Annotated in this window: 59 protein-coding genes and 5 pseudogenes (2 of these 64 only partly in view); 32 read left to right on the forward strand and 32 right to left on the reverse strand. The window is 67.4% G+C overall.

The genetic code is table 11. The features are described from left to right. On the reverse strand, positions 1-586 hold the 5' portion of the coding sequence (locus tag ABD255_RS18500; RefSeq protein WP_344215497.1) for a dihydrolipoyl dehydrogenase family protein. The gene continues 770 nt to the left of window position 1, outside the view; only the first 586 of its 1356 coding nucleotides appear in the window; it begins with the start codon at positions 584-586; the stop codon falls past the left edge of the window. Between the two features lie 182 nt (positions 587-768). Between ABD255_RS18500 and ABD255_RS18505 the strand changes: the two genes are divergently transcribed. Together ABD255_RS18505 and ABD255_RS18510 are read left to right on the forward strand one after the other, a co-directional pair. Continuing rightward, positions 769-1575, forward strand: coding sequence for a Crp/Fnr family transcriptional regulator (locus ABD255_RS18505; RefSeq protein ID WP_344215498.1), 807 nt, complete (start codon positions 769-771; stop codon positions 1573-1575). After that, positions 1572-1697, forward strand: a complete 126-nt coding sequence (locus ABD255_RS18510) for an FAD-binding protein (RefSeq protein ID WP_425554454.1) — start codon at positions 1572-1574, stop codon at positions 1695-1697. Before ABD255_RS18505 ends, ABD255_RS18510 begins: the two co-directional genes overlap by 4 nt. 74 nt (positions 1698-1771) lie before the next feature. Here ABD255_RS18510 and ABD255_RS18515 read toward each other — a convergent pair whose 3' ends face one another. Further along, positions 1772-4228, reverse strand: a complete 2457-nt coding sequence (locus ABD255_RS18515) for a heavy metal translocating P-type ATPase (protein WP_344215500.1) — start codon at positions 4226-4228, stop codon at positions 1772-1774. Continuing rightward, positions 4228-4449, reverse strand: a complete 222-nt coding sequence (locus ABD255_RS18520; RefSeq protein ID WP_344215502.1) for a heavy-metal-associated domain-containing protein — start codon at positions 4447-4449, stop codon at positions 4228-4230. Before ABD255_RS18520 ends, ABD255_RS18515 begins: the two co-directional genes overlap by 1 nt. 69 nt (positions 4450-4518) lie before the next feature. Between ABD255_RS18520 and ABD255_RS18525 the strand changes: the two genes are divergently transcribed. Beyond that, on the forward strand, positions 4519-4920 hold the full coding sequence (locus tag ABD255_RS18525; RefSeq protein ID WP_344215504.1) for a MerR family transcriptional regulator: 402 nt from the start codon (positions 4519-4521) through the stop codon (positions 4918-4920). 33 nt (positions 4921-4953) lie between these two features. Continuing rightward, positions 4954-5400 (forward strand): MerR family DNA-binding protein, encoded by a 447-nt coding sequence (locus tag ABD255_RS18530; protein WP_344215507.1) that lies wholly within the window; start codon positions 4954-4956, stop codon positions 5398-5400. Here the strand turns inward: ABD255_RS18530 and ABD255_RS18535 are convergent. From ABD255_RS18535 to ABD255_RS18550, 4 genes are all read right to left on the reverse strand, one after another. Continuing rightward, positions 5392-5898 carry a hypothetical protein gene (locus tag ABD255_RS18535; protein ID WP_344215509.1) on the reverse strand — a complete coding sequence of 169 codons (507 nt, stop codon included), beginning with the start codon at positions 5896-5898 and terminating at the stop codon, positions 5392-5394. The genes ABD255_RS18530 and ABD255_RS18535 overlap by 9 nt on opposite strands. A gap of 145 nt (positions 5899-6043) precedes the next feature. Next, positions 6044-7042, reverse strand: coding sequence for a F510_1955 family glycosylhydrolase (locus ABD255_RS18540; RefSeq protein WP_344215511.1), 999 nt, complete (start codon positions 7040-7042; stop codon positions 6044-6046). 42 nt (positions 7043-7084) lie between these two features. Beyond that, on the reverse strand, positions 7085-7492 hold the full coding sequence (locus ABD255_RS18545) for a DUF2752 domain-containing protein (RefSeq protein WP_344215513.1): 408 nt from the start codon (positions 7490-7492) through the stop codon (positions 7085-7087). Positions 7493-7870: 378 nt separating this feature from the next. After that, on the reverse strand, positions 7871-8467 hold the full coding sequence (locus ABD255_RS18550; protein ID WP_344215515.1) for a TetR/AcrR family transcriptional regulator: 597 nt from the start codon (positions 8465-8467) through the stop codon (positions 7871-7873). 122 nt (positions 8468-8589) lie between these two features. Between ABD255_RS18550 and ABD255_RS18555 the strand changes: the two genes are divergently transcribed. The 3 genes from ABD255_RS18555 to ABD255_RS18565 are packed head-to-tail and all read left to right on the forward strand — an operon-like array spanning position 8590 to position 11128. Beyond that, a complete protein-coding gene (locus tag ABD255_RS18555) occupies positions 8590-9501 on the forward strand; it encodes an ABC transporter ATP-binding protein (RefSeq protein WP_344215516.1) in 912 nt (303 codons plus the stop codon). After that, positions 9498-10313, forward strand: a complete 816-nt coding sequence (locus ABD255_RS18560) for an ABC transporter permease (RefSeq protein WP_344215518.1) — start codon at positions 9498-9500, stop codon at positions 10311-10313. The genes ABD255_RS18555 and ABD255_RS18560 overlap by 4 nt, the downstream gene beginning before the upstream one ends. After that, positions 10310-11128 carry an ABC transporter permease gene (locus ABD255_RS18565; RefSeq protein ID WP_344215520.1) on the forward strand — a complete coding sequence of 273 codons (819 nt, stop codon included), beginning with the start codon at positions 10310-10312 and terminating at the stop codon, positions 11126-11128. Before ABD255_RS18560 ends, ABD255_RS18565 begins: the two co-directional genes overlap by 4 nt. A gap of 38 nt (positions 11129-11166) precedes the next feature. Here the strand turns inward: ABD255_RS18565 and ABD255_RS18570 are convergent, their stop codons facing one another. Then, positions 11167-11520, reverse strand: coding sequence for a hypothetical protein (locus tag ABD255_RS18570; protein WP_344215522.1), 354 nt, complete (start codon positions 11518-11520; stop codon positions 11167-11169). A 150-nt stretch (positions 11521-11670) separates the two neighbouring features. Here ABD255_RS18570 and ABD255_RS18575 point away from each other — a divergent pair, with 150 nt between their 5' ends. After that, positions 11671-12825, forward strand: coding sequence for an acyltransferase family protein (locus tag ABD255_RS18575; protein WP_344215524.1), 1155 nt, complete (start codon positions 11671-11673; stop codon positions 12823-12825). Then, positions 12822-13268 (forward strand): hypothetical protein, encoded by a 447-nt coding sequence (locus tag ABD255_RS18580; protein WP_344215525.1) that lies wholly within the window; start codon positions 12822-12824, stop codon positions 13266-13268. Before ABD255_RS18575 ends, ABD255_RS18580 begins: the two co-directional genes overlap by 4 nt. A 766-nt stretch (positions 13269-14034) precedes the next feature. On the opposite strand, the gene ABD255_RS18585 is transcribed toward ABD255_RS18580, so the two are convergent. The 4 genes from ABD255_RS18585 to ABD255_RS18600 all read right to left on the reverse strand — a co-directional run bounded on the left by ABD255_RS18585 (position 14035) and on the right by ABD255_RS18600 (position 21886). Then, positions 14035-14598, reverse strand: a complete 564-nt coding sequence (locus tag ABD255_RS18585) for a DinB family protein (protein WP_344215526.1) — start codon at positions 14596-14598, stop codon at positions 14035-14037. Positions 14599-14889: 291 nt separating this feature from the next. Then, positions 14890-19173, reverse strand: coding sequence for a TIGR02680 family protein (locus tag ABD255_RS18590; protein WP_344215529.1), 4284 nt, complete (start codon positions 19171-19173; stop codon positions 14890-14892). Beyond that, positions 19170-20354 (reverse strand): TIGR02678 family protein, encoded by a 1185-nt coding sequence (locus ABD255_RS18595; protein WP_344215531.1) that lies wholly within the window; start codon positions 20352-20354, stop codon positions 19170-19172. The genes ABD255_RS18590 and ABD255_RS18595 overlap by 4 nt, the downstream gene beginning before the upstream one ends. Beyond that, positions 20351-21886, reverse strand: coding sequence for a TIGR02677 family protein (locus tag ABD255_RS18600; protein WP_344215533.1), 1536 nt, complete (start codon positions 21884-21886; stop codon positions 20351-20353). Before ABD255_RS18600 ends, ABD255_RS18595 begins: the two co-directional genes overlap by 4 nt. Positions 21887-22367: 481 nt before the next feature. On the opposite strand from ABD255_RS18600, the pseudogene ABD255_RS18605 reads away from it, so the two are divergent. The 3 genes and pseudogenes from ABD255_RS18605 to ABD255_RS18615 all read left to right on the forward strand — a co-directional run. Continuing rightward, positions 22368-22454, forward strand: a pseudogene (locus ABD255_RS18605) (hypothetical protein); the annotation flags it as partial. Between the two features lie 33 nt (positions 22455-22487). Further along, the gene (locus ABD255_RS18610) at positions 22488-23360 is read left to right on the forward strand and encodes an ATP-binding protein (protein ID WP_344215535.1); all 873 of its coding nucleotides are present in this window, start codon (positions 22488-22490) and stop codon (positions 23358-23360) included. A gap of 1358 nt (positions 23361-24718) precedes the next feature. After that, positions 24719-25057: an STAS domain-containing protein gene (locus tag ABD255_RS18615; protein ID WP_344215537.1), complete on the forward strand. Its 339-nt coding sequence runs from the start codon at positions 24719-24721 to the stop codon at positions 25055-25057. A gap of 112 nt (positions 25058-25169) precedes the next feature. Here the strand turns inward: ABD255_RS18615 and ABD255_RS18620 are convergent, their stop codons facing one another. Next, on the reverse strand, positions 25170-25607 hold the full coding sequence (locus tag ABD255_RS18620; RefSeq protein WP_344215539.1) for an archease: 438 nt from the start codon (positions 25605-25607) through the stop codon (positions 25170-25172). Next, positions 25604-26830: a 3-keto-alpha-glucoside-1,2-lyase-like domain-containing protein gene (locus ABD255_RS18625; protein WP_344215541.1), complete on the reverse strand. Its 1227-nt coding sequence runs from the start codon at positions 26828-26830 to the stop codon at positions 25604-25606. The genes ABD255_RS18620 and ABD255_RS18625 overlap by 4 nt, the downstream gene beginning before the upstream one ends. 534 nt (positions 26831-27364) lie before the next feature. Here ABD255_RS18625 and ABD255_RS18630 point away from each other — a divergent pair. Both ABD255_RS18630 and ABD255_RS18635 read left to right on the forward strand, forming a co-directional pair. Beyond that, positions 27365-27598, forward strand: coding sequence for a hypothetical protein (locus tag ABD255_RS18630; RefSeq protein WP_344215543.1), 234 nt, complete (start codon positions 27365-27367; stop codon positions 27596-27598). A gap of 216 nt (positions 27599-27814) precedes the next feature. After that, positions 27815-28127: pseudogene (locus tag ABD255_RS18635) on the forward strand (DUF190 domain-containing protein). Between the two features lie 61 nt (positions 28128-28188). Here the strand turns inward: ABD255_RS18635 and ABD255_RS18640 are convergent. Then, positions 28189-28608, reverse strand: a complete 420-nt coding sequence (locus ABD255_RS18640; protein ID WP_344215545.1) for an SPW repeat protein — start codon at positions 28606-28608, stop codon at positions 28189-28191. A 183-nt stretch (positions 28609-28791) separates the two neighbouring features. Here ABD255_RS18640 and ABD255_RS18645 point away from each other — a divergent pair, with 183 nt between their 5' ends. Continuing rightward, positions 28792-29193, forward strand: coding sequence for a MarR family winged helix-turn-helix transcriptional regulator (locus ABD255_RS18645; protein WP_344215547.1), 402 nt, complete (start codon positions 28792-28794; stop codon positions 29191-29193). Positions 29194-29496: 303 nt separating this feature from the next. Here the strand turns inward: ABD255_RS18645 and ABD255_RS18650 are convergent, their stop codons facing one another. Further along, positions 29497-29691 (reverse strand): hypothetical protein, encoded by a 195-nt coding sequence (locus tag ABD255_RS18650; RefSeq protein ID WP_344215549.1) that lies wholly within the window; start codon positions 29689-29691, stop codon positions 29497-29499. Beyond that, positions 29679-29801, reverse strand: coding sequence for a hypothetical protein (locus tag ABD255_RS18655; RefSeq protein WP_344215551.1), 123 nt, complete (start codon positions 29799-29801; stop codon positions 29679-29681). Before ABD255_RS18655 ends, ABD255_RS18650 begins: the two co-directional genes overlap by 13 nt. 1159 nt (positions 29802-30960) lie before the next feature. Here ABD255_RS18655 and ABD255_RS43740 point away from each other — a divergent pair. Together ABD255_RS43740 and mobF are read left to right on the forward strand one after the other, a co-directional pair. Next, positions 30961-31254, forward strand: a complete 294-nt coding sequence (locus tag ABD255_RS43740) for a relaxase domain-containing protein (protein ID WP_425554455.1) — start codon at positions 30961-30963, stop codon at positions 31252-31254. Further along, positions 31229-31981, forward strand: a pseudogene (gene mobF, locus ABD255_RS43745) (MobF family relaxase); the annotation flags it as partial. The gene ABD255_RS43740 and the pseudogene mobF, both read left to right, overlap by 26 nt. A gap of 270 nt (positions 31982-32251) precedes the next feature. Here the strand turns inward: mobF and ABD255_RS18665 are convergent. Then, a complete protein-coding gene (locus ABD255_RS18665; protein ID WP_344215556.1) occupies positions 32252-32452 on the reverse strand; it encodes a hypothetical protein in 201 nt (66 codons plus the stop codon). Between ABD255_RS18665 and ABD255_RS43750 the strand changes: the two are divergent. Next, positions 32411-33118 (forward strand): annotated as a pseudogene (locus ABD255_RS43750) (AAA family ATPase); the annotation flags it as partial. The gene ABD255_RS18665 and the pseudogene ABD255_RS43750 overlap by 42 nt on opposite strands. Positions 33119-33437: 319 nt before the next feature. On the opposite strand, the gene ABD255_RS18675 reads toward ABD255_RS43750, so the two are convergent. Then, complete coding sequence (locus tag ABD255_RS18675; RefSeq protein ID WP_344215561.1) at positions 33438-33566, reverse strand: hypothetical protein; 129 nt, start codon at positions 33564-33566, stop codon at positions 33438-33440. Positions 33567-33581: 15 nt separating this feature from the next. Between ABD255_RS18675 and ABD255_RS18680 the strand changes: the two genes are divergently transcribed. Further along, the gene (locus ABD255_RS18680) at positions 33582-34481 is read left to right on the forward strand and encodes a hypothetical protein (RefSeq protein ID WP_344215564.1); all 900 of its coding nucleotides are present in this window, start codon (positions 33582-33584) and stop codon (positions 34479-34481) included. Here the strand turns inward: ABD255_RS18680 and ABD255_RS43755 are convergent. Next, entirely contained in the window at positions 34453-34839 is a 387-nt protein-coding gene (locus ABD255_RS43755; protein ID WP_425554456.1) for an RNaseH domain-containing protein, read from the reverse strand. The genes ABD255_RS18680 and ABD255_RS43755 overlap by 29 nt on opposite strands. Before the next feature lie 604 nt (positions 34840-35443). Here ABD255_RS43755 and ABD255_RS18685 point away from each other — a divergent pair. From ABD255_RS18685 to ABD255_RS18705, 5 genes are all read left to right on the forward strand, one after another. Further along, positions 35444-35770: a hypothetical protein gene (locus tag ABD255_RS18685; RefSeq protein ID WP_344215566.1), complete on the forward strand. Its 327-nt coding sequence runs from the start codon at positions 35444-35446 to the stop codon at positions 35768-35770. 387 nt (positions 35771-36157) lie between these two features. Then, positions 36158-36679 carry a sigma-70 family RNA polymerase sigma factor gene (locus ABD255_RS18690; RefSeq protein ID WP_344215568.1) on the forward strand — a complete coding sequence of 174 codons (522 nt, stop codon included), beginning with the start codon at positions 36158-36160 and terminating at the stop codon, positions 36677-36679. A gap of 8 nt (positions 36680-36687) precedes the next feature. Beyond that, complete coding sequence (locus tag ABD255_RS18695) at positions 36688-37332, forward strand: zf-HC2 domain-containing protein (protein WP_344215570.1); 645 nt, start codon at positions 36688-36690, stop codon at positions 37330-37332. Between the two features lie 19 nt (positions 37333-37351). Further along, a complete protein-coding gene (locus ABD255_RS18700) occupies positions 37352-37843 on the forward strand; it encodes a hypothetical protein (RefSeq protein ID WP_344215572.1) in 492 nt (163 codons plus the stop codon). Between the two features lie 2 nt (positions 37844-37845). Further along, positions 37846-38532: a cytochrome b/b6 domain-containing protein gene (locus tag ABD255_RS18705; protein ID WP_344215573.1), complete on the forward strand. Its 687-nt coding sequence runs from the start codon at positions 37846-37848 to the stop codon at positions 38530-38532. A 1258-nt stretch (positions 38533-39790) separates the two neighbouring features. On the opposite strand, the gene ABD255_RS18710 is transcribed toward ABD255_RS18705, so the two are convergent. Further along, positions 39791-40069 carry a hypothetical protein gene (locus tag ABD255_RS18710; RefSeq protein ID WP_344215575.1) on the reverse strand — a complete coding sequence of 93 codons (279 nt, stop codon included), beginning with the start codon at positions 40067-40069 and terminating at the stop codon, positions 39791-39793. A gap of 151 nt (positions 40070-40220) precedes the next feature. Between ABD255_RS18710 and ABD255_RS18715 the strand changes: the two genes are divergently transcribed. Continuing rightward, entirely contained in the window at positions 40221-40502 is a 282-nt protein-coding gene (locus tag ABD255_RS18715) for a hypothetical protein (protein ID WP_344215577.1), read from the forward strand. Here the strand turns inward: ABD255_RS18715 and ABD255_RS18720 are convergent. The 8 genes from ABD255_RS18720 to ABD255_RS18755 all read right to left on the reverse strand — a co-directional run bounded on the left by ABD255_RS18720 (position 40499) and on the right by ABD255_RS18755 (position 47491). Continuing rightward, positions 40499-41467 (reverse strand): hypothetical protein, encoded by a 969-nt coding sequence (locus ABD255_RS18720; RefSeq protein WP_344215578.1) that lies wholly within the window; start codon positions 41465-41467, stop codon positions 40499-40501. The two genes, ABD255_RS18715 and ABD255_RS18720, sit on opposite strands and share 4 nt — an antisense overlap. Before the next feature lie 3 nt (positions 41468-41470). Further along, positions 41471-41680 carry a helix-turn-helix transcriptional regulator gene (locus ABD255_RS18725; protein WP_344215580.1) on the reverse strand — a complete coding sequence of 70 codons (210 nt, stop codon included), beginning with the start codon at positions 41678-41680 and terminating at the stop codon, positions 41471-41473. Between the two features lie 338 nt (positions 41681-42018). Then, positions 42019-42963, reverse strand: coding sequence for a M78 family metallopeptidase domain-containing protein (locus ABD255_RS18730; protein ID WP_344215581.1), 945 nt, complete (start codon positions 42961-42963; stop codon positions 42019-42021). 460 nt (positions 42964-43423) lie between these two features. Then, positions 43424-43654, reverse strand: a complete 231-nt coding sequence (locus tag ABD255_RS18735; RefSeq protein ID WP_344215583.1) for a hypothetical protein — start codon at positions 43652-43654, stop codon at positions 43424-43426. 1344 nt (positions 43655-44998) lie between these two features. Then, a complete protein-coding gene (locus ABD255_RS18740) occupies positions 44999-45250 on the reverse strand; it encodes a hypothetical protein (protein WP_344215585.1) in 252 nt (83 codons plus the stop codon). A gap of 1 nt (position 45251) precedes the next feature. After that, positions 45252-46019 carry a hypothetical protein gene (locus ABD255_RS18745; protein WP_344215587.1) on the reverse strand — a complete coding sequence of 256 codons (768 nt, stop codon included), beginning with the start codon at positions 46017-46019 and terminating at the stop codon, positions 45252-45254. 535 nt (positions 46020-46554) lie between these two features. Further along, positions 46555-47166, reverse strand: coding sequence for a hypothetical protein (locus ABD255_RS18750; RefSeq protein ID WP_344215588.1), 612 nt, complete (start codon positions 47164-47166; stop codon positions 46555-46557). A 13-nt stretch (positions 47167-47179) separates the two neighbouring features. Continuing rightward, complete coding sequence (locus ABD255_RS18755) at positions 47180-47491, reverse strand: DUF6112 family protein (protein WP_344215590.1); 312 nt, start codon at positions 47489-47491, stop codon at positions 47180-47182. A gap of 346 nt (positions 47492-47837) precedes the next feature. Between ABD255_RS18755 and ABD255_RS18760 the strand changes: the two genes are divergently transcribed. Together ABD255_RS18760 and ABD255_RS18765 are read left to right on the forward strand one after the other, a co-directional pair. After that, complete coding sequence (locus ABD255_RS18760) at positions 47838-48272, forward strand: four-helix bundle copper-binding protein (protein ID WP_344215592.1); 435 nt, start codon at positions 47838-47840, stop codon at positions 48270-48272. Positions 48273-48553: 281 nt separating this feature from the next. Beyond that, entirely contained in the window at positions 48554-48817 is a 264-nt protein-coding gene (locus tag ABD255_RS18765; RefSeq protein ID WP_344215594.1) for a hypothetical protein, read from the forward strand. Between the two features lie 46 nt (positions 48818-48863). Here ABD255_RS18765 and ABD255_RS18770 read toward each other — a convergent pair whose 3' ends face one another. Both ABD255_RS18770 and ABD255_RS18775 read right to left on the reverse strand, forming a co-directional pair. Next, on the reverse strand, positions 48864-49469 hold the full coding sequence (locus ABD255_RS18770) for a DUF305 domain-containing protein (RefSeq protein ID WP_344215838.1): 606 nt from the start codon (positions 49467-49469) through the stop codon (positions 48864-48866). Continuing rightward, positions 49414-50207, reverse strand: a pseudogene (locus ABD255_RS18775) (MDR/zinc-dependent alcohol dehydrogenase-like family protein). Before ABD255_RS18775 ends, ABD255_RS18770 begins: the two are co-directional and overlap by 56 nt. 189 nt (positions 50208-50396) lie before the next feature. Here ABD255_RS18775 and ABD255_RS18785 point away from each other — a divergent pair. The 5 genes from ABD255_RS18785 (at position 50397) to ABD255_RS18805 (ending at position 54068) form a co-directional block, all read left to right on the forward strand. After that, positions 50397-51113 carry a class I SAM-dependent methyltransferase gene (locus ABD255_RS18785; RefSeq protein WP_344215600.1) on the forward strand — a complete coding sequence of 239 codons (717 nt, stop codon included), beginning with the start codon at positions 50397-50399 and terminating at the stop codon, positions 51111-51113. Further along, positions 51110-51520 (forward strand): BlaI/MecI/CopY family transcriptional regulator, encoded by a 411-nt coding sequence (locus ABD255_RS18790; protein ID WP_344215602.1) that lies wholly within the window; start codon positions 51110-51112, stop codon positions 51518-51520. The genes ABD255_RS18785 and ABD255_RS18790 overlap by 4 nt, the downstream gene beginning before the upstream one ends. After that, positions 51517-52422, forward strand: coding sequence for a M56 family metallopeptidase (locus ABD255_RS18795; protein ID WP_344215604.1), 906 nt, complete (start codon positions 51517-51519; stop codon positions 52420-52422). Before ABD255_RS18790 ends, ABD255_RS18795 begins: the two co-directional genes overlap by 4 nt. 126 nt (positions 52423-52548) lie before the next feature. Further along, complete coding sequence (locus ABD255_RS18800; RefSeq protein ID WP_344215606.1) at positions 52549-52959, forward strand: ArsR/SmtB family transcription factor; 411 nt, start codon at positions 52549-52551, stop codon at positions 52957-52959. Further along, on the forward strand, positions 52956-54068 hold the full coding sequence (locus tag ABD255_RS18805) for a cation diffusion facilitator family transporter (protein WP_344215608.1): 1113 nt from the start codon (positions 52956-52958) through the stop codon (positions 54066-54068). Before ABD255_RS18800 ends, ABD255_RS18805 begins: the two co-directional genes overlap by 4 nt. A 71-nt stretch (positions 54069-54139) precedes the next feature. Here ABD255_RS18805 and ABD255_RS18810 read toward each other — a convergent pair whose 3' ends face one another. Continuing rightward, on the reverse strand, positions 54140-54654 hold the 3' portion of the coding sequence (locus ABD255_RS18810; RefSeq protein WP_344215610.1) for an arsenate-mycothiol transferase ArsC. The gene runs 205 nt beyond the window's last position; only the last 515 of its 720 coding nucleotides appear in the window; its start codon lies beyond the right edge, outside the window — the gene reads right to left on this strand; it ends in the stop codon at positions 54140-54142.

The following is a 54654-nucleotide window of genomic DNA, read 5'->3' on the forward strand; positions in this document are numbered from 1 at the left end:
CACGGGTGCCGAACCTGGCGAAGACCTGTGCGAGCTCAAGCCCGATCGCCCCGCCACCGAGCACGATCAGCGACTCCGGCACGGTCTCCACCGCGATCGCCTCGCGATTCGTCCAGTACGGCGTACCGACCAGCCCGGAAATCGGCGGGATCGCCGGATCCGTACCAGTGTTGAGCACGATCGCACGGGTCGCGATGAACTCCTCGTCGCCGATCCGGACCGTGCCGGGACCCGTGATCCGGCCGGAGCCGCGGACGAACCGGCCACCCTTTGCGGTGAAGCGATCGACCGCTGCCTGGTCGTCCCAGTTATCGGTGGCCTCCGCCCGGATCCGCGCCGCAACAGGCGCGAAGTCCGGCGCGACCTGGCTGCCCCCGGACAGTTCGGGCACACGCCGGGCCTCGGCGAGGCTGTTGGCCGCCCGGATCATCATCTTGCTCGGGACGCAGCCGTAGTACGGGCATTCGCCGCCGACCAGCCGGGCATCCGCGCCGACGACGCGCAGGCCCGCCTCCGCGAGCCGCCCGGCCAGCGCCTCACCCCCTGGGCCCATCCCGATCACAACCACATCAACGGTGCTGGACATCGTGGCGCCTTCCCTTTCGGCTGCAACAACTGCCGCAACTGGTCGTCGGTCTACCCCGTACCACTGTCCCGTCAGTGGTACGGCGCGAACTGTAAGCGCGATCACCGATCCACCCGGCGAGCCGACGTACCGTCGCTCTGGAGGCGGCGAAGGAGGTCTCATGAACACGGTAGCGGTGCGTCGTGGATGATGCAGAGGCGCGGTACTGTCTGGTTGAGGGACTGGATGCCCTCGACCAGCAGCCCGGCACCCTGGCTCCCTGGGCGCCCGGACAACGCGAGGAGTGGGCCGACGTGGAACGAGCCACCGGCGACGACATCTGGTGCATGGCCGAAGTCGACATCTTCGCCGATCTGTCCGCTGCGGAGATGGAAACCATCGCCGCCGCGGCACCGATGAAGACGTACTCCGCCGGCGACCTGCTGTACTCACCGCACCAGCCGGTCGAGACCCTGTTCATCCTGAAGAAGGGCCGGGTGCGGATCTTCCGGATCTCCCCCGACGGCCGCGCGCTCACGACCGCGCTGATCACGCCCGGCACGATCTTCGGCGACATGTTGCTGCTCGGGCAGCAGATGCACGACAACTTCGCCGAGGCGCTCGACGACGTCGTCGTGTGCGTGATGGCGCGTGCCGACGTACACCGCTTCCTGCTGTCCGATCCGCGCATCTCGATCCGGATCTCGGAGATCCTCGGCCGTCGGGTCGCCGAGCTCGAACGGCGCCTGTCCGACACCGTCTTCAAGAGCGTGCCGCAACGCATCGCCGGCACCCTGTGTCTACTCGCCGGCGAGCAGCAGAAACGCCCCCTCGGCCGCGGTGTTCAGCTGGCGCTGACCCACGAACAGATCGCCGCGCTCACCGGCACCTCCCGCGAGACCGCCACCAAGGTGCTCGGCGAGTACGCCGACCGCGGCCTGCTCAAACTCAGCCGCGGCAAGGTCACGATCCTCGACCCCGACACCATCACTGCCGAAGCCGGCCAATGACACACACGGCAGACCTCGCGATCATCGGGTCGGGTGGTGCGGCGTTCGCCGCGGCGATCCGCGCGTCGGCGCTGGGTCAGTCGGTGGTGATGATCGAGCGCGGCACCTTGGGCGGAACGTGAACACCGGATGCATACCGTCAAAGGCCCTGATCGCCGCCCTACGCATCCGCAAGTACCTAGGGCTGGACCACGATTCAGGGAGACGCGCGGTTCGACGGTACGCCGGTCCGGCCCTTTCCTGCTGTGCCTCCTGATCGGCCGACGCTGGTGATGGCCTGGAAGAGTAGCGTCGGCCGGGCTCCGATGGAGTTGGCGAAGATGGCGGTCACCGACAGCACCATGGCGATCATCGCCCACACCGGAGAGAGCAGGCCGGTGGCGGCCGCCGGGATGCCGAGACCGTTGAAGGTGAACGCGAGCGCGACGTTCTGCTTGATCTTGCGATAGCTGGTGCGGCTGATGCTGTGGGCGTCGAGCAACAGGTGCAGATCGTCGCGCACCAGGATGACGTCGGCGGACTCCATTGCGATGTCGGCGCCGGTGCCCATCGCGATCCCGACGTCGGCCTGCATCAATGCCGGCGCATCGTTGATCCCGTCGCCGACCATGGCCACTCTCCGGCCGTCGCGCTGCAGCTCGCGGACGATGGCAGCCTTGTCACCGGGGCGCACCTCGGCGTACACCGTCTCGATGCCGACCTGCGCGGCGACGAAGTCGGCGGCACGCTGGTTGTCACCCGTGAGCAATACCGGACTGATGCCGGCGTCACGAAGCGCGGCGACGACCTCGGTGGCCTCCGGCCGGAGGGTGTCGCCGAGCGCGATCACCCCGGCAGCCTGGTCGTCGACGGCAATCGCGATTGCGGTGTGCCCGCTCGACGTCCACCGGTCGATCACTTCCTGCAAAGGACCGACGTCGATGCCGTACTCCGTCAGCAACGCGGGCCGCCCTACCAGCACCGAGCGACCAGCCACATCGGCGGTCACGCCCAGACCGGTGAGTGATCTGAATTCACCGGCCTGCGGCCACGCAAGACCGCGATCCGTGGCTTCGGCGACCACTGCTCGGGCGAGCGGATGTTCAGACGGGTGTTCGGTGGCCGCAGCGAGGGTCAGCAGTTCGTCCTCGCCGATGCCCTGGGCAACGATGCCGCGAACCATTGGTCGGCCGATGGTGAGCGTGCCAGTCTTGTCCAGGACCATCGTGCGGACCTGGCGCAGGGTCTGGAACGCCTCGCCGGTGCGCATCACGATCCCCTCCTCGGCGGCCTCGCCGGCGCCGCGCACGATGGCCAGCGGCGCGGCGATGCCGACCGCGCACGGGTAGCCCATCACCAGCACCGACAGCCCGGCGAAGATTGCGCGGCGGGCGTCAAGGTCGCCCGCAGCCGCCGTACCGGCCAGCCAAGCGGCGAGGGCCAGCAACGATGCGAGCAGGACGAACGGCGTGTAGACCCGCAGTACGCGGTCGACCAGGTGGAGGATGCCGGGTTTGAGCGCGCGGGCATCCTCGACGTGCCGGACGATCTGCGCCAGAAAGGTCTCCTCCCCCACGCGCGTGACCTGCACCAGCAGCGTGCCGGTGCCGTTGACCGAGCCGCCGACCACGTCGTCGCTCGGCCCGCACTCGACAGGCACTGGTTCGCCGGTGACCATCGACAGGTCCAGCACGGAGTGCCCATCACGGACCGTGCCGTCGACCGGAACCCGCTCGCCAGGGCGAACGCGCACCACCTCCCCGACCGTCACCTGATCCAGGTCGATCTCCTCCTCGGCGCCGTCGCGCACGACCCGGGCCGTGGGCGGGCGGAGATCGAGGAGCTTCTTGACCGCCTGGCTAGATCGGGTCTTGACCAACAGCGACAGCCACTCCGAGAAAGTGTGGTACGTCGTGATCAGTACGGTGACGGCGAAGAACGCCGCCGTCGGATAGTTCGGCAGGATCCCGGTCAGCCCGATGATCCCTCCGGCCACGCCCGCCAGGGCACCTGCTTCCAGCAGCACATGCTGGTTGAGGATTCCACGCCGTACGGACTGATAGGCCATCCGGACGAAGTGCGGCGTGACCACGGTCATCATCCCCACCGCCAGCACGGCGTTGAACCACCCGGCAGCCGCGGCACTCACCGCACCGGTGAACCGCAGCGCAAGGGCGGCCGCGCCGGGGGCGACGATCGCGAACGTACCCAGCATCGCGCGCAGGCCACCGGCAGGCTTCAGGATCACGGCCGCCACCGGCACCATGAGCGCCACCGCCGATGCCGACACCATCGCACCGACCAGTCCCGCGCCCGCAATCAAGGCAATGGCCGTGAGGCTCGCGGCGACGGCAGCGAGCAGCCGCACGCCCTCGCGCACCAGCTGAGTCTCTTCCTCCTCGAACGGCCGCAGCTTGCGCGGGTCGTACAACTCGTAGCCGATGTCCCGCAGAGTCGTGAGGATTTGCTGACCACTGATCTGCTCAGGGTCGTAGTCGACCAGCGCCTGCTCATGCGTCAAGCTGACGGCGACCTTCGCCACCCCGGGTTGCCGCCCGAGAGCCTTCTCGATGGTGCCGGTGCACAGCGAGCAGTGCAGCCCCGCGATCCGTGCTCTGATCCTGCAGTGCCCCGGGACGCTGCTCGGCTCAGCCGCCCAGGTAGGCATGCTCATCACCGGGTCTCCACACCCGTGACCGTGAAGCCGGCCTCGACAACTCGCGCAGCCACCGCCTCCCGGTCAGTCCCCGGCATCAGGTGGACCTCCAGCACACCCGTACCGTGATCCGCGACGGCATAGCGAACGCCTTCCACCCGGCGAACGGCGTACGCCAGCCGCTGTTCACACGCGGCACAGTCCATCCCTAGAACCCGAAGTACCAGCTGCTCGTTCATGACAACTCCCTCGTTGTCTGTGACGCTAGAACCAGGCCCCTGGGGCCAGGTCAAGAAGGGAGTTCTCTCGTGACGCACACAGTCAGTGAAGCCATCCGAGAGACTGGGGTGACTCGCAAGGCCATTCGGATCTACGAGGCCAAGGGGCTGCTATCGCCCACCGAGCGCACTGCGGCCGGGTACCGGTTGTTCACGGATGACGACATCGCCGTACTGCGGTTCATCCGCCAAGCGAAGGCTCTGGGCCTCACTCTGGCCGAGATCGGCGACATCCTGGAACTCCAGCGCGGCGGCGCCCAACCCTGCGGCCGGGTCGCCCAGTTGCTCGACGCTCACCTCGCCCACATCGACCGCACCCTGGCCGACTTGCGCCAGCTACGGCGAGCGCTGCTGGCGGCACGCCGTACCGCCGATCAAGCCCGGCGCGCCGGTGGGGAGGCCGTCGTCTGTCAGATCATCGAGGCATCTTGACCTGTAGCCGGGCCCAGGGTTCATGGTGGTGAGATGTGGACGAGCGAGCTGGCAAGGAAAGCCGGGGTGAACCCTGAGACCCTGCGCTACTACGAGCGCCGCGGGATCCTGCCGGCGCCGGAGCGGACGCCGTCGGGCTACCGCAACTACCCGGACTGGGCCGTGCACCTGGTGCGGTTCGTCAAGCGTTCGCAGGAGCTCGGATACTCACTCACCGACATCGAACACCTGCTCCGCCTCGGAGACAGCGGCGCCGCGAGCTGCGCCGAGGCACGCGCGATCACCGCCGCCCGGTTGGCCGACCTGGACCGCAAAATCGCCGACCTGCGCCGAATGCGGGACTCCTTGGCACATTCAGCTACGACCTGCCAAGGACCAGGCCCCGGCCGGCTCTGCCGCCTGATGGTCCAGACAATCGAGAGCATCGACCACAATCCCATCACCACAAACCACGAGGTCTGCAGCTGTCCGTCACCGTAACTGCGGCTTCCCAGCTTCCCAGGTGTCGATCGGGCTGAACGGGAGGCAGAAGAGGTAGTCGTCGCGTCGTAGGAGCAGGTTCGGTACGGCGAGCAGTTCGCAACCGGCGCGCCCGAGAATCGCCTGCAGCACCAAGGGACCGGCGACGGCGAGGATGACCGCGATGGGGTAGAACTGCGCGGCGACGATGGTCAGCAGCGTTGCCAGGCAGGCGGCGCCGTGACCCAGGTGAAGCCGGGGCGCATTCCGGCCCCGTGAGCGGACGGCCAGAGTCAGCGCCGCCGGCACCACCACGAGGCCGAACAGCAGGCCCATGACGTCGGAGCTCGCCCCGGCGAGATCCAGCAACGGACGTTCGTGCGGCACGACGAGCGCCAGAGCGATCCCGCCCGCACCGGCGAGCGCTCGTGCCGCGGTACCCCAAGGCCCGATCGCTCTTCCCCGCCATCGCGCCACGCCCTGCTCAGCGGCTGGTGAACAACGTTGGTCGATACGCATCGTCCGCTCCCTCCGAGGTCACTGCCCACGATCGACCCTGTACTACGGTCCGGGGTCAAGCTCGGCTACCGACGTACTCCGGTGACAGTCGCGCACATATCCGACGGAGGGTCGGGGCTGGTGAATTCGTCCCGAGGCAGGCCGCTCAGCCGCGGTAGCGAAGGGTGAACGTGCGTCCGCCGTCGGTGGATGCGTAGATGCCTGACTCGGTGGCGGCGTAGATCTTGTCCTTGCTCTCGGCAACCAGGGCCTCGGGCCGGCCGTCGAGCGAGCCCTGTTGCTGCCAGCTGCCGCCCGCGTCGTGACTGGCCATCACAGCGCCGGTGATGGTCACGCCGTACAGCACATCCGGAGCCTGCCAGGCGAGTACGACGACGGGTGGCGCGTCCTTGACGGGTGCGAACGACCGCCCGCCGTCGGTACTGCGGGCCAGCCCGTACTCTTGTGTCGTCGCAAGGATCGTGTCCGGGCCGGCCGGGCTGACCGCGAAGTCGATCATCGGAGTGATACTGCGGGTCTGCCAGGTCCGGCGATCCGTGGTCACCATGAATCGGGCGGTGCCGGAGTCGAACCCGTAGACCTGGCCGTGCGCGGCTTTCAGCGCGTGGAAGTCGGCCTCTCCCTCCAGTGAGAGCGCGCGCCAGGTCTGACCCGCGTCGGTGCTCTCGATCAGGCCCAGCCGGCCTGGCTTGTTCTCTCGCTCGTCCGGGTGCCCGCTGCCGAGGAAGTGCCGTGGGCCGACGACGGTGAAGCCCATCGTGTCCTGATAGCGATCGGCGATCCGCGTCGCCGGTCCCGAGGCGGGAATACGGAACACGCCGAAGTGGGTCGCGGCGTACAGCGTCGAGTCGGCCGGGTCGATCCCGAGACCGTGAACATGAGCCACGCCGGGATCACCGCCGTCGGCCCCGGCCTGACCGCCACCGTTGCCGATCACGCGCGGCAGAACGATGGACAGTATCACGGCGAAGACCAGCACGGAGCTGATGGTCAGCCATCCACGCGTACCCAGCCCAGGCCCGGTCGGCGGTGTCACGGCGACCTTGGCCGGCGATTTCCGGGTCTTGCGCGCCGGTGGGGTGCTGCGTGCCATCAAGCTGACCTCCTCGACCTCGGACAGGACCTGCCGCCACCGTGGCGACATACGAAGGACGATAGTAGATGGCCCGCAGTTCCCGCGATCAGGTCAGTTCCAGCTCTCCATCAGCAGGGCAGCGTGCGACTGCTGGCGAATCTCCAGAGCCACCAGCAGTACGACGGCGGTGATCCACAGCGTACGGCGGACAGACCTCGAGGGCTCGACCGTCAGCCATCGGCCGGTGATCCACCCGACTGCCGCACGCACCGCGAGAGCGGGGATGGTGATGGCAAGTGGAAACACGACGGGGTTGTAGCGGGCAGCGCCGGCGAGGTCACCCGAGGTGAGCAGGTACATCGCTCGGGTGCCTCCGCAGAGCGGATCCATGATGCCGAGGTAGTGCAGTGGCCCGTGCAGGTCGATCGACGGAACCCCCACGACCCGCAGCGCGAGACCGGCAGCCAGCGCGCCGACGGCAAGCCTGGTGTACGTCGGGACCCGGTCGGATCCGGACATCATCACTACCTCAACCTCCAAGGATCTCGAACCATCTGGTACGTCTACTATCTACGGTAGTTTTCAACGAATGGTCCCGACCGTGACGAGCGACACCAGCCGCCCGGCACCGCCGGCCAGGACGCTCACCGTCGACGGCCCCGAGTTCCTCGACAGCGAACCGTGCGACGATCCACCCGACCCGACGACGATCTCGCGGCGAGGCGCGGATGGGCACACCGTAGCCACGTTCGGCCTCCCGGCCGAAGGAATCTACGGTGAACTCGAACTCGATTCGTCGTACCGGATCCTCCGCGAGACCCTCACGGCGCCGAAACACCTCACCCACCGCACCGTTCACCTACCCGAGCTGACCCGGGACCCTGTGCCGGGGTCCGGTCAAGCCCGAGTGTCGAGGCCGCGGAGCATGAGGTCGAGGCCCAGGGCGAACTGGGTGTCCGGGTCGGACTGGCCGCAGAAGACCTGGGCGACGGCCACGAGGTCGGGGGGCGTGCCGGGCCGGAGCAGGTCGTTCACGTTCGGGGCACATCCGGGGCGTCCGAAGTCCCAGGTGACCTCAGCCAGTGCCGAGCCGAGGGCGTACGACGTGACGGTACGCAGGACGTCGTACGCCCGGGACTCCGGGAACCCGGCCTTCGTGAGCACGGCGATATGGGTCTGCACCAGCCTCAGGGCCGCCTCGGGCATCACGCTCTGACTCAGCACCAATGCCGCCGCGTTCGGATGGCGGCGCACCATGTCGCGGATGGCATAGGCGAAAGAGCGCACGCCCTCGCGCCAGTCGGAGTGCGCCGGGGCGGCCTCCTCCACCTCGGTCCAGAGCTTTTCGACGACTCCGTCGAGAAGGTCCAGCTTGCTGCCGACGTGGTTGTACAGCGACATGCCCTTCACATGCAGGGTGGCGCCGAGCTTGTGCATGCTCAGCGCGCCCAGCCCGTTCTCGTCGATGAAGCGCAGCGCAGCGTCGATGACCAAGCGCCTGCTCAACGGGGCGCGGGCTTTCGGAACCGATCGCGTCACCACTCTTGAAAGCTTATGCCATAAGTCGTAGCTTGCCCAGAAAGAGGTACTTATGGCGTAAGTAAGGGATTGGTGTCATGGCAAGCACATCCGACGCCGACGGTCCGGCGATCGACCTCGCCGGCCTGACAAAGACCTACGGCCGCGGCGCGAATTCGCGTCCCGCGGTCCGACCCACGACGCTGTCGGTGCCGTGGGGTGAGGTGATCGGACTACTCGGCCCGAACGGCGCCGGCAAGACCACGATCATCAAGATGATCTGCGGCCTCGTAACCCCGACCGCCGGGACCATCCGGCTCGGGGGCTTCGACGTCGCGAAACAGCGCAGCGACGCGGTCCGGTTGATCGGAGCCGTCCTGGAGGGCTCGCGCAACGTGTACTGGCCGCTGTCGGCGTGGGAGAACCTGCTGTACTTCGGCCGGCTCAAGGGACTGCGCTCTGCCGAGATCCGGGCGCGGGCCGAGCAGTTGCTCCGCGACCTCGACCTGTGGCAGCGCCGGCACGAACCGGTCGGCTCGTATTCGCGCGGGATGCAGCAGAAGGTCGCTGTCTCCGCCGCGCTGATCACCGACCCGCCGATCCTGCTGCTCGACGAGCCCACGATCGGACTCGACGTCGAATCGGCCCGCACGTTCAAGAACTGGATCGCACACCTGGCGCAGGACGAGCACAAGACGATCGTGCTCACCACGCATCAACTCCCCGTGGCCCAGGAACTGGCGAACCGGATCGCAGTGATCCGTAACGGCGAGATCATCGCCGACCTGCCCACCGCGGAACTCCTCGCCCGCCACGCAGAAGACCGCTATGAGCTGGAGCTACGCCTGCCAGGCGACAAGCCGGACAGCCTGCATGACGTTCTCGACCGGATCCGCACCTCCAACGCCACCCTGCTGTCCGTGGAGAAGGCCCAACCCACGCTTGAGGAAGTCTTCCTGCAACTGCTGCACGACGACGCCGAAACCCACTCGGAAAAGAGGGCGTCGTGACCACCGCGGTCCTTTCAGCACAGCCAGAACTGGCGCTACAGGTCAGGCTGCTCGGCAACGAGACCGCCAAAGGGCTGCGACTGGCCTGGCACCGCAAAGGCATGGTGGCGGTCGGCGTCATCCTCGGCGCGCTGAACTACTTGGGGATCAGCCTGTTCATCGGTGGCGGCCATGTCGTCGAGGAACTGATGGCACTCACCTTGCCCGGCCTGCTCGCCGTCGTCGTCGCGCAGGCGGTGGCGATCGATGGAAGCGGTGGCATCGCCGAGGAGATCAACGGCGGCACCCTCGAGCAGACCCAGCTCAGCCCCGCGTCGCCGTACCTCCAGGTCCTCGGGCGGCTCGCTGCGCTCGGCGTCGTGGGCTTGGTCACCGCGACCCCGCTCGCGATCGCGTTCACTGTCGTGTTCGATCTCGGGTACGGCTGGCACATCACGGCTCTGGTACCGGCAGCTCTGACTGTGCTGGACGCACTCGGGTACGGACTGTTGATCATCGCCTTCACGATCCGGGTGGCGAGCATCGGCGCGATCACGCACGTGTTCAACATGGTGATCATGCTCTTCGGCGGGATGCTGGTGCCGGTCACAACTTTTCCCGATGGCGTCGAGATCTTCACCCACTTCGTGCCCACTGCGCTCGGCGTACAGGCACTCAACACCACCATGACGACCGGCGGACTCGCCGCGAGCTGGTCGGACGGAACGCTGCCGTGGTTACTGGTCCACACCACGGTGCTCTTCGCGGGCGGTCTCGCCGGCTACGCCGCCACGCTGCGCCGGGCGAAACGGGAAGGGGCTCTGAGCCCATGATGCTGTTCGGCGTTGCCATGCTCAACGAGGTGCGCAAGGGGCTGCGGTTCGCCTGGTCCGAGCGTCTGCAGATCCTCATCGAGCTGCCGATGTTCGCGGCCTTCGTCCTGCTTCTCGGCCCCCTGCTCGGCCAAGGCGGCCAGATCGCGGCGGGCAGGATCGCCTGGCGCCTCGACAGCGAGACGACCTCGGTCATGGTCGTCTGGTTCGTCCCGTTCGTCTTCTTCTACATGCAGGTCGTGAAGATGTTCTGGCGGCTGCTCGGGGAGATCCAGGCCGGCACCATCGAACAGGTCTTCCTCTCTCCGTTGCCGAGCTGGCTGGTCGTCGCCGCCGGGCGAGTGGCCGCCGCCTTCGTCGAAACGGTGTTCGTCGCGGCCGCGACGTACGGGATCGTGTCCGTCTTCGTTCCGCTACGCATCGGCTGGACCGCCGGCGCACTCCTGCCGCTCGCGATGGGGATGCTCGCCGCGATCGGCGTCTCGCTGATCATCGCGGGTGCGACCCTCGTCTGGAAGCGGATCCAGCTGGTCAACGACGCCGCCATGGTCGTCGTCATGCTCTTCAGCGCCAGCGCGCTACCCCTGATCGACGTACCGACCTGGTGGGCACGCATCAGTCACTTCCTCCCCCTGACCGACGCGGTGGGCGGCCTCTACAAGACCCTCCTCGCCCACGAGCCCATCACCACCTGGGGCACGGGCGGCCTGGTCCCCCTGACCGCCACGTCCGTCGCCTACTTCACCGCCGGCATCGCCGTCTTCGCCCTCGGCCAACGCGCCGCCAAACGCCGCGGCACCCTCGGCATCTACTGACTGAGGGGGCTTGGCCGTAACCAAGCCCCCTCGCCTGACTACTCGCCGACCAGCTGGTCGTAGTGCGTGGTGAGCGACACGTGGTCAACGCCGTTGAACACGGCAGGGATCTTGCCGTAGGACACGATCGCGGTCGCCGTACCGTTCGCCTTGCTCATCGCGTACAGGTAGCCGGCCTGGGTGTTGTGGTCCACACCAACGACCAGCGAGCCGCCGCGGCTGCCGCACCCCTGGACGACCAGGGACTCGTACGCCGACCAGCCCGACGACCGGATGAGCTTCATCACCGGCTTGGCGCCGGCCGCGATCGGGATGTGAGCGGTCCAGAGCGCACCGGCGTTCGTCGTCATCAGCAGGGTGTCGTAGGTCGCGGTCTCGCTGATCACCGTCATCGCCTTGAAGCCACGGAAGCCGGTCAGCGGTCCCAGCGAGCGGAAGTCGCCTCCGACGCCCCGAGAGCCGGATCGTAGTGATCTAGCCCGATTCCGCACAACTGTCAGTTGCTGCAACGAGCGCGGCGGGTCGTGGGTAGGTTTGTGGGTATGACGCAGTACTCGAACCGTGACGCGGTTCGGCTCGGGCGCTCGGCGCCGCTGGACACCCTGCGCACGATCCTGGTCGTCTGGATCATCGGCGGGCACGCAGTGCTGGGCTACTCGAACGTCGGCGGGTGGGCGTACGACGAAGTCAGTGAAGTGAGGCTCCGCCCCACGGTCGAGCTGGTGCTCGCCTCGATCCTGGGCCCGACCGCACTGTTTCTGATGGGCACGTTCTTCCTCATCGCCGGGCTGTTCACACCACCCGCACTGCAACGCAAGGGTGCTCGGCGGTTCGTCAAGGAGCGATGCCTACGGCTCGGCGTACCCTTCCTAGCCAGCGTCGTGGTGATCTGGCCGCTGTGCATGTGGGTGGCCTACCGATCCGCCGGCCGAACCGTCTCGTACCGCTTCCTGCTCACTGGCCGCGAGCGACTGGTCGACTCAGGTGGACTCTGGTTCGCGGAAGTACTGCTCCTGTTCTCGATCGGGTACGTCGCTCTCGCGGCGCTCCCCTGGCCGCAACGCCACTCCGGATCGAGCCCTTTCACGGTGACTGGGATGGTCTGCGCGGCTGCTCTGGTGACCGCGGCCACTTTCCTTGTGCGGCTGGGATTCTCAGCTCGTGGCGCTGAATACCTCGACCTGCATGTGTGGCAGTGGCCGCAGCTGGTCGGGCTGTTCGCACTCGGCATCCTCGGCGCGCGCCACGGCCTCAGCCAGCAAGTACCCCGGCGGCTGTCCCGTGCCAGCGGCTGGATCGTCGTGGGCTGCGCCGTCGCCGCTCCCGTCTACGCGGCGGTGACTAACCTGAACAACCTGGCCGCCGACAGCGAGCCATACCTGGGCGGCTGGAGCGGTGACGCGCTGCTGCTCGCGGCCTATGAAGGGCTGCTCGTTGTCTTCGGCTCGCTGTGGCTGCTGGGTTTCGCCCAGCGACGACTGGTGGCGGATCATCCTGTCTGGCATCGGCTGCGCCGTAGCTCGTTCGCCGCGTTCGTGCTGCAAGGGCCGGTGCTGATACTGCTTGCGGTCGCGTTGCGTCCGATCGGCGTACCGGCCGAGGTCAAGGCCGTCGTCGTCCTGCTTGGTGGACTGTTCGGATGCTTCATGCTCGGCTGGCTGCTCGTCACCCGCACCAGGATCGGGAGGATCGTATGAGCAGATCCGCGCGACAGCAGCCCGACCGCGCACGGATCGAGCTCTCCCGCTTCGCTCGCCTTTCGGTCGCGGGTGTGATCGCTGCCGTCGGAGGCGGCGTCGGGTCCCTGCTCGTCGTCAGGCAATGGGTCGATCTTCCGGTGGCCCTGGTGGTCATTGCAGTAGTAGTCGTTGTCGCGATCGTGGTCCTGGCGAGCCCTGAGGCCTTGGTGATCAGCCGTACCGAGGTGCGCGACGAGTCCGGCTGGCGGCGCCGCGGCTGGACGATCCGCCGCGACGACGTGGCACTGGTCCGCTGGGACGACGACCCCGACATCTTCGAGCCACCCCACCTCACCTTCCTCGACCACGACCTCCAGGTACTCCGCACCGTCACCCTCGAATTCGATCCACCCCGCGTACTCGGCGCACTCCGCCACTTCGGCTGGCCTCTCGAAAGGTGACACCGTTCAGTTGGCGGACACGGCCCCGGGTGCCAAGAATCCGAGCTGAGCGCCGGCCGCCCGTCGCTCATCTGGTGGGCAGGCGTCCGAGACGCAGGGTTGGCGACCGAGATATCGGTAGCAAACCCAAACTTTCGGCCGCCCACCCACCAAACGCCAGCCGCAGGCGGGCGGCCGCCGCGCCGCGGCTCGCCGCACCGGTGCTCGCTGAATTCGGGACCGAGGCGGTGCCTACCGACAGGACATATCGCCCCTGCACGGCGATCCAACCGGCCGTCCCACGTACGAACTGCGGCAGCGGACGCACACCTCCTGTCCGCAGGCACCAGTCGACCACGTCCACACTTGACAACACCCACTCCGCCAACTGAACGGCGTCGGCGCTTCCCTCGGGGCTTCGAGGGTGTTGCGCACTGCCGCTCTGAGGACCTGATCGGCCTGTGCACGACACCTGCTCGGAGATGCGGACGAGCTGCCCTGCGACTTGTCGGGGTTGGGCGCTTGTGAGCGGCTGGGCAGCGTGCTGACTGAGCCAGCTAGTGGTGGTGGGACTGAAGTTTGCCTGGGGGCGTGATGGCTGGTGGCCGTTGAGACACCTGTCGCCAAACGTGTTGAGTCACAACCCTGCCGGGGCGCGGTCGATTGGGCTTTCCTTGCTCGCAGAAAGCGCGAGCGATGATCGCCTGCCGTGTTTTGTGGAGGTGGAACCCCACACCCCCGCGGGCTCCGCCCCCGGGACCCCCTTGGCCGCGGTTGCTGTGGGCGGTCAGCTGCGGGCGGTTCCTAGGGTTTCCCGGTTTCGATAAAGGTCTCGGAGTAAGGAGATTTCGGCGCCGTGGTGGACCTGCTCGTTGACCAGCGTTGTGAAGATGCGGCTGACTGGCATGAGCTCGCCCCAGTTGGTTGGTACCTGGTCGTCCAGGGCGTCGTCGGTGGGTAAGTTCGACAGTGCTTCGACTAGGGGGCGTTGGCTTGCTTGGAGCCAGACGATTGCGGTGTCGGCGTCGCCGGGCATCTCGAGGTCGAAGGACGCCGTTGCGGGGCCGAAGGCGTAGTCCCAGTACAGATAGTTGACGGCGCCGATATGCACCGTACGCCAGGCGATGGTGGTGACTGGTGCGGGAGAGGGCTCGGGGATCTCGTAGTCGATGACCCAGCGTCCGGCCCCGTCGGCATGGGCCGCGCGACGCTCCGAGCGGTCATGCACCGTCCAGCAGTGGGCGACCGGCTCCCAGAAGAACTCGTCCTCCTGGATGCCTGCGAGGACTTTGTCCAGGTGGCTGCACGAGTCGTGAAATTGCTCCTGCAGTATCTTCCGGGCCGTGGCCATTGCCGCCCTCCTGCCGTTGACGTCGCAGCCATTCTCATCCTGAGTCTGCACACGTCCGGGAGGGCGATCAAGCCGCACTCCGCGACGCCCTTACACGCCGCCACAGCGACGACCCACGGCCGAACCTCGGCTGAACCTCGCCACAGCGGCGTGGAAGCCGCTCGCCCCCAAGGTCCACGAGGTTTCCGACACCACCTGGATGACCGGCGTCGGGCTGCAGGGCGCCTGGTCCATCCTCACCGACCTCGCCGAAGCCTTCGACGTCCCCGCACCCGCCAAGGCCTGACGCGATCACGCACCAGTCGGGGGGCTCGGCCTCGACGAGCCGCGCCCCCACCAGGGCTGGGTCAGGCGATTGTCCCGATCGCGCTGCCTGGACGAAGACCGCGCCCTCCTCGGCCGCGTGCGCGAGGGTGCCCGCGCACGGGCGACGAACGGGATACCCATCACGAACTCCCGAACGACCGGTGCCGCCGGTGGGCTCGGCGACATCCTGGGCGGCATGTTCGGCGGTGGTCGCCGGCCGTCCCATTCCCAGTTGGTAACCAGGACCGCCGGTACGCCGTCCGCGCGGGCCAACTGCGAGATCGCGAGTCCCGGCACCTCGGGATAGCAGCCCCACTCACGTTCGCTGGTCATCACCACGTCCAGGTCGAATGCCGCGAGCAGCCCGAGGTACTTCGCACGCGCGTTGTCGTCCACACCCGCGAACGCCTCGTCGAGCGTGATCAGCCGCGGCGCATGCGGACTGCCCGCGGAGCTGTAGTGCGAAGAGGCCGCCGCGAACAGCGGAACGCTCGCCGCCAAGACCCGCTCGCCGCCCGAGGCGGGTCCGGTGGCCGACTTCCACTGTCCGTTCTGGTACCGCTGGATGACGAAATGGCTCCAAGCCCGGTAGTCCATGGCCTCGGTCAGATGCTCCAGCCAGGTCCCGCTCGCGTCCCTGGCACGGACTTCGGCGATCCGCGCCTGGAGGAACTCGCCGACGGCCGCACGGTCCTCGGGCGACCAGGCATCCGAGGTCTGGCGCATCAGCCGGTCCCTGGCGGCCGCGAGCCCGGCCGGCCCGTCCGGGCGAGGTTGCCACAGCAGCCGCAGCCGCATGCCGGTGCTGGTCGGGCGGGACTCCAGCTCGGCGTTCATCGCGGCGACCTGGGACTCGGCGGCCGAAATCAGCTCCTGCAGCGTGCTCGCCACCTCGTTGACCAGATGGTTCTCCAGCACCACACGCTCGCGCTCGCTCAGCAGCCGCTCCCGATCGGCGACGTCGGTCGCCAGGGCGTCGGCCAACTGCGACACCGTCGCCGGTCGGCCCTGGAACTCGATCTCGACGACGACGCCTTCCTCCTGCAGATCGGCCGACGCGCGGTTCCCGTGCCTGGACAGTGTGTCCTGCAAGGTCTTCAGCTCGGTGTTGAGCCGATGCTGGGCGCGGTCCCAGGCGTTGTCGGAGTCGTCGACGTCGCCGAGGTCGTCGTTGACCCGGCGGGCCAGCCGCATCGCCGGGATCGGCGCCCACGACGAGTCTGCGTCGGGTACGTCGAGGTCCGGCAGCGCGACGAGCAGCAGCCCGGTGGCCGCGAACCTGCGGAACAACTCTGCCGCTTCCGCTCGCCGTTCGACCGCGCCCTCGAGCTTCCCGGCAAGCTGGTCTCGTTGCCCCTTCGCCTGACCTCGTGCGTCGATCTCCTGCTCGACCTCGGCCCGAGCAGCGTTTTGCTCGGATTTGTTGGCGTTCAGCAGATCGGCGGTCTCGGCGAGTTGCGCTTGCAGTTCCGCGACGGCCGCGCCGACCGTGTCCTGCAGAGTCCGCAGCCGCTCGGCTGCCGCAGCGGCTTCTTGCTCCGCAACAGCTGCTCGTTCCGCGAGGTCGGCAAGGGCCATCTCGGCCTCCTCCAGATCCCCGGCGATCTCAGCCAGCCGCAAATGTGCGTCGCCGAGCGCCGCCAGCGCAGGCCAGAGCTCGACCAGGGTGAGCCGGTAATCCGTCAGAGCGGCCGAAACCTTCGCCAGCAGCTCTCCATCTGCCGGCAGCCCCGAATCCCGAGCGCCCTCCTCCAAAGCTGTCCGCGCGAGCCCGACTGCCTCGGTCTTGCCCACTACATCGCGTTCCGCGGCCTCACGACGTACGTCGAGCCGTTTCTGGTCCTCCGCCAGCGCCAGGACGGCAGCGTGTGCCTGTCGAAGTCCGCCGTCGCTCGGCAGGCCGGCAACATCCCGATCGAGCCGTGCCCTGCGCTCGGCAATCCGCTCCTGCGCAAGACCGAGCTGGGCGAGTTCGGCCTCAGTGGCCTCGACCTGCTCGCGAAGGTCGCTGAGCTGAGCACGCCGGGAGGCGTCGCGAGCCGCGCGACCGATCAACGTGGCAGTCGGCTTGTGCCAGGCACCGGTCAGTACGCCGAGCCGGAACCGGCCGTCGGCACTCACCCAGGCGTGTGCCTGCTGATCGCCGTACCCGATCGAGTCCAGCACCGCGCTGATGACCTGCTCGGATACGGCGCTCGCCAGGAAATCTTCCGGATCCACTGCCGGCCGCAGCACAGCGCCGAGGCTGACCGGGACCGCTTCGCCGGCGCGAAGCAGGACGTCCTCGGTATCCGCCGACAGCAGTTCGCCGTCCGGCATCACCCAGGAGTCCAGGATCCCGGCGACTTCGAGTGCTGCCTCGATCCCCGCACGGTCCGAGCCGCCCATATCGTCGACGAAATCGACGAGACGCCACAGCGGCGCGCCTCGCCGGCCCTCCCGCGCGGCGACGTCCCGGGTGTACGGCGCCGGCGGGACCGTGTCCTCGCCCCGCTCCAACCTGGCGATCTCGGCCTTCAGGTCAGCGAGCCGCAACGCAGCGGACTGCTGCCTTGCGCGCAGCTCGGCGGATTCGGACGCGAACGCCGCCACCAGCCCCTGGCTCGCGGCCGTCACCGCGGCCGCTGCCGGGTTCGGGCCGGCGAGCGTCTCCACCCACAGCTCGAGTTCGGCGACGGTGCTCGCGCTGTCGGCCACCCGCAGCTCCGCTGCCCGCGCCAGATGCTCGCGCACCTGCGAGACCAACTCGATCCCGGTCAGGCCGACCAGGTCGGCAGCGGCCTGCCGTCGCTCGGCGAGATCGGCCAGCTCCGTATCGAGATCCGCCAGAACCCGTCGAGCCGTGGCGACTTCACCCATCGCATCATCCGCCGCGCCGCGCAGCCGCTGCACGTGGTCGAGCGCGCGCTGCTGCCGCTCAATGACCCGATCGGCCTCCCCACGCAGCTGCGCAGCGTCCCCGCCGGCCTCCGCCCGCCGGTCCGCGGCATCACCGCGGGCGTCCAGCGCACGGTCGATCCGCTCGACGTGATCCGGCAACACATGCGCCGCGGACGCCACTTCGGACGCCTTGGACCGGATCGCTCCCAGCGCCTCACCTGCCTGGGCGAGCCGCACCGTCGCGTCCTGATGCCGGTCCTGCTGCCCTCGGACCTTCGCGTCCGCGACCACTCGTTCGCCGGCGAGCCGCTCGGATTCGCCCCGCAACCGACCCACGTCCTGTGCCGCCCGCTCCAGCTCACGGGCGTCCCGCATCTCCGGACTCTCTCGCAACGCGGAGTCCCGGGCCTGGAGACGGGTACGCTCCGAGTCTGCAGCCCCCAAGCGCTTCCGCGCCGCTTCCAACCGCGTCTCGGCCGCCGCCAGAGCGGTCTCCGCATCACTGAGCTCGCGGCTGGTCTTCTCGAAGGCGCTCTGCGCTTCCCTGGGAAGCCTGGCGCGGCGCCGCGACACGATCCGCGCGTAGCGCCGGTAGTGTTTCAAGAACGACACCGCGGCGTCGCGCGCCTCGGTCATCGCCGACAGCGCCTCGCGATCCTCCTCCAAGCTGCGGAACGCCTCCGCGACGTCGGCAACCACGGCCTGATCCAACGGCGGCAGAGACTCCGTCAGCGCGACCGACAACGCCTTCTCACTCGGCCTCTTCGACAGTTGCGGTTGCCGGAGCTGAACAAGCAGATCGACGAGTACGCCGTACCGCTGCTCCCCGAAGCCGAACAGCTGCTCGTCGACGGCCCGCCGATAGTCCCGCGCACGGTCGTAGACCGTCCCACCGCCGTCGAGCACGTCGTTCAACCGGTCCCGGGTGAGTGCGCTGCCGGTCGCATCGACCAGCCTGAAGTCCTCGCCGACGCGCCGGGTGGTGACGAAGTACCAGTGCCGCGCGATGCCCCGGCCGGACACCGCCTTCAGACCACAGCCGATCGTGCAGAACTGCGCCGTACCGTCGCTCACCAGGCGGCCGAACTCCAGCCAGGTGTAGCCGAGACGCTCCGGATGCGGGTGGTCGCCGCCGAGCAGCAGGTTCCACTCCATTCGCTTCTTCGGGTCGGCATCCGGCTCGACGCGGTGCGGCGACATGTCGCCGTCGAGCAGGAACGGGAGCGTGAGCGCGAGCACCTTCGACTTGCCCGTCCCGTTGTTGCCGCGCAGCAACAGCCGTCCGTCGCGGAACCAGAACTCCTCCTGGTCGTAGTAGAACAGGTCGACAAGCCCGGTCCGCAGCGGCTGCCAGCGCTCGAGCCGCGGTTCGGGTAGTTCTCGAGTCACATCGCTTCCTGGATCGTCGGTTCGGCCACACCGTACCTGGCCAGCGCCGGCCGCGCCGTGACGACATCGTCATGCCAGGTCACCAGCCGCAGCGCCCGCAGCCGGGTCAGAGCCACGGTCGCCAGCCCTCGCTCCGCACCCGGCTCGGCCGCATCGCGTCGCCAGTAACTCTTGTGCTCGGCCGCCTTGCGGCGCAACAGGTCGTGGATCTCGTCGATCGGTACTACCCGATCCGCCTGCGAGGCGACGTACTCGGCGACGAGCAACGTGGCATGCCCTTCGGTACCGGTCTCCGGCATCCGCACATCCGTCAGGTCGTCGTACGGGTCGACCATCGCGATCCCCTCGGCCCGGACCTCAGGCAGCAGACCGGTCAGCTCGGTGATCCGGGCTGTGATCGCGGCACGCTGACCGGTCAGATAGGCCCGCTCGTCGTCGTCCAGCTCGTCGTAGTACAACACCGGATCCTCCAGCAGCCGCCGGGTCAGCCGGTGACGGATCCGCTGGTTGCGAAGATCGTCCGTGGTCGGTGGCAGCTCGTACGTCAACTCGGCGAGCCGACCGGAGAATCCGGTCGCCTCGACAGTCGACGGGCCACGGGGCGTCGTCAGCAGCGATCCCAGCACCCGCCGCCGTACGTCGTAGAGCACATCGCCGGTCTCCTTGACGAAGGAGTCCTCGTCACCTGCTACCCGTCCCAGTACGCCGATGTCGATCAGCAGGCGAACCACCGCCACCATGTCCGCTCGCTCCTCACGGCCCTCCAACGTGAAGGCGACCCCCGCGGCGACCAGCGTGGGATCGGCCGCACCCAGCACGACCTGCTCGGCGAGCCGCCCGAGGGTGATCTGCGCCTCCGCGCGGCTCAGCGCCGCCATCGCGAGACACGCCAGCACGTACCGACGCCGGCCGAACACCTGCATCGAGCGCAGATCCCGCGCCGGATGCGTCGGGTCCGAGACATCCGCGACAGCCTTCACCAACCGCGCCATCTCGCTGTCAACGGTCAGCTGCCACCCCGTGTTGCGTTCGAACCACTCCCGCAGCAGTTGCGCGTGACGTCGTACCAGCACGAGCTCGTCATCGCTCGGCCGAAGCAGGGGCCGCTTCAGCAAAGCCCGAGCCGCACGCCGGGACTCATCGGCCCGCGACGCCGCCAGCGCGTCCGTCAGCCCACTCATGCGCTCCGCTCCACAGCCTCGGCTGCAGTGAGATCCGTGATCTCCAGCAGATGATCCGGGCCGCGGAAGACGCCGTACGGCGTACGTACCTTGGCTGTCCGGCCGTCGTCGAGAGCAGTCAGTCGAACCGACATCGCGCCGTCGGAGGTCGTTGTCTCGACCGTACGGCGACCGGGGACTCTGGCCGCGAGCGCGTCGCCGAGCAGCGCCAGGAAGCAGCGGAACGCCACTGGATCCAGCTCGCCGACATCCGAGAGACGAGTCGGATGCGTGGTCGCCAGCGCCGCGCGGGCGGCCGCGGTCTCGGCGGCCTCCCGCCTCGCGATGTCGCTGAGGTGGCGGCGCTCGATCGAGCGGTCGATCACCCGGCTCGGCTTGCCGCGGCGCTCGTAGCTCCCCGTCCGCCGCAACCGCGGGCTGATGAGCAGTGGCGGCGCCTCGAGCCACGGCGTCTGCGCGGGCACCGCCTCCTCAAGGCTCTCCTCGTTCACTGACAGGTGGCGAGCCGCACTCAGGCCGAACGACGCGCGCCACAGCCGGTGGAGGTCATCGTCAACCGGCGCCTCGGCGAACCATCTCGCCAGGACCCGGAAGTCCGCCGAACGGTCCGACCGACCCGAGCGGCGCTCATTCAGTACGGCGACGACCTGCAGCAGCTGAGGAATCGCGGCGCGGGCCTGAGCGCGCAACAACTTCGCCTGGCTCGGATGGTGCGGCTCGCTGACGAACCACGCACGAAAACCCTGCCACCGCTCGTCCCACAACGGCCTGACCCGCTCGAACTCCACCTGCCGAGGATCGTCGTCCCCGGTCGTCCCCGGTGCCGCGTCCTCGGCCTCGCGCCGGGCCGCGATGTCGAGCAACCTGTCGACGCCTCGATACTCGAGATCACCGACCAGCGTCGCGATCTCCGCTCCGGCGGCCACCAGGTCCTTGATGAACCGCTCGAGGTAATCGATCAACCGATCCTTGTACGCCCGGAACACGTCGGCGTCCGCGTCGTGCAGGTCGATCGTGCGCTGCAGGGAACCCATGAAGGCCTGCGCGTTCCCGGCGAGGTCCGTGAACCGGTCGACGAGCCCACGCAGCAACAGATGCACCTTCGCGGGATCACGCTCGGCATCATCGGCCAACCCGGCCAGCGCTCTGAGCTGCGTGGCGATGTCCGCAAGCGCCACCGCCTGCAGAGCTCCGCGCCGGCCGAGCGCCTCGTCGTACGCCGTGACCGCCTGCTCCACGGCCTCGCCGCGTCGTGTCAGCTGATAGAGGAACCGGGACCGGTGGAAGTCCTCAACGGTCGTCACCCGGCTCGTGTCCGGATCAGCCCGCAGATTCCCCCACTCGACCAACCGCGTCAGCGCGTCGACGATCGCCGGCAACTCCACGCCGTCACGCATCGACTCCCGCACGTCCTCCGGCCGCAGATGCACCGTGAACCGCCGCTTCGCCTGCACGAACGCATCCATCACCGTCCGATACAAGCGCTCATTGGGCGCAGTCAGATAACTGAACGGCGCAAAGTCCACGTCCACCCGCTCTTGCTCCTCCCGGATCAATCAGCGTCAGAAGCGTAGCGACCGCCGCCGACAGAAGACTCTCCATGGACGCGCAACGCCCGGGATGGCGCTCCGAACATGAAGAGCCCAGCTGCAGGCAGATGCGGAAGAACTCACTGGCAGATGCGGAAGACAAGTGCGTGCAAACACGGAAGAAGAAGCTTGCAGATACGGAATTCAATGGCACGATGGATGGTTTGCTGACCGGCACTGCGGAACGGCGTTTGACCGAGGTACTCGCAGCTCGCATCACCGAGGAGCCCGTTGTCGTCCTCAACGGGGCCGCGCACCGTCGGCAAGAGCACGCTTCTCGCCCACCTCGCTCAGGCCACACGGCGTCGGGTGATCGACTGCGACGACGCCGCCACCCGGGCCGCCGTGCGCAACGATCCGGGCCGCTTCACGGCCGCTCGTCCTGATCGACGAGTACCAGCACGTCCCGGAGCTGCTGGATGCGATCAAGGCCGAACTCAACCGCGATCTACGGCCGGGCCGCTACGTACTTGCCGGCTCGACGCGGTACTCGGCCCTCCCCCAGGCCGGCCAGGCGCTGACCGGACGGGTCGACATCGTCCAGGTGCACCCGCTGTCCCAGGGCGAGATCGACGGTTCCCGCGAAGGAATCATCCACTCGTTGCTCGAGGGAGTCCTGCCGGATCCCGCCGGACTCGTCTCCCACACCGACCGAGACGAGTATGCACGCCGTATCACGGCAGGCGGCCTGCCGGTTGCACTACGTCGCCCGCCCGGCCGCTCTCGCGCCCGCTGGTTCGCCAACTACGTCAACCTCGTCCTCGACCGCGACGTGATCGAGATCAGTCGCATCAGGCAACGCGAGATGCTGCCCCGCCTCCTCGGCCGGTTCGCCGCCCGAACCGCTCAAGTCCTCAACATCGCCGCCGCAGCCCAAACCATCGGCATGGAGAAGTCCAGCGCCGAGAACTACCTCCGACTCCTGGAAGCCGTCTTCCTCGTCCAACGACTGCCAGCCTGGGGAACCATTCTCGGCTCCCGGGTCGCGCGCCAGCCAAAGCTCCATCTGGTCGACTCCGGTGTCGCCGCCTGGCTGCTCGGCCTGACACCGGACAAGCTCGCCCGAGCCGACCCTGCGAGCCTCACCGAGTACGGCCATCTCACCGAGACCTTCGCCGTCGGCGAGATCCTCAAACAGCTCAGCTGGTGGGACGCTGCCGTATCGGTCGGCCACTTCCGCAGCCGCACCGGAGAAGAGGTGGACCTCGTTGTGGAGACCGACGACGGCCATGTCATCGCCTTCGAAATCAAAGCAGGAAGCCGGATCCACCGCGAAGACCTCCGCGGCATCGACGCGCTCCGCACCAAGCTCGGCGACAGACTCACCGCCGCGGTGATCCTCTACACCGGCGCGCATGCGTACCAGCATGAGGACGGCAGCCTCGTCCTTCCCCTCGACAGCCTCTGGACTGCCTAACCCGCAGCGTGGTGACGGGCTTGGCCAGCTTGAACGTCTTGTAGTGCACGTCCGGCACCACCGGCCGGGGAGCTTGATAGCTGAAGGCATCGTTCCCGAAGCTGCCGGAGACCGTGGTCCAGTTGATCCCGTCGGTGCTCGTCTGCAGCGTGAACGACTTCAGCGCTTCGAACCGTGACGACGTGTAGGCCGAGCACTCTTCGCCACGCGGGCGAACAAAGATTCGGGCGGTGAATCTCAGGCCTCAACGATCGGATCTGATCACGAGCAGCCCGGAAAGCGCAAGAACCTGTGGACGGTCGCCCCACCGATGAGCTGAGAGTCCTTCAACTCTCGCGGTTGCTATCGGCAACAAGGCCCACGACGTGGCCTGGCAGGTACGGGGGATCCGGCCAGACCACGCAACAACGACTCTACCGGCCGACGCGGACGTCAGGCGCTCATCACTGTGTCCCTTCGGCAGCAGAGATCGACCGACGGCGGCCCGGCACCACGAACTACTCCGCCGGATGATCCACATCTGACGGTTCGGCAAGTTCGTGGCCAGATCCTTCCGAGCCACCAGAATCCGCGATCTGCTGCGCTCGTACGCTGGGCAAGAGACGATCGCCGTGGGCGCCATGAGTAACCACCGACGGCACCGACGGGATCCGCCGAGCCCTCGCCGCCGCTGCGCCAGGCCACGCCCGCGGCGGGTGAAACATTCATGCCCTGCGCCGCGATATACCCGGTGGGGGACGTTCGAGCACAGGTGAGCAATGAGGCGCTGCGAGTACGAGAACACCCCGCCGGAGCTGACCTGCGACCACGACGTCGTACGCCGTCTCCGTGCGCTGGTTACGATCGTCAGCCGGCCAGGCACGACGCAGGACGATGCTCTGGCCCTGGATCAGTTGCGGCTCACAACATCCCGCCGAGCCAGGATCCGGCGAGGCTGGGGCTCATGCCGAGGCTGACTACGTGGCTCAGTCCGCGAGTTGCTGGAACTGCCATGCCGCCGACAGGGCCGATTCGACCAGGTCGCGTTCCGCGTCCGGAAAGCGGAGGACGACCTTCGCATGCGCGTCGAAGCGTCGCGGCACGCAAAGACGTCCGGGTGTCGCTCCAGCAAGCGCTCGCGTTCGCCGAACCGCATCCGCACCACGATCGACTCCGTGTCGCACTGACGAGCAACCAACCGGCCGCCGAGAGTCCACCGCCGCAAACCCTTGACTCCTACACCCCTCGAGCGCGATCGCCATTTCACCAACGTCTGCATGTCTCTGCGCTCGCCTTCGTCCCCGATGTCCGAGAGAGCGGCATCGCACGATTGTTGCTGCAGCACGCGTTGTGTTGGACTGTCCCGAGGAAGTGATTCCATGTCGCCGATCCAGGGACGTTCACGTCAGCTGCCGAAGACCGCGCCGTCGACGCGGATCTGCCTGCAAGTGGCCGGGGACGCGGTCACGATCGAAGTGACCGGCGTACTGGATGCCCACACTGCCGAGGTGGTGCGCGAGTTGCTGCCGGACGCCTGCAGTCTGAGCCCTGGCGTCGTCGCACTCGATCTCGATGGGGTTCCACACGTCACCGCAGACGCAAACCTGCTCCATCTCGTAGACGACGCGCAGCGACTCTGCTGGGCCTCCAGTTGCACCCTTCAGGTGACCTGCACGGAGCCCGAAGTGCGACGTGCACTCTCGGCCGAAGGCCTGTGAGCAGCCCGCGCGGTCAGGTCTGGGGCCACCGGCCGGCAGTCGACGGCGACTGTTTGGAGCGACCGCCGGCCGATGACAGTCGGCCGGGTACCCAATCTGCCCAATGCCAAGCTCATCGCTCGAGAACAAGCCCGCAGCGCCACCCCGTCTCGCCGGCCGCGAAGGTCAGGCCATGGAGACTGATCCCGCCCGGTGGCATGTTCACCTGGCCGGCGACCTCGCTGTCGACGACCCACTGAATGACGTCGAGGCCGTCCTCGTCCCGGGCCGACACGTGGGTCCGCACCGGGATCTGCCCGGTCGTCCCCATGCGATAGATCACTTCGTCCAAGACCATCATGAGGAGTTCCGCGTCCTTCGCGTCCGGCACCGGGAACCAGGTCTCCACCCGTTGCTCCCGCTTGCCCGGAAGGTCTGCGATCTCTTCCACCAGCGCGCTCACGGCTTCCTCGACGCACTCCTCTCGCGTCGGCGCCCAGGCCTCGATCTGGATGTCGGCGGTATGCCGCAGCGCGTAATGGCCTCGTGGTCGACTCTCGAGTGTGCTCATTCGTTCAACTCGAAGATCCAGATGTTGCGGTACTGCACCCGCGAGTCGTTGTCATGGTTCTGGACACCGACATAGCCACGTTCCACGCGCGACGCGTTGAACGACGTGACCTCACGACCGTTGACGCCGACGCGCACGGCGGGTCCCCGAGCCTGAATCTCGAGATGATGCCACTCCCGTGGTGGCCGCACCGACGGTTCGGCGTACGGCGCCTGGATCCCGCAGATCGCACCCGTCCTCTTCACACCCTCGCCGGTGTCGCGCATCTGGATCTCGTAGCCCGAAGCGAGAGCGATCCACGGGTCATCGTCCGGCTCCGGGAACCTGATCAGCACGCCACCGATGTCCGAGGCGTGCGTGACCCGCCAGTCGAGCATCAACAGGAAGTCGGCGAACTGATGTTCGGCATACCACAGCATCCCCATCCCGCCCCTGCCCTGCACCGCGGAGTTCACGAGGTCGAAGGCACCGGCACCACACATCCGCCAGCCCGCCATCCCCCGGCCGCCGAACAGCACGATCGGCTCCCCCGCGGCTGAGCGCTTCGGTCGCCAGATCGCGGCGCTGGCAGCGACGAGCACATCGTCCACTTGGTGCGCTGTGTCGACGTCGTACGACGTGATCGCGTCGGCGGACTCGGGCCGGACAGTGATCGTCAGGCCTTGTGCAGTCCGCTCGACCTGTCCCCGCTCCCGAAGTACGGCCTCGACCGCCGGTAGGAGATTGTCGACATTCTCCGACGGCAACACCACCTCGCGGATCAACCCTTCGGCACCACCAGTCCAGTCGGGCAGATCGTCGAGTACGCACTGAACCTCGTCGTCGGTCAGCGGGGTCAGGCCGCTCCCCGGGAGCGGGATCGGCGACAGCCGGCCGAACCAGTCGGGTGGCTGCAGCGACGCGAACACCTCCGGCTCGTGATGCGCGAGGACGGACAACATCGCCTGTGCACGCAGTCGCGCCTGCTCCGTCGTACAGCCGCAGCGGCCAGCGATGTCGGCGATGAATCCTGTCTCCTCCGTGGTCGAGGCAGCGGCGCCGTCCGCCGCCATGGAATCCCTCAACCTGGCAGGCAACACCGCTTCCACTCGTCGCCGGTTGTCGTCCGCCAGAACGTGGCCGAGCGCACCGACAGTCGCAGCCGCGGTGAGATCGGCCGACGCGCTGTCCGGCGACCCAGCCAGCTCCCGGATCTCGTCCACCAAAGTCTGATACTCGACCACACCGTCCGCGTGCCCATCCCCTTGCTGCTCAAACCCCACCTGTTCGCGCACCACACGGCCGGGCATCCGGGCCATCGACGCGGGGCTCGACCCGCGCGTCGGTGAATGAGGCCGCGCGAGCCGCCGGCACCACCGAACCCGCCACGCCCGGATCCGACCGAGCCACCGGAACCCACCGAGCCACCGCAACCACCTACCGAACCCGCGCCCATCTGACGCCCAATCCGACGGATCGCCGTACTGGGATTCCCGCCTGTTCCAGGTCCGCCATCACCGCATGCGCCACGTCGTACAGGCCGCGGACGGTGTCGCCGGCCACCTCGCCGTGATCTTAGAAGGCTCGCCAGTTCCTCCCAGTGGTCCGAGCCGAACGCTCGCCGACCAAGACGACGTACGACACGCGCCAACCAAGCAGGACGTCACTGAGGGTGAGAAACACCGATCGAGCCACCCGACTGAGTCGAGCGCACGCCTGCTTCGGGGGTGTGATGGACGCGAGATCGGGTACGACCCGCCAATGAGGAGGTGGTCCGGATGCGCGTGCTCGTCCCTCCAGGCCAGACCAGGTCGGCGGTGACGTCGTACGTCGCTCTGTCTCGCGCCGAAGTGCGGGATTTACGCGACGCGCTGGGCCTGGTCCTGGCGATCGGCGGCGCGCCCTGTCACATCCGCGTCGAGTGGGAAGGCGGCGAGACCGACGTGACTCTCGAACTGGAGCTGACCGAGAACTCCCAGCAATCCCCTGCAGGCGGTCCACGCCACCGGTGACCTGTGCCGAGAGTGGCACGACAGCGATGAAGCGTTGCGTCAGGCAACAACCCCCACGGCGCGGGCTGCGCATCGTGATGGCGCACCAAGGCTGCCTTGACGAACTCGAACGCCGCCGTCCCGAAGGGATCCCACGACCTCACCTGAGCCGCCGTATGCTGGAAGCTCTTGGAGGATGCCATGAGACTTTCCGGGACCGCACTCCGACTGACGATCATGATCGGCGAGTTCGACCAGTGGCACCACAAGCCCCTGTACACCGAGATCGTCCACCGAGCCCACAAGACCGGACTCGCCGGCGCGACAGTACTCAAGGGGCTACGGCGCATCGAACCTGATCCACACCACCCGCCTGCTCAGCCTCTCGGAAGACCTCCCCGTGGTCATCGTGATCATCGACACCCACGACCGGATCCACTCCTTCCTCCCCCAGCTCGACGAACTGATCAAGGAAGGTCTCGTCGTCCTCGACGACTGCGACGTCATCCGGTACGCCGGCCGCGGGGCCGCCCAACCCGCCCAACCATGACAGCGCCGCCACCGCGAACCGCCGCCTCGGGTTGGCAGGTTCGCGGTGGCGGACGCGTGTCTCAGCTCTTGCGTCGCATGCCGATCGCCATCGCTCCCAGGCCGAGGAGTACGGCGACACCGCCGGTCACGACGTTGCTCAGAATCGTCGAGGTGGTCGCGACATCGCCGCTGACCGCCCAGGGCGCGACGATCGTCCACGCGCCGACGAGCGGCATGACCCACGCGATGCCGTGCGTCCGTTCGTACGCGGCCGCGAAGCCGATCGCGAGGAGCGCCATCGCGATGCCGACGATCAGGTTGTTGCCGGTCAACGTCGTGAAGCCGGTGAACCCCACCACCCACGGCGAGATCGCCAGGTAGAGCCCGGCCAGGAACGTGAGTCCCTCGACGGCTTGCGCGGTCTGCGTCTCCGCCACCGCTTCGTACTTCGCCCGCAGCTGTGCGATGTCCGGGTGCATGCTGATGGGTTCGGTAGCCATGTTCCTTTCGCCACCCCTTCGGAACGGTGCGTGTCGCTGCGTGTTGCTCGGAAACGGGCAACCGTCGCGGCTGTTCGGCGTACCGGATGCGGTAGGCCAGAAGCCCGGCCGGTCGCGCATACTGCTTATATCCCAGGGTGATATTATCACTTCAGGATACAGACCCCAAGGGAGTCCGGCTCTATGCATCTCGGCGATCCCGACTACGCGCGGTTGCTGGCGTTTCGCTCGGCTTTGCGTCAGTTTCTGCGCTGGAGTGAGCACCAGGCGGCCGGCGTCGGCCTGACCGCGGCGCAACATCAGCTCATGCTCGCGATCCGGGGTCACGCCGACCGGCGCGGACCGACCATCAGCGAAGTCGCGGCGTACTTGTGCACCCGTCACCACAGCGCCGTACAGCTCATCGACCGCACCGAAAGGCTCGGACTCATCACCCGAACCCGGGCAGACGAGCACGACCGCCGCGTCGTACGACTCACCCTGACCGCCGCGGGAGTTCGCAAACTGGCCGAGCTCAGCTCCGCGCACCTCGAGGAGCTCCACCGCCTCGCCGCGCTCGTCGACGCATCGTCCGGCCCGGCCTGAGCGCAGCCACCTCCTGCGAGGTCAGCTCTGCGGATGCCGCCAGCGCCGGTCCAGCTGCTGCCATTCGAGTTCCCAGTCCCGCGCCCGACGCCGATCAAGCGGCACCAGCGCCAGCCGGAATCATCAACAGCGCAACCAGCAACGCGCCCAAGACGATCGCGAACTCGATCCGATCGCCCCGGCGCCGCAGCGGACTGCTCCCGAACCCGTGACTACGCATCCATCGCTGCCCGGTCATCCCGATCACGACCCTCCAGGCGGATCCCGTTCCATTCTTCCCCCAGGCCGGACTTTGGCGGTATCTCATCGGAGTGCAAAGGCTGCAAGAGCGACCAGGACACCGGCGGCAAGGAGCCGCCCACGGACGCGTGGCAGGATGCGGGTGGCCGGCAGTACGACGCCCACGAGGAGTACGCCGGCCGGAAGACGCTCGGCCAACCACCCCCAGGTGAGGGTGTGGCCGGTCCAGACGAGCACCATCGCAGTCAGTCCCAGCACAACCAGACGCCACCGCCCCAGTAGCCACGACCACTCGCCTGCTCGGGTCGGCGCTGCACCGATACCCCATCGCGTTCCCCGTACACGCCCGACAGCCGTCGAGTGATCATCTCTTACTCCCGGATTCCGCCGGCGTCCAAACCTGCCTGTCGACTCTCCTCCTGATCTCGCGTCCGGACAGACTGCGGAACACCGCGAGCACAGACAGCGCCGCTGCGGAGCGGCCGATAGGTCGCAATCGGTGGGGTCACTGCCAGGCCGACACCGGGGTGACCGACTTCACCGATCCGGCCAGTCCGGTCACCGTTGGGTGGTCTGAGCCACCTGTCATCGCTCCACCCGACCTGGACCGGTCGCGCGTGCTGCGCTCGGGCACCTTCAACCGACAGACCCAGGAGTTCTCACTCCCATGAGCAGCTGCTGGTACCGCCCGGAGTAGGTCGGCACCAGCGGATCCGGGCTACCGACTGCGCGCCTGGACGAAAGCTCAGAGTTCGCCGAGGTACGCCGTCCGCATCCGCTGATCGCTCAGCAGACTCTCGGCCATGCCGGCAGCACGATCCTTCCGGTCTGCAGGACATGACTGCGGTCGGCGATCGGCGGCCGATCGTCCTGAACCTGCAGTACGCCCCTGCCCAACGCCGTGAGCCCCCAGGCGAGCGCGCCCACCGAGCCGAACCACAGACCGAATCCCGTTACACATCTTGCATTCGAGGCGTTTCTGTCGCCGAAACGATTGGATGCGATCTGGCGACGGGGCGAGATGTTCCGGTTTGTGCTCCCGAGCTGGTCGGTGGGAAGGCATCTGTCGCGATCTGACAGCGACACGCTAGCGGTAGCTGTCGTCGATCGGCGACATGGATCGCCGAATGACCGGCAGCTTTCCAAAGCACTCAAATCCAGTACGACGATCCGCATCCGACGCCAGCAGCGCAGATGGTGGTTCCGCGGACGACCGCGATGAGATTCCGGGCGCTGCAGGGCTCGTTCCGGTTGATGATGTGTCCCTGGGCACCCTGAGGAGCAACTGTGCGAGGCGATCGTGCAAGGGGCTCGTGGGTCAGCCATCACCAGGAGCCTGGCCGATGAGTGGTTCAGTGACCTGCTCTGGGAGACCGAGGAGCGGTTCGGCGGCGACTGTCGAGGAGAGCTCACCACCGGTCATCGTGATTCAGGGGGTGTCCCGAGCGGCTCTGGGCTGGCCGCGCGTTGAGCTGGCATGAGTCGGCTGGCGCGTCATCGATGTCTCCGTCCTGCGAGCGGGCCGGCATGCTGAGCATTCATCGGCTCAGCGCTGGTGACGGGTACCAGTACCTGTTGCGGCACATCGCTTCCGGCGATGTCGACCGGCGCCTGGCGACGCCGCTGACGGCGTACTACACGAAGTCCGGCTACCCTCCTGGGCGGTGGATGGGTCGAGGGCTGGGCGATGTCGGTGGTGGTCGGCTTCTGCCAGGGAGCGAGGTCACCGAGGTACAGATGGCCGCGCTGTTCGGACGCGCGGAGGATCCGTTGACGGGGAAGACGCTTGGCCGGCGTGTATCGAGTTTTCAAAGGACCTGAGGAGCGGATCCGGGAGCGAGTTCGTGGTCTCGCCCCATCGCTCAGCGAGGCCGAACGTGCGGACTCGATCGCGCTGATCCGACGGGACGAGATGCGCAAGAAGTCGCGGCAAGCGGTCGCCGGGTTCGACCTCACCTTCTCCCCCGTGAAATCCGTCTCGGCGCTGTGGGCTACCGCCGACGTAGGGACACAAGAGCAGATCGTCGCGGCGCATCACGAAGCCGTCGAGGACGTCTTGTCGTTCGTCGAGCAGCACGCAGCGTTCACCCGGACCGGCGAGGACGGCATCGCGCAGGTCGACACCCGCGGTCTGATCGCCGCAGCGTTCGATCACTGGGACACCCGCAGCGGCGACCCTCAACTCCACACCCATGTCGTTGTCGCCAACCGGGTTCAGGGTCCGGAGGGGGCGTGGCGAACGCTCGACGGTCGCGTCCTGTATCGCGCCGCGGTTGCCATGTCGGAGATCCACAATGTGTTCCTCGCGGACAACCTGTCGCGCCGTCTCGGCGTGAACTGGGAGCTCCGCGAACGCGGTCCCCAGCGCAATCCGGCGTTCGACATCGACGCCGTACCCGACGAACTCATCGCCGAGTTCTCGGCCAGAACCGAGCAGATCGAGGCGAACCTGACCGCGCTTCTCGAGGAACGCGGAGACCCGACCCACCCGCCGAGCCGACGCGAAATGTACGTCCTTCGGCAGCAGGCAACCCTCCGCAACCGCCCACCCAAACACGCCGCCAAACCGCTCGCCGAGCTCATGGCGAGCTGGCGGAAACGCGCAGAACTGGCCGTAGGTCGCGAGGCCGTCGCAACGATCCAACGCTCACTCGAACGCACCGGCGGCCGCGCACTGACCGCAGCCGATCTCAGCCAGGAGACCATCGAGGCGTACGGCGCCGCGACCGTCCTCACGCTCCAGACCAAGCGAGCCACCTGGACGCGATGGAACCTCCTGGCCGAGGCAGCACGCCAGCCCCGGCTGCTCCGGCTTACCTCAGCAGCCGACCGCTTCGCTGCACTCGAGAGCATCGTCAAAAGCGCAGAGCAGCGCTCCATCATCCTCACCGCACCGGAACTCGTGCCAACCGCAGTCACGAGAGCCGACGGCGAGAGCGTCTTCACCATCCACAACGGCCAGATCTACACCTCCCCCGTGATCCTCGGCGCCGAATCCCTCCTGCTCGAACTCGCGCACGACTCAACTGGACCGACCGTTCCCACCGTCCACGCTCACGGTCTCAGCACCGACAAGACTCGGGCACTCCACCGGATCGGCACCAGCGGCCAGACACTCGAAGCACTGATCGGACCCGCCGGAACCGGCAAAACCAGCCTCCTGTCCGCGCTCACCACCAGCTGGCAAGACACACACGGCGAAGGATCCGTCATCGCCCTCGCCCCGTCCTCCGCAGCCTCCACCATCCTCGCCGACGCCACCGGCATCCCCACCGAGAACATCGCCAAATGGATCTACGAGTCCGCCGGCCTCGGCGCCGAACAACGCCGCGGCATGATCCAGCAGACCGAGTACGCCGCACAGCTCGCCACTCGGTCGCGCCGTCGACGACGCCAGCAACGGCTCGCCGTACAACTCGCAGCGCTACAAGCCGACCGCGACAGATGGAGCTTTCGCGAGAACCAGCTCGTCATCGTCGACGAAGCCTCCATGGCCAGCACCATGGAACTGGCCACACTCGCCCGCGCCGCCAACACCGCCGGCGCCAAACTCCTCCTCGTCGGCGACGACGCCCAACTCTCCGCCGCCGACACCGGCGGCGCCTTCCGCCTCATCGCCAGCGACACGAAGGCCGCCGAACTCACCGACGTCTGGCGCTTCACCACCCCGTGGGAACGCGACGCCAGCCTCGCCCTCCGCGCCGGAGACCTCACCGCCATCGACACCTACGACAACCACCACCGGCGGCTGCACCAGCCTGCTCATCGCCGCCGACAACACCACCGTCGCCCGACTCAACGCCCGCGCCCGCCTCGACCGCATCACCACCGGCGAGGTCGAACCCGACGGTATCGAACTCCACAACGGCGACCACATCGTCACCCGCCTCAACAACCGTCACCTCCCCTACGGCAGCAACACCGGCAGCCGGCAGTTCGTGAAGAACGGCGACCACTGGACAGTCATCCACCGCTGGCCCGACGGCTCCCTCGCCGTCCAAAACTCAGCCGGCAACACCGTCACCCTCCCCTGTGCCTACGTCCAGGAATCCGTCGAACTCGCCTACGCCACCACCGCCCACCGCGCCCAAGGCGCCACCGTCGACACCGCCCACCTCCTCGTCACCGACCACCTCACCCGAGCCCTCATGTACGTCGGCATGACCCGCGGCCACACCTCGAACCGCGCCTACGTGGCGACCCACCAGACCAACTCAGACCTGCACGAACCCCACCCCGAACAGACCATGCAGGACGTTCTGGAAGCCGTCCTCAACGACACCGGCGTCGAGCAATCCGCGCACGAAGTCATGCGCCAAGAACTCGATAACGCCACGCGCCTGGACCGGCTGATCCCGATGCATGACTACCTCTGCCAACATGACGCCCGCCTTCGTTACCAACAAGCGTTCGCGACGTGCGGCCTGGATTCCGGCGAGCAGGCCGACGTGATGGCATCACCGGCGTACGGCGCCCTCATCGCCGAATTTCGCCGAGCCGAGTCAGTAGGCCTCGCCCCAGGCAGGGTGCTGCGCCAAGCCGTGACACAGTCACCACTGTCAAGCGCGCACGACACCGCAGCCGTCCTCCACGAGCGGGTCACCCGTCTCGTTATCAGGTCCCGCAAACACCCTGCGACGATCGCGGGCCTGCTGACCCCGGCACCGCAAGCCACCGGCTCAACAGTTCTACCCGCGCTCCGCGAACTCGAGCGCTTGATCGCCGAACGCGCCGACGACCTGGCACGCCAAGCAGCCACAGAACGACCCAACTGGTACGACGCACTAGAAAACGCCGCCGATCCGGAGCCACAGCTGTCGAAGCACCTGCTACGAGAGATCGCAGCGTACAGAGAGCGATACGCGATCGTGAGTCACACACCGCTGGGAAACCAGCCGCCACGAACCGCGTACGCACAGAGCACCCACTACACCCACCTCGCCCGCCAGCTCAGCCGGATCACCCAGGATCGCGAACCCGACCGGAGCAGCCACGACCCGAACCCGTCACCAACGGGCGTCAGTACAACGCCGCTGGAGAGCACTTGACGCGCTCTCGAACGTCACTGTCGGTTGCCGGCGACAACCAACAGCCTGCTCCCGGCGATGCGGGCGCGCGGCGGGCCCCGACTGCTCGATCTGGTCGTCTTCCGGTTTTGGAAGGCTGTGGATGCTCGAGATCGGCCTGGTCGGCGAGGTGGAGTGGTGCGGGACTCGCCGTGCGTCCGTTCCAGGTGATCACCGGCTGACACAACTGGGTTGTAAGCAGCGTGAGATGGATCTCGTCCCGGCTCCGAGCGTGCGACGGCGACCTCGATCGCCCTCGACCCGTGCCGGTCCTTGCCGTTGTGTCTGGCCTGCTTTCGGCAGTGTCTATCCGTGTGAACGGCACCGGCCCGGTAGGCACCTTCGCCCGAGCGGATGGTTCGCAATGGTTGGGCGAGCTGCCAGCTCCCGATTCCTTCCCCGCCGTGCTCGTACACGAACATGCGTGGGCGCGCCGGCGCCGGTTCGGGTCGGCGCTGCGACCGCCGTGGGTTCAATGCACGGGCTGTACGTCGCGGTCACCCGTCGCACATCGGACGATCACCACATCCGGATGGTCGAACCCCGGCCGGGCAGCGCCAGAACCCAAGGACGCGGCGTTCTAGAGCGGACGCGCTCGTCGCGTGCGGGTCTTTCCGTGTCGTAGCTCGCCGTACCTGTAGGCAAGCCAAATCCGGCCTGCCGCCAGCAGCGTCAACGCAGCCGCAGTTACCAACAGAGCCGTCGTCATGGCCCTCACCTCTGCTCGTCGCTCTGTTCTGGTACCCGCGCTGCGGCGCCACAGCCGCCCATGACTCGAACCGTTTCCTTCTCGTGACCCCGACCTACAGTCAGGGCCGCGAGACCCGATCATCGATCGACAACCCGGCGTGATGGACCGAGACCGGTCGGTGACATTGCTCCGTCGGGGTTGCCTCGGCACTCGCGACTTGATAGCGATGTCATGTCGGAACCGGGAGGGGGCTATGAGCCTGTCGAGTTATCGCACTGTCTTCATCACCGGGATCCACATGAGTTCAGACAACCGGACCATCCGTTCGGTGCGCTGGTGCGGCGGCGAAGGGACTATCGAGGAGAGCCCCGCCGACGATCTCGCGCGCTGGATCGGCACCGGTCGTGGCCATGCCTATCTCAAGTGGCCGAACGGAACCACTGGTCCAAGGATCCACGTCCGTGGCAGTGCAACCGGGCCGCAGCTCTGCACCGAGAGGGTGGGGCAAAACCTGCTACTCAGCCTGCCTCATTTTCCGGCTCACACATCCCGCTCCTTGGCCCGCCACCGCCGCTCCTGATTCCGTGGCCTCCCCCGGCCCCTACCTCGCCCAGCACAGGAGGCTGGTCGCCGAGGTTCGACCTGTTCGACCTGGTGTACGACTCCGGGCGCCTGCACTCCCTCGTCGGCGGCGACGTCGCTACGGGACGCTGCTGGCCGGCACCGACGAGGCCAGCGGCTCGATGTACCTGTACGCACTCGGCAGGGCCACCGGCTCGACCACGGTCATCAGGCCCGCGGAAAGGTTCCGGCACCTGCACCGATTCGCTGCGTTCCCGCGTGGTGTGGGAGGGCGCCGAGTTCTCGGGCTGCGAGTAGCCAACTGTGTCGGCTTCGAAAAGCCTAGTGGCGAACGGCGTCGCGCGACTGATTGAACACTGCACGATCCGGGTGCGTAGTCCAGTGTGTGAGCGGTGTGCGGCCGGTGGACGAGCGGGCGGTCCGGGCGCTGTACGAACAGCATGCTTCGGCGTTGCTGGCCTTCGTACGGCGGCTGTCCGCCGGCGACCGCGCACTCGCCGAGGACATCGTTCAGGAGACTCTGCTTCGTGCCTGGTTGAAGGCTGGGCCGGTCCCGGCCGAGCAGGTCCGGCCATGGCTGTTCACGACCGCGCGACGGCTGGTGATCGATGCCCACCGCAGGCGCTCGGCCCGGCCGCCGGAGACGAACGCCGAACTCCCCGTGTCGACGCTCCGGAGCGAGAGCGAGGTCGACGCCGCCCTGGATGCCGCGCTAGTCACCGACGCGCTGAAGTCCTTGTCGGTCGAGCACCGCGCCGTGCTCATCGACTACTTCTACCGCGGCTGCACCACGCCCGAGATCGCCGCGGAACGCGGACTGCCGCCCGGGACCGTCCGCTCGCGGGTCCACTACGCGCTGCACGCGCTGCGCCTTGCACTGGAAGAACGCGGGGTGACCGGCCCATGACCTGCTCGATGGAGACCTCTCTCGGACCGTACGTTCTCGGCGGCCTGTCGCCTGATGAGGAGGCGGAGGTGCAACGGCACCTTGAGGATTGCGTCGAGTGCCGGGTAGCACTCAGCGAGGTTGCCTGGATCCCGTCCTGGCTGTCGAAGGTGCCACCCGAGGAGGTCGCGCGCCTGATCACCGAGCAGCCTCCGGTGGAACGCGGACTCGGCACCCTCGCGACTGAGGGTCGTGTCCAGAAACGCCGACGGAACCGGCTGCGCGCTGCGGCCGCTGTGACGGCCACCGCGACGGTCCTCGCGGTCGGCATCATGACCGACCTGTCTGACGACCCCGGCGCCGTCACCGCCGGCTCGACCATCCAGTCGATCGATCAGCAAACGCAGGTCACTGCGACGCTCAGCATGACTCCGCAGGGCGCGAAGACCGGTCTGCGGCTGAACCTGACCGGCGTCGCCCCGGGTGAACGCTGCTCGTTGGTCGCCCGCTCCCAGGACGGCCGGACCGAAGTGACCGCCACCTGGGTGGCGACCTATCGCGGTACCGCGGACATCCCCGCGACCACGACCATCCCGGCCGACCGGCTGCGCGGATTCGACGTGGTGACCGCCGACGGCCGGGTCCTGGTGCGCCTCGCCGTACCCCATCGATGAACACACACAGGAGGAATCCATGCGGAACAGTCACCGACTCCGGGTAGGAGTCGCCCTGGCGACCTTGCTGGCCCCGCTAGCCTTGATTGCTTGCGGCAACGAGGAGGACGCCGACAGTAGCGGTGGTGGGTCTTCGCTCTCCATCGTCGAGCCCATCAAGGATGCAAAGGTCACGCTGCCGTTCACGGTCAAGGTCAAGTCCGCGGAGCCACTCGGCCCGACCGACACCGGCAAGCACCACGTCCATCTGTGGCTCGACGACGACTCGGAGAACTACTTGGTCGTCGAGTCGGACACCGCGACGGTCGAGGCGGGGATGAAGGCCACCCTGAGCGGCCAGCCGCTGGGGCTTGCCCCGGGCAAGCACATCATCCATGTCTCGTTGCGCAACGCGAATCACTCGCCGGCCGGTTCGGAGACGGAGATCCCGGTCGAACTCGCCACCGGGACCGGGCCGGCGCCCAGCCCCACGCAGTCGTCGTCCGAGCCGGAGTACGGGAACGGGTACTGACGATGCGACGACAGCCGGCTCACCGCGCCGGAACGACGATCGAGCGCTACAACCGACGGACCCGCTGGTACCACGCGACCGTGTACGTCGTCGTGCTCATCCTGCTCGGAACCGGCTGGTGGTTGCGCACCGGCCAAGAGGGCCGTCCGAGCATCCTGGCGCGCTGGACCGGCGTCGCCGACACGACGCTGCACACGATCGCCGGCTGGGTCCTCACCGGCCTGGTGGCAGTAGCCATCACCTTCGGTCTCCGAGCCGCGCGCACCTTCGCAGTGGAAACCGTGCGCGCTGACCGCGGCGACCTCCGCTGGTTCGTGCGCTGGCCCGCCGCGATCTTCACCGGCAGGTTCGCGCACCACCGCGGCCACTTCGACCCCGGTCAGCGCGTCGCAAACGTCGTACTCATCATCCTGCTCGCGGCGCTGGTCGCAAGCGGTGTCGGTCTGATCCTCGTCGTCGGCGGACCCGGGTTCGTCTGGCTGCAACGGATACACCGCTGGGCGACGTACCTGATCACGCCGATACTGGCAGGCCACATCCTGATCGCGTCGGGCGTGCTGCCCGGTTACCGCGGCGTGGCCCGCTCGATGCACCTCGGCGGCCGCCTCCGCATCGAAACCGCCCGCCGCATCTGGCCCGCCTGGCTCGACCGCCAACACCCCGACCACGACCCGACCCAGCGAGACTAGCCGGCAACGCTCGCCTCTCGGCATCCTCGAACCTGAGCAAGGCTCGGCGAGAAGCGGCGCTCGTCTGTTCACCACGTCCGCGCCGACCGCCTTGGCCGCCACGGCTGAATCGGATCGGACAGCGGGGCGGGGCGAAAGTCCAGGTCGACGGTCATCGCATCCCAGCATCCTGGGCGAACCTGTTCGAGGGCGGCGTCCGAGGCCCGCCCACTCGTCGTGGGCGACATGCACGGATCGGCGAGCAGTTCGCGGGGGCGACAGCGCCGGTCGGTACGTCACCGAGGACGATGAGAGGCACGGCCGGGCCCCGCTGCGACCGGTTGGTCGTGGATGGTGGTGGCTTCCTGCCTTGGCGATAGGTATGGGAATGCAGACGGGTGTACGCCGTCACCATCGTGCTGTGCTGCTACCTGGCCGCCACACAGCGCCGAGATCGCTGTGTCTACCGCGATCAGCTCGTTGACCAGCTTCTTGCCGGCTCAAACGTCTGTCCTTCGGCTTCTTGTAGTCGGTGATCACGGCCGGGTCGGCGGAGTCGCCGGACCGGCCGACGAAACCGAGATCGGGCGATCGCGGCGAGGCCGATCCCAATCCGGTACGCAAACACCAAGATCAACCAACCCGCGAGCCGGCGACAGCGGGGTGAGCATGAAGATCAGCCGGGGCGGTGCGGGCGGAGCCCTAGGTTTCCGCACGGCCACGCCGGTCCAGGAGGATCGATCGCGGGCACAGGGTGAGCTGCGGGGTCCCGAGATGAAGCAGTCCACAGCCGCTTCGAACACGGCCACCCGTTGCGCACCACTGGCCCAGCTGCCGTTCGGCTTCTGGTAGCACTGGTGGCCGATCGAGAGTGTGATGCGTTGCAGCACCCGCGCTTCGGGCCGAGGTCGACGAATCCGGAGGGTCGCATGCTCGTAGTAGGTCGCGAGCTGCAGTCGTCGTTGCCGAGGAACACCTCAACGAGGAGGTCCTCTTCGCTCGTTCCGATATCGATCTGATCGGCCCAGTGAACGGTGCGACAGTCGCGGGCGCGCCACGCAGTCCTCCGGCTCGGCTGCGAATCCGATGACCGTTCAGTCTCTTTGCTGTGCAGGTCGCCAGGTAGCAGGTCATCGATGTGCGGATCGGACCGGTCAGACGGGGAGAGGGTCGCGACGTGCGTCCAGGACTACGGCGAGAGGCCACCGTGATCGACGACGGTCTGTCTCACGACCCAGCCGGGTCGCCGAGGACGTCTTTGGACCAGCCGCGTGTTCACCTACACCAGCGCACCTGCAGCCCCGCGCAGGCACAGCACCGAGAAGTCCTTGCTCATCGCCGCGGGTGGTGGCGAGGTCAACGTCCTTGCCCGCAGGATGTCAGTGTTTGCCGAGATCGCGCTGCTGGCCGACCAGGCAAGGGTGTCGTCGGGTTCTACGAGCGCACGATCGCATTGCAGGCGAAGGGCAAGTGCTTGCAGAGCGTCGTAGAGCTCGCCAACGTGCGTCGCCGGACACAACACCGTCGTACAGAAGCCGGCCGACGCGTTCGTGAGCACATTCGTCTCCTTGCCTGCTGAGACAACAACGCGAAATGTCTGCAACTGTCCATAGACACGGTTCTCCTGTCCGGGCCGGAAGGGCGAGCCTTGATGCACGCCCGACCGAGTCCTCGGGCCGTCACCGGAGTAGAGCGAGGAGACGGAATTGATGCGCCGCGGGGAGCTGTACCGGTGTCGCGATCCATCAGGAGTCAGCGGTACTGGCGTTGTCGCCTTGCTGGTCGAGTTCCCGCCGAACGAGGACGGTCAGCGGTGGGTGGCCGTCAACTGGCTCGGCCACAACCCGTGCATTGCGTTCTGGCCGGGCATCGGCGAACTGCTGGACATCCACGGACACATGGGCGCATCCGAGATCCGGTGGTTGGATACCGATCCGTTCGCTGCGGACGGGGACCCGGCGCCCGCCGGCATCGGCCTGCACCCCCTCTAGACCGGCGAGGCCGGCGTGTGAGCCTCACGTCCGCGTCGGTCGCGCCCCTCCAACCCTCGCCGACCCTGGCGAGGACGCGGCCCTGCCACCGCCTCCCCTGTCGGTGGCAGGGCCCAACATCTCGGAGAACACCAGTGGATTGGACCGACCTGCAGCATGGCGAACCGTTGCACCGGGTGTGCGCCTGGCTCGGTGAACATCTGATCATCGACTACGTCGGTGCGCCTGCATCCGCCGCACGGTTCGAGGAGGTTGTCCGCCGCAGCTTCACGACGTTGCACGTGACCAACGAGCCGGTGAGGAGCGCTGACTACGGCAACGGTTCGTCCAGCCCATCGGCGGGTGGCTGACCGGTGATGTCGTCGTACGCCGCTCGGCTGGTCCCGCGTTGCTCTGTCTTGCTGACGACCAGCTTCTGGTCGCCTTGGGCAACCTTTCCCCCGTTGAGCATAGAGCCGGACGTACTCGCCCTTCCAGGCGATGCCCGGCGTACCTGCAATCAACCCGTCGGCTACATCGTGCCAGTGGCGAAGCCGATCCTCGATGTCGATCCGCCGGATGAGTATGCGGATCGACAACAGGTCCGTGGCCACGGAAGATTCACCGCTGACCTCGATGGTGCGGAAGTGCTCCTCGATTTGGTGATGGACCTTTCTGCGATTCGCCTCCAGACGTGCGATCTGACGCCCGACCCGATTGAGGGAGAACCAGCCTTGAGTACGCGCAGGGTCGATCTCGTCATCGATCTGTACGGAGACCTCGAAGCCTGCCTGTCGAAGCGCCGCGATGGTCCCATCGACCAGAGACGTCTTCACCGCCTGGTAGCGCGATCCGGGGACGTGCCAGGCGTCCAGGTGACGCGACCAGCACCAGTTGGCGGCTTGCAGGACCTTCGCCGGCCCGCCGTCCATCGGCGCTCCCCAGGCCACAGTGCCCTCGTCGGGGGTGTGCGTGATCTCGATCATCGGTCAGTCCCACCTTTCGTCGAGGATCTGGTCGCTGAGTTCGGCGAACCAGGCGATCACGTCGCTCGCGCGGTACCGCAGGTGCCGGCCGACCTTCTTGCCTCGCGGGCCGTAGCCGAGCGTTCGCCATCGATAGACGGTTCGCTTGGGGACGTTCAGGTACGCCGCGACCTGCTCGATGTCCCAGAGTGGATCCGAGTCAACAGTCGCCATCGGAACCTCCTGCCAGAGTTTGATCCGACGTACGCCGTTCTCGCTCGGCCTTCATGACACGTCGGAGCTCACGTACCGACCAGCCGAGGATCTCGGCCGCGGCCTCGGCGGACCGGCAAGTGCGGGCGGGCTCGGCAGTTTCCGCTGCCCAGGTCGTCTCGGCATCGGCTATGCGTTCGTCGTACCGCTCGATCGCAAGCGCCTTCGCATGGACGGCGCGATCCAGAGATGCTTGGGCCTTGATGGTTCGGGTTGTCGCGGCTTCGATCCTCGCCTGTCGTTCTCGCGCGCGCCGCAGGACGGCGACCCGCTCACTGGCTCCCATGGGGCAGGTCACCTCACAGCGCCGGGCCATCGAGATCAGGAGCCAGAAAGGCCGAGTCGAGCGGCCGCGCCGGAACCGGGCCGAGCGGCGTCCGCTGAGCGTCTACGTGCTTGTCCGTCGCGGCGATCAGCTGTCTGGCTGTGTTCACGACACGGGCGCCGGTTGCCTTGAGCACGGCCGCCGGATCGTTCGGGTTGACCAGCTTCGCCCAGCCTGTGATGTGGTCGAACGAATCCGTGTCGACACCCAGCCCGTGGTGCGCCAGTACGACGTACGCGGCCGAGGCGGCCTCAATTCCACGGAGGCCGCGGCACATCAGGCGGCCTGCTTCCTCGGTACCGGCCGGGGAGTGCATCCGGGCATGCCCGACCTCGTGCGCCAGGCGCGCGGCCGCGCGGAAGTCGTCGAGATGGTCCGCGACTACGATCCGCCGCGCCTCGTAGTCTGTGAATCCCTCGGATGCGTCCCCAGTCGCCCGAACGTCGACCGCGAACCCGCCAGCCGCGGCCTCGCGCACCAGCGCCTCCCACAGCACGCCTGCGGTGGTCCTGTCCTGATCCACCGGCGGTCGAGGAAGATAGATCGGCGGCCCAACTGTGGCTGTCACGTCGTACACGGCATTGACCCGGAATCCGATCACCCGGCCTTCGACTCCTTGCGTCCGGCCGGCGGCATCCGACCCCGCGGCCACAGCTGTCCACGAACGAAGCGGTGCCAGGATCCGGATGGCCTGTCCCGCGTTCACCCGCCGCCCGAGCTTCTCCCACACCTGGGCACCTGCGACCCAGCTCGCCTGGGGCATCTGGAGGTTGATCAGCACGACGTTCCCGAAGCCGTACGTCGGGAACAAGGCGGCCGCGTCCAGCCACCTGGCCCAGTCAGAACCCGACTTCAGCTTGCCCACGTCCGCATCCAGCACGCGGTGGAGATCCTCCGCCCGCACCCGTTCTTTGCCCACAGCAACCTCCTGATGGATCGGCTGTGCAGTTCAACGGCCAAGGCCGGCGAACTCCTGTCCTGGATCGCCGTTCCCGGAGACCAACTCGAGGCACGGCGCAGGCATCCGCAGCCGCGGATCCGCCGTACGACGGACAGCGCCGAGGTAGCCGCTATCCGACGGGCCGCGTCGGTCGCACCCTTCAGATCAAAGAACGCCACGCTCCACGGCCGCCCAGCTATGTACCGTCGGACAGGTCAGCACCGGCACCAATGGCCTGGCCAGACGACCCAAGGAGTTCTCCGAGCGCCCTGCTGCCTCGGATGCTTCAGGCGCTGATCTCAGAAGTCCGCGCAACCACCGCAAGTGATTCGTGGTCGCGGCAAGTGCCGCGCCCCGGTCAGCCAGCACCTCGGACCCGTCCGGATAGACCCCGCGCTGGGCGCTCACAGCAATCCGCCTCGCCGTGCGCAGCAGGCCATCATAGGTCGCCCGCATCCCGGACCTTCCGAACGTCAGCCGCGGCCATCCGCAACGCATCGCCGAGCGCCAGCCTCCAACTGAGATCCTCGATCGGTACCTCGATCTGATCAGCCAGCCCCGCAGCCTCATCGAGCAGCGCCACCGGGTCCCCCACAAGACCACCGTGGTGCATGACGTACGGCGGGATCTCGAGCAACTCGCACATCCGGTACCTGCTGAACGCCGTCATCGCCCACCGGCCGTCGACAGCGCTAGCCCTCGAGCGCTTCAACGATCGCCTCAGCCCGAGTGACCAACTCGACCACCCGAGCCCGCACACCGTCGCGCTTCGACACCTTCTCATCCACTTGCAGCCTCCGTTCAGTCCTGGAACCCGCAACCCAGGACATCCGCCCCAGGCCACAGCAACTCAACGGATGCCGCCGACAACTTTTTGACCCTGAGCTCCCTGTCGGCAGCCACACCTGCTCGGACCTCCACGGCGGCACTATGAAGTCCTCGGCGAATACGCGGACCGCGGACTCCTCAGACTCACCCGCCGCAAAGACCGTTCTCAATTGAGGGCCCACCAATCCCGCAACAGCTGAGACAGCCGCGACCATCCCAGTCAGGATCGCGGTCAGGCGCCGAACTGCTGACGGGGTGCCAACACGGCTCCAGCCAGCCGCGTCCGTGACCTCTCGGGGCCATACCCATCGAGGCTCGAGCCTGCCAAGAACCGCCCGAACAGCCTGTCCGACCTCGGTGTGGCAGTGACCTTCGCGCCGGAGGTCGCCTGCTCCTGCAAGCGCCTGAACATCGGGCTGGCCGACTCGATGCTCGCGATCGGATCGATGGCAGGCATCGTTTCGAAGTGTCGTACCAGGGATCCGTGGAGGTACGGCAGCGCGTCGAAGAGGTCGGCGCCCCCGGCCCGAAGACGAGCGGATGCCGACCGGGCACGACCCGCCGAACGACTCCGCTGGGTGGGTGCTCCCCGCTGATGGGAGAGAACCGGGCGTACCCGGTCTACACACCATCCAACCCGGGACGTCACCTTGTGCGCGTTCTCGCACATGCTCGGGCCACCCACTACGACGCGGTCGTGTGGGAACCCAGCGAGGAGTACGAGATCACCATCACACCGATCAGCTCGGGCCAGACCGCGAAACGACCGGCGACGACGGCCTCTACCGGACCTGATCCCCGACTCTGTCGTCAACCGTCTGATCATCGCTCTGTGCGGCCGTGCACCAGCGGGGCCCTGTTGGGTCGTCGCTTTGGATCGTTCCCCACGGAGTCATCAGCCCGTCATCCGACGACTGGGGCAGGTGGATGTGCAGGTGGTCGATCGACTGCGTTGCGGCGCGGCTTGCGCTGGTGATCAGCTCGAAGCTGTCGTGCAGGATGCCGGCTCGGCCGTGCACGCAATCGTGTCACTAGCGACCTGCGGATCTTGACCGGCGTGGACGACGTGCAGCCTCGGGATGATCAGGACGTGTCCGTCGACGACTAGCGTTAAGGGGACGATCGCGATCGCCATGTCCCAGGCCTTCACGGCAATGCCCGGCGCGCGCTCGGCCCGGCCGAGCGGTCAGCCAAGAATGCCGACAGACTTGAGAATCCCAACGGCTGGCGCGATGCAGATGCCGGTACAGATCGTCCATGCCCAGGCCAGGGCGTCTATGAAGCCCGTGTCCCAGAACGCGTCCACACCCCAAGCCACCAGCACGGCCGGTACCGCGGCCAGCAGCGCCGCGAGCGCACCAACCAAGCCGAAGAGGCAGGCAATGAGGATCACCACGATCGTGCCGAGGATCTCGAGAATGACGCCAACAGTGTGCATGTCAGCTCGCCGCCTCGTCTGTGTCGACAGGAAGCACGATCCCGAGTACGCCCGCAACGAACAATGCCAGCGCTCCCCACCCGCCCAGCGCACTTGCGACGAGTGAGACGGTCACTGGCTCGACGCCAGGCATCGGGACCTGCAGAGGACCATGCGAGTCGATAAACGCGACAGTGGCGACAAGGCCGAGCGCGAACAGCACGGTCCGGACGCCACCTGCGCGGGGATGGATGATGCCGGCGAAGAAGCCCCACCCGATCGAGGCTGCGAGAAACAGCACCGACACCAGCATCAACGGCCCATAGCCGCCGAGGAAGATGACGGCGCCGAACCCGCCGTCCTGAACCACTGCGTTCGACAGGTAGAACAGCAGACCCATTGCCACCCCGCTGAGCACCAGGCTCCCAATAACAGGCAGACTGCGGAACAGCTTGCCGCTCGCGCCCGGAAGCATCATGGCCACAAGAATGGTCAGCGCCGTGGATGCCGCAGCCGCGGGCCAAAGCGCCAGCGCCTGCATTGCTGTGTCTACGAAGCTCCGGTTGATGATTGAGGCGTCCAACGGGGTCCGGAAGACCGCGATGATGACGAGCACCCAGCCAACGATCTTCAGCGCGGACCTCAACAGCGTGGCGGCGGCCGACCACCCAGAATCGACCTCATAATCAGGAAACAAGTGGTCGCCGTAGACGCTGAAAACGAACCACACAAGTCCGCCGACGGACGCGACGACCACCCAGCACACGATCAACAGCAGCCACCCGAGCACGACTCCTGACGAACTGGAGTCGACGACGATCGATGCGCGGATTCCGATCACTCCCTCCGGTGGTCTGGCGAATCAGGTCATGAAAATTGTTGCACTGCGCCGCCTCCGCTGCGTCCGCTCGCGATTCACAATTTGCAAGCCCTTCACAATGTTCGGGCGTTTAACGGCGCTCACGACATTGGGAACTCGTCGCGGGGTATGAAGAGCGCGACATCCAGCCGAAGCAGGTTCAGCATTGACAGCCGGCGGCAACGAACGATTTGCCACGTGCTGCCGCAGGTTGGCAGGATCGCCCTCGCCGCGCCGGCGTCGCCCACGTGACCGGCAGCCCGTACTTGTTCGCGACCCGCAGGCAGCGCGGCACGTACGGCCATCGGGCGGCCTTGGCGAGCGGCATCCACTCGCCCGGCGATTGGTCCCCTTTGCCGGCGTTCGTCGGCCGGTCGACCGCGACCAAGTTCAACGCTCGGTCGTTCGTGAGTTCGACCCGCCGCGCAGCGGTCCACTGCGCGGCGGGTCATGTCCCGGGCCGCCTTCAGCGCGTAGACATGGTCGATCTCGACGGCTTCCGGAACTCGATCGTCCGGCCGGTGTCCGGATCTTCCAGCGTCCCGGACATGATCGTGCACGCGCCGCGCCACCGGATCTTGGTGAGCTGGATCGCCGTGATCATCAACCCGCCCTGCGGGTTCATCGTCGCCAGCACCTTGGTGATGTCGATGATCCGACGGAACCCAGCGGTCGCCGACGCACTGTTACCGAGGATCGTCATCGAGAGCTGATCCACCATCCGACCGCAGGCGCTGATCACCGCGACCGCGAACGGTACGCCGGCCGTACCGAGAAGCCCACCGAAGAGCGCCTGTCCGAGGCGAGCGGGCTCGCGCCGGATCGCCGCTGCCGCGCACTGCAGCACGAAGGCGACGACCAGCAGCGGCAGCGAGATCGTGACGATCAGGTCGAAGTTCTCCCGCCACCACCGCTGGTTGAAGTCCGGCGTCGTACTCGCGCTGACCTTCTCGAACACCTTGAGCGACATGTCCGTGAGCCCCTTGGCCAACCAGTTCGCAATCGAGTCCCAGGCCGTACGGGCGATCACATCCTTGCCGCACTCTTCGGGATCGAGCAGGCAGTCCTTCCACGCCATGCGATGCCCCCGCTCAGCCGATGATGATGCCGCTGAAGAAGCGGATCAGGCTGTTGGCCGAGCCGATCAGGATCGCAGCACCCAGCGACGCGAGGACGCCGATCCGGCCCTTGCTCGCGTAGTGCGCGTTGCCGTTGATGTTGCCCAAGGCCCATGCCGCCGCGGAGATGATCAGGGCAACGACGCAGGTCACCAGCGCGAAGGTGATCGTCGCGCCGGCCAGGGTTCTTACTTCGGGCAACCCTGGCAGCCCGTTGGTGTTGGGGCTGACGCCCGGATCTTGCAGGATCACCAGGTGGCGAGTCCACGCGCTGCTTCTGAACACGTCGTTGTCCTTCAGGTAGTTGAGTAGATGGGCGATGCCCAACCGAGATAGGTGGAGCCCCACTTGGATTCGATGAGGCCGAAGTCGACGAGGTACACACCGCCCTCGCCGGGGACTTCGTCGCCGATGTCGTTCGAGACGATCCGGCCATCGCCGACGTATACGCCCGCGAGCTGGTGTTCAGGCCGTGCGGGGGGCAGGTTGGAGCGGGCCCCAGGCGCTCGCACTCGCCGAAATGAGCGGCCCAGGTGAGTGAGTACGCAGCTTCCCCGGGTACCGACCGAGTGCACGTACGGCGGCCGGCATCAGCGCACGGCCGCGTTGCTGACACCCGAGGAGGTTTCCCATGACCGTCGTCGAGCAAATGCTAGAGACCTACCCGAAGGACCTTGGGCAGGTGGACCAAGGGAAGCTCAGTGCATGCATCCAGGCATGCATCGACTGCGCCCAAGCCTGCACCGCGTGCGCCGACGCCTGCCTGAGTGAAGACAAAGTCGCGGAACTCACCAAGTGCATCCGTGACAATCTGGACTGCGCGGACCTCTGCGACACGACCGGCCGCGTCCTGTCGCGTCACACCGGGTACGACGCCAACCTGACAAGGACCGTTCTCGAAGCATGCGCCGCTGCCTGCAGGACCTGCGGCGACGAATGCGAACGACACGCCGACATGCACGAACACTGCAGAATCTGCGCGGCGACATGTCACCGCTGCGAGCAGGCGTGCCAAGCCCTGCTCGACTCACTGGGGCCGATTGAACAGCCCCGGGAACCCGCCTAGAAGGCACCATCCCCCTGGCCGCCGGCTACACGCATCTCGACAGTTGCGGTCGGCAACTCCGGCGGCCAAGCGGCGCCGAAGTACCGATGACGCCCAGGAGACCTCCCGGCGGCGAAACTGCGTCCGCCTAGGGTGGTACCGAAGCTCGGAGCCGACGAACTCCCCGGTACGGCGTGGACCTGCTTTCACCGACGAACCGCCGCCCGCGCCGCCTCCTCGAGCCAGCTTGACGACCGCCCGCGTGGAGCAGCGCCGGCCCGGGCACCAGAGGCCGGTGATGAATGACGTACCCGCCATGCCTTGCGGGTGCCCGCCGGTTGATTTCTCAACCGTTCGTCGAGGACATGGACTCACCCGCTGGTCCTGTTTCGGCGATCGACATCCAGGCCGGAGAGACCCTGAGGGGCCTCGGGCATCAGTTCCAGGCCCATCATGGCGAGCACGATTCCGCCGGCCAGGTGCAGCGCCACGTTCAGCGCGGATCGGAGACCTTCAGCGCCTCCCAGCAGTCCGCCAGCGAAGTTCCCGACGGCGCGCAGCGCTGAAGAACGAGGCGGCCTGCTGTTCTTCGCGTGAAGGGGACCGATGATTTCATCCGGCGGTGCACTGACGGTCGGCAGCCTCCTCGAAGCTGGGAACAGGCCGGGCCTGTGCGTCCTGGGCCGTGGCGGCCACGCCGTTGCGCTCGATGTCCTCGATGAGCCACATCATCTCCAGGATTTCCTTCCGTTGGGCCTTGCTGATCTGCTTCGCGAGCTCGCAGACCCGGACGTCGGAGATCTCGGCGCGCTCGGACCGGGTGATGGCCATCGAGTGGTGCGGGATCATCGAGTTCATCCATCCGCTGTCCTGGACGGTCGTCTGGCTGCGGTCGAGGAAGACGCCACCACCGAGCAGGAGCAGACTTGCGACGACGACGCCCAGGTTGGCCTTGGTGTTGCGGAACATGTCGAGCATGTAGCCGAGCATGATCAAGCCCATCGTGCCGCCCATGGTGAGCGCCATGTACACACGGCTTTCGCTGAACCGGATATGGCTCCATTGCCAGCTGCTGACGAACATCACGCCGTACATGACGACCATGGCAGTCAAGATCATCGCCCCGAACCGCAGGTACATCCTCATGCCATGCGACTGTCCATCACCATGACCATGACCATGACCATGACCAGTCTTGCCCGCGTTCTCGTTGTCCATCACCGCAGTGCTCCGTTCCTTCTTCGTGACTCCTTACGGCCAGGCCACCGGCTCCCAGGCTGCCTTCACGATCCTCCGCGATAGCGCCGACCACCGCTCGGTCCTCGGTTGCGGTGCCCACGACCACGCGCCTCATGCAAAGCGGGCGCCCACTCAGGGTCAGCACGGCTTTGACGTCTTCTGGATGCGCGTCGAAGGCGTCTGCGAACCGTTCGAGCCGAATGCGGCGAGTGATGAGTCTCGGGAGCCAACCAGCGTCAGCCAGGGCCAGCGGCCGGCCCTTGGGCGAAACGCCCGTCAGGCACACAACGCCGCACGTCGCCGTCCCGGCAATGCAGTCGAACACCACCTGCCCCACACCGGTCGCCTCGATCACCACATCGAGCCGAATCCGCTTCGCCACCTCCGCCACGTCGCCTGTGTGGTAAACAGCGCCAAGGTCGGCCACAAAGCTCGGCTTCGGACCAAACCTCACCCGGTCGAGATCGTGAACCTCGAGCCGGCGCTGAACGCCCAGCAGCGCGGCAAGCAACCCGATCGACCGGCACCAGTCACCAGCACCGTCCGCGGCTCGAACCACGACCGGTTCCCAACCTTCTCGATCTGGTCCCACGCCTTCGCAACGACGCTCGCGGGCTCCAGAAACACACCGGTCTCGTTGAGCCGGGGATCGAGCTTCACGGCGTACTCCGGCTCCACCGTCCACGACTGACTCGCATATCCGTCAAGTTCCTTCATCCCCCGCGGCGATCTCACGGTCTGTGCCGCACACCCCCGTGGCAGCTCCTTTCCTCCCACTACGTTTCTTAGTACTATTCCGAATCGTAGGACTGTGCCCGTTAACTGGTGGGGAATCGGGCGGGGTGCGGCTGCTGGCCGCTGGTCTGAGGGGGCCTCATGTCGGTGCTCGCGAGGGCGCGATCAGCGGTGAATCGGGCTCTGCGGCCCGCGGGGCTGCAGCTTGTTCGCGGCCACAGTGCGGATCCCGCCATCAGCCCGTTTCTGCCTGCCCGTAAGACGATCGCGGCGGCGGAGAAAGCCGGCCAGTCACTCGAGGACTACCTGGACGCGTTCAGTGCCGAACCCGGCGCCACAGCCGGAACGGTCGACGCGATGCTGCGGCTCGGCGACCTCAGCGACCCCCTCGACCGGGTGTGCGAGATCGGCCCCGGCTCAGGCCGCTACCTGAGCAGAGTGATCGACACGCTGCACCCGAAGCAGTACGAGGTGTACGAGACGGCGCCCGACTGGGTGAAATATCTGCGCGAGATCCGGCCCGAACTCATCGCGCGGCCCGCCGACGGCCACTCGCTCGCTTCGACGGCGGACGCATCGGTCGATCTGGTGCACTCGCACAAGCTTTTCTGCTACATCCCGTTCGTCGTCGCGTTCGGCTACCTGGCGGAGATGGCGCGGGTCGTCCGGCCGGGAGGCGTGGTCGCGTTCGACGTGATCACCGATCACTGCCTGGACGACGCGGTGACGACGACCTGGCTCAGCGAGCCCTCCCGTGCGACCATCTACCAACTGACACCGCGCGACTGGGTCGTGGACTTCCTCGCTCACCGCGGTCTGGAACTGCGGGGCGGCCACTTCGTGCCGTTGAGCGGCGGACGAACCGAATTGCTCGTCTTCCGTCGGTGAGTGGGCAACAAGCGCGGCAGCGGGAGGCAGCGGTGCAGGGATTCGGCGATCTCGAATCAGTCGTCATGGACCGGTTGTGGAGCTGGGACCACACGGCCACGGTCAGGCAGGTGCTCGAGGACCTCACCACCGAGCGACGGCTCGCCTACACCACCGTGATGACTGTCCTGGACAACCTGTACCGGAAGGGCTGGCTGACCAGAGAACTCGACGGAAAGGCGTACCAGTACCGGCCGGCGTCGTCAAGGCAGGACTACAGCGCCGAACTGATGCGGCAGGTTCTCGCCGGCAGCGGTGACGAAGTCGCCACCTTGCTCCGCTTCGTGGACCACATGACCGACGAAGAGGCGGCAGCGGTGCGGGACGCGCTGCGGGGCCGGCGCCGTACCGGCCGGCCTGAGTCATGAACGCCGCAACGCACGTCCTCCTGCTGACGGGCTACGCGACGACCGTCGCCACCTGTGCGCCGCGACTGCTGTCCTGGTCGAACCTGCCGCGCCGGTCGCCGGCCCTCGCCCTCGCGCTGTGGCACATGTCGATCGGATCCGCGGGATTCGCGATCGGCCTGGCCGCGCTCAAGCTCGTGTCGGCCGCGCGCTATCTGCCGATCGGCCGCGACGAGCCGCACGATCACGGCAACTCCCCCACCGAGACGCTCGTGGGAGTACTGATCGGTCTGCTGATCCTCGCCTTCGCGTCTACCCGCCTCGTGCTGGCGGCCCGCCGACTCACCAGAGCCCGGAGAAGCACGCGCGAGCGCCATCTGGAGCTGCTCTCGGTGCTCGGACGTCACGATCCAGACCTCGATGCGACCGTCGTCCCGTCGGTGACTGCGGCGGCGTACTGCGTGGCCGGGACCCGACAGGTGGTGATCACCGATCGAGCGGTACGCCTGCTGGAACCACGCCAGATCAGTGCCGTCCTTGCTCACGAACGTGCCCACCTGGCCGGTCGTCATCACCTGATCGTCGGCTGGGCAGGCCTCCTCGTAGCGGCCTTTCCAGGCATCGCCGTGCTTCAACGGTTGCGCGAGGCAACCTCGCACCTGGTCGAACTGCTGGCCGACGACACCGCCCGGCGACTCGTGGACGGCAGCAGCCTGGCCACCGCAATCGTCGTGCTCGGCCGCGACACCCCGAACGGCAGCCTCGCCGCGACCGGCGGCCAGACACTCGACCGTGTAGAACGTCTGCTCGATCCGCCTCCCGAGCGATGGTCCCCGGCGGTTGCTGCGGTCTCGGCATTGCCGCCCTTCCTGGTCGGCACCCCACTGCTGCTGGCAACTCTCCCGACCAACGCGTTCTTCTGAAGTACGACGACGCTCAGCGCGATGTCCTGCGAACGGCTGCGACCTCTGGTGCGCTGAGGGACTCCACGGCGAACACCCTTCCTCGTGCGGTTGCGGTGGCCCGGAACACAGGCTTACTATCTGCGTATGCGCGCAGATACGCAATCACGTAAGCAGTCACCGGACGACGACCACGTGGCGCTGGCCGTGGAAGTCTTCCGCATGCTGTCCGACGCCACCCGGGTGCGGCTCGTCTGGGCGCTCCTCGACGGTGAGAGGTCGGTCAACGAACTGGCCGACGCGGTCGGGAAGTCCCCGGCCGGCGTCTCCCAGCACCTGGCCAAATTGCGACTCGCGCGGCTGGTCCGGACCCGCAAGCAGGGCAACCAGGTCTTCTACCGGATCGAGAACTCGCACGCCGGCCAACTGGTCGAGGACGCGATCTACCACGCCGAACACTCCAGCGGAGGCTTCCCCGACCACCACCGCCCCGGCGCTGCCGCACCTGATGCCGAGTCCACTGCAGCCTTCACACCGACGAGCAGGACGAGCCGATGAGTACGCCGGAACACGAACAGCAGCACGCCCGCGACGACACGCCGCAGGCCGGTCACGGACATGGTCACGGGCATGGTCACGGGCATGGACGCGGCCACAGGCACGAGGTGGGGCACGGGCCTGCCCATCACGACGGCTTCCTCGGCAAGCTCAAGGAGATCTTCGTCCCGCACTCGCACGACAGCGCCGACAAGGTCGACTCCGCCCTGGAGGCCAGCAAGGAAGGCATGCGCTGCCTGAAGATCAGCTTCGCCGGGCTGATGCTTACCGCGCTGATCCAGACGGTGGTCGTGTTCCTCACCAACTCGGTCGCGTTGCTCGGCGACACCCTGCACAACTACGCCGACGCCCTGACCGCCATCCCGCTCGCGATCGCGTTCCTCCTCGGCCGCCGGCTCGCGACCCGCGCCTACACGTACGGCTTCGGCCGCGCCGAGGACCTGGCCGGGATCATCGTGGTCCTGCTGATCGCGGCGTCGGCGGCGTACGCCGGCTACGAGGCGATCATGCGCTTCATCCACCCCAGCGACGTGCGGAACGTCGGCGTCCTGATCGCCGCCGGTGTGATCGGCTTCATGGGTAATGAGATCGTCGCGCAGTACCGGATCCGCACCGGTCGGCGGATCGGCTCTGCTGCTCTGGTCGCGGACGGGCTGCACGCGAGGACCGACGGTTTCACCAGCCTGGCCGTGGTTCTCAGCGCGATCGGCGCCTGGCTCGGCTTCCCGATCGCGGACCCCATCATCGGTCTGCTGATCACCATCGCGATCCTGTTCGTACTCCGTGACGCCGCCCGCGAGGTCTACCGCCGCCTGATGGACGCCGTCGACCCCGCCCTGGTCGACCAGGCCGAGGAAGTCATCCGCGCCACCCCGGGTGTCGTCCAGGTCACCGGCATCCAGCTCCGCTGGATCGGCCACGCGCTCCGCGCCGAGGCTCGCATCGCGGTCGACTCCAGCCTGTCCCTCATCGAAGCCCACCACCTCAGCCACCAGGTCGAGCACGACCTCATCCACGGCGTACGACGCCTCACCACCGCCACCATCCACGCCGAGCCCCTTCCCCAGGACGCCGACGCAGCCCACGAACTCGTCGGCCACCATCGCTGACGCCAAGGCGGCTGATCCGACTTGGCCGCCAGCGGTCGGCCCGGCGGCCGGACCTGGGGTCCGGATGGCGATCAGCGGCGTGGTGTCACCATCAGGTCTGCGAGCAGCAGCAGGACCCGGCGGTCGAGCTCGTCGCGGGCGGCCGCGATCGCCTCGGCCGTGCCATCGGCCGGATTTGGCCTGTCCCACCGCAGCAGCCTGCGCCGCTCCACCGGGAGGTCGTCCTCAGCGACCTGTAGCGCGCCCGCCCACCCTGTGTCGCCGGGCGCCCCGGTCAGTCCGGCAAGCGCGGGGAGAGCTCCGATCTGCACCACGACGTCAGCTGCCTGAACCGCATCGGCGGTCAGCGGTTTGGGGAAGGCCTCGCTGATGTCGATGGCGGTGTCGGCCATGGCTTGCACGACACCCTGGCCGACCGCGGTACCCGGGGAGATCGCCGCCGATCCGACGTTCAGCCGGCCCCGGGCGTAACTGGTCAACAGCGCAGCGGCGATCGGAGCGGCAATTGTGTCGTCGGCATCAACGAACAACACCTCGAGGGTGCTGTGCGTCAGACGCCGCGAGAGCTTGCCCAGCCGTCGCAGCC

The sequence above is a fragment of the Kribbella sancticallisti genome, assembly GCF_039530625.1.
GTDB classification, from domain to species: domain Bacteria; phylum Actinomycetota; class Actinomycetes; order Propionibacteriales; family Kribbellaceae; genus Kribbella; species Kribbella sancticallisti.

What these genes read in the sequence shown, in the direction of transcription:
- ABD255_RS18510 (WP_425554454.1), top strand. Translation starts at nt 1,572, where the DNA reads ATGACACACACGGCAGACCTCGCGATCATCGGGTCGGGTGGTGCGGCG.
- ABD255_RS18515 (WP_344215500.1), bottom strand. Translation starts at nt 4,228, where the DNA reads ATGAGCATGCCTACCTGGGCGGCTGAGCCGAGCAGCGTCCCGGGGCAC.
- ABD255_RS18520 (WP_344215502.1), bottom strand. Translation starts at nt 4,449, where the DNA reads ATGAACGAGCAGCTGGTACTTCGGGTTCTAGGGATGGACTGTGCCGCG.
- ABD255_RS18530 (WP_344215507.1), top strand. Translation starts at nt 4,954, where the DNA reads ATGTGGACGAGCGAGCTGGCAAGGAAAGCCGGGGTGAACCCTGAGACC.
- ABD255_RS18535 (WP_344215509.1), bottom strand. Translation starts at nt 5,898, where the DNA reads ATGCGTATCGACCAACGTTGTTCACCAGCCGCTGAGCAGGGCGTGGCG.
- ABD255_RS18540 (WP_344215511.1), bottom strand. Translation starts at nt 7,042, where the DNA reads ATGTCGCCACGGTGGCGGCAGGTCCTGTCCGAGGTCGAGGAGGTCAGC.
- ABD255_RS18545 (WP_344215513.1), bottom strand. Translation starts at nt 7,492, where the DNA reads ATGTCCGGATCCGACCGGGTCCCGACGTACACCAGGCTTGCCGTCGGC.
- ABD255_RS18555 (WP_344215516.1), top strand. Translation starts at nt 8,590, where the DNA reads ATGGCAAGCACATCCGACGCCGACGGTCCGGCGATCGACCTCGCCGGC.
- ABD255_RS18565 (WP_344215520.1), top strand. Translation starts at nt 10,310, where the DNA reads ATGATGCTGTTCGGCGTTGCCATGCTCAACGAGGTGCGCAAGGGGCTG.
- ABD255_RS18570 (WP_344215522.1), bottom strand. Translation starts at nt 11,520, where the DNA reads ATGACGGTGATCAGCGAGACCGCGACCTACGACACCCTGCTGATGACG.
- ABD255_RS18575 (WP_344215524.1), top strand. Translation starts at nt 11,671, where the DNA reads ATGACGCAGTACTCGAACCGTGACGCGGTTCGGCTCGGGCGCTCGGCG.
- ABD255_RS18580 (WP_344215525.1), top strand. Translation starts at nt 12,822, where the DNA reads ATGAGCAGATCCGCGCGACAGCAGCCCGACCGCGCACGGATCGAGCTC.
- ABD255_RS18585 (WP_344215526.1), bottom strand. Translation starts at nt 14,598, where the DNA reads ATGGCCACGGCCCGGAAGATACTGCAGGAGCAATTTCACGACTCGTGC.
- ABD255_RS18595 (WP_344215531.1), bottom strand. Translation starts at nt 20,354, where the DNA reads ATGAGTGGGCTGACGGACGCGCTGGCGGCGTCGCGGGCCGATGAGTCC.
- ABD255_RS18615 (WP_344215537.1), top strand. Translation starts at nt 24,719, where the DNA reads ATGTCGCCGATCCAGGGACGTTCACGTCAGCTGCCGAAGACCGCGCCG.
- ABD255_RS18620 (WP_344215539.1), bottom strand. Translation starts at nt 25,607, where the DNA reads ATGAGCACACTCGAGAGTCGACCACGAGGCCATTACGCGCTGCGGCAT.
- ABD255_RS18630 (WP_344215543.1), top strand. Translation starts at nt 27,365, where the DNA reads ATGCGCGTGCTCGTCCCTCCAGGCCAGACCAGGTCGGCGGTGACGTCG.
- ABD255_RS18640 (WP_344215545.1), bottom strand. Translation starts at nt 28,608, where the DNA reads ATGGCTACCGAACCCATCAGCATGCACCCGGACATCGCACAGCTGCGG.
- ABD255_RS18645 (WP_344215547.1), top strand. Translation starts at nt 28,792, where the DNA reads ATGCATCTCGGCGATCCCGACTACGCGCGGTTGCTGGCGTTTCGCTCG.
- ABD255_RS18655 (WP_344215551.1), bottom strand. Translation starts at nt 29,801, where the DNA reads ATGATCACTCGACGGCTGTCGGGCGTGTACGGGGAACGCGATGGGGTA.
- ABD255_RS43740 (WP_425554455.1), top strand. Translation starts at nt 30,961, where the DNA reads ATGCTGAGCATTCATCGGCTCAGCGCTGGTGACGGGTACCAGTACCTG.
- ABD255_RS18680 (WP_344215564.1), top strand. Translation starts at nt 33,582, where the DNA reads ATGTACGTCGGCATGACCCGCGGCCACACCTCGAACCGCGCCTACGTG.
- ABD255_RS18685 (WP_344215566.1), top strand. Translation starts at nt 35,444, where the DNA reads ATGAGCCTGTCGAGTTATCGCACTGTCTTCATCACCGGGATCCACATG.
- ABD255_RS18695 (WP_344215570.1), top strand. Translation starts at nt 36,688, where the DNA reads ATGGAGACCTCTCTCGGACCGTACGTTCTCGGCGGCCTGTCGCCTGAT.
- ABD255_RS18700 (WP_344215572.1), top strand. Translation starts at nt 37,352, where the DNA reads ATGCGGAACAGTCACCGACTCCGGGTAGGAGTCGCCCTGGCGACCTTG.
- ABD255_RS18705 (WP_344215573.1), top strand. Translation starts at nt 37,846, where the DNA reads ATGCGACGACAGCCGGCTCACCGCGCCGGAACGACGATCGAGCGCTAC.
- ABD255_RS18715 (WP_344215577.1), top strand. Translation starts at nt 40,221, where the DNA reads ATGCGCCGCGGGGAGCTGTACCGGTGTCGCGATCCATCAGGAGTCAGC.
- ABD255_RS18720 (WP_344215578.1), bottom strand. Translation starts at nt 41,467, where the DNA reads ATGATCGAGATCACGCACACCCCCGACGAGGGCACTGTGGCCTGGGGA.
- ABD255_RS18725 (WP_344215580.1), bottom strand. Translation starts at nt 41,680, where the DNA reads ATGGCGACTGTTGACTCGGATCCACTCTGGGACATCGAGCAGGTCGCG.
- ABD255_RS18735 (WP_344215583.1), bottom strand. Translation starts at nt 43,654, where the DNA reads ATGACGGCGTTCAGCAGGTACCGGATGTGCGAGTTGCTCGAGATCCCG.
- ABD255_RS18740 (WP_344215585.1), bottom strand. Translation starts at nt 45,250, where the DNA reads ATGCACACTGTTGGCGTCATTCTCGAGATCCTCGGCACGATCGTGGTG.
- ABD255_RS18750 (WP_344215588.1), bottom strand. Translation starts at nt 47,166, where the DNA reads ATGGCGTGGAAGGACTGCCTGCTCGATCCCGAAGAGTGCGGCAAGGAT.
- ABD255_RS18760 (WP_344215592.1), top strand. Translation starts at nt 47,838, where the DNA reads ATGACCGTCGTCGAGCAAATGCTAGAGACCTACCCGAAGGACCTTGGG.
- ABD255_RS18765 (WP_344215594.1), top strand. Translation starts at nt 48,554, where the DNA reads ATGACGTACCCGCCATGCCTTGCGGGTGCCCGCCGGTTGATTTCTCAA.
- ABD255_RS18770 (WP_344215838.1), bottom strand. Translation starts at nt 49,469, where the DNA reads ATGGACAACGAGAACGCGGGCAAGACTGGTCATGGTCATGGTCATGGT.
- ABD255_RS18795 (WP_344215604.1), top strand. Translation starts at nt 51,517, where the DNA reads ATGAACGCCGCAACGCACGTCCTCCTGCTGACGGGCTACGCGACGACC.
- ABD255_RS18800 (WP_344215606.1), top strand. Translation starts at nt 52,549, where the DNA reads ATGCGCGCAGATACGCAATCACGTAAGCAGTCACCGGACGACGACCAC.
- ABD255_RS18805 (WP_344215608.1), top strand. Translation starts at nt 52,956, where the DNA reads ATGAGTACGCCGGAACACGAACAGCAGCACGCCCGCGACGACACGCCG.